This is a genomic window from uncultured Erythrobacter sp. (genome assembly GCF_947502395.1).
In the GTDB taxonomy this organism is placed as follows: domain Bacteria; phylum Pseudomonadota; class Alphaproteobacteria; order Sphingomonadales; family Sphingomonadaceae; genus Erythrobacter.
The window spans coordinates 402296-459966 of the sequence record NZ_CANMZM010000001.1 but is presented as its reverse complement, the minus strand read 5'-3'; the positions used below and the strand labels follow the sequence as shown (position 1 = coordinate 459966).

51 protein-coding genes and 1 tRNA gene (2 of these 52 running past the window's edge) are annotated in these 57671 nt (G+C 56.0%); 21 read left to right on the top strand and 31 right to left on the bottom strand.

The window, feature by feature from the left end; genetic code table 11:
* Nucleotides 1-809, bottom strand: the 5' portion of a protein-coding gene (locus tag Q0778_RS02120; RefSeq protein ID WP_298333648.1) for a citrate synthase. The gene continues 478 nt to the left of window position 1, outside the view; only the first 809 of its 1287 coding nucleotides appear in the window; the start codon lies at nucleotides 807-809; its stop codon lies off the left edge, out of view.
* 46 nt (nucleotides 810-855) lie between these two features.
* The gene (gene gltX, locus Q0778_RS02115; RefSeq protein ID WP_298333646.1) at nucleotides 856-2286 is read right to left on the bottom strand and encodes a glutamate--tRNA ligase; all 1431 of its coding nucleotides are present in this window, start codon (nucleotides 2284-2286) and stop codon (nucleotides 856-858) included.
* Between the two features lie 185 nt (nucleotides 2287-2471).
* Here gltX and Q0778_RS02110 point away from each other — a divergent pair, with 185 nt between their 5' ends.
* A complete protein-coding gene (locus tag Q0778_RS02110) occupies nucleotides 2472-4619 on the top strand; it encodes a ComEC/Rec2 family competence protein (protein WP_298333644.1) in 2148 nt (715 codons plus the stop codon).
* Nucleotides 4620-4652: 33 nt separating this feature from the next.
* Here the strand turns inward: Q0778_RS02110 and lexA are convergent, their stop codons facing one another.
* The 10 genes from lexA to Q0778_RS02060 all read right to left on the bottom strand — a co-directional run bounded on the left by lexA (nucleotide 4653) and on the right by Q0778_RS02060 (nucleotide 15109).
* Complete coding sequence (lexA, locus tag Q0778_RS02105; RefSeq protein ID WP_298305070.1) at nucleotides 4653-5348, bottom strand: transcriptional repressor LexA; 696 nt, start codon at nucleotides 5346-5348, stop codon at nucleotides 4653-4655.
* 201 nt (nucleotides 5349-5549) lie between these two features.
* Entirely contained in the window at nucleotides 5550-6755 is a 1206-nt protein-coding gene (locus Q0778_RS02100) for a molybdopterin molybdotransferase MoeA (RefSeq protein ID WP_298333642.1), read from the bottom strand.
* Nucleotides 6752-7228, bottom strand: a complete 477-nt coding sequence (moaC, locus tag Q0778_RS02095; RefSeq protein WP_298333639.1) for a cyclic pyranopterin monophosphate synthase MoaC — start codon at nucleotides 7226-7228, stop codon at nucleotides 6752-6754. Before moaC ends, Q0778_RS02100 begins: the two co-directional genes overlap by 4 nt.
* Before the next feature lie 191 nt (nucleotides 7229-7419).
* Nucleotides 7420-8208, bottom strand: coding sequence for an indole-3-glycerol phosphate synthase TrpC (trpC, locus tag Q0778_RS02090; RefSeq protein WP_298334849.1), 789 nt, complete (start codon nucleotides 8206-8208; stop codon nucleotides 7420-7422).
* 11 nt (nucleotides 8209-8219) lie between these two features.
* Nucleotides 8220-9212, bottom strand: a complete 993-nt coding sequence (gene trpD / locus Q0778_RS02085) for an anthranilate phosphoribosyltransferase (protein ID WP_298333638.1) — start codon at nucleotides 9210-9212, stop codon at nucleotides 8220-8222.
* On the bottom strand, nucleotides 9209-9814 hold the full coding sequence (locus Q0778_RS02080) for an aminodeoxychorismate/anthranilate synthase component II (RefSeq protein WP_298305084.1): 606 nt from the start codon (nucleotides 9812-9814) through the stop codon (nucleotides 9209-9211). The genes trpD and Q0778_RS02080 overlap by 4 nt, the downstream gene beginning before the upstream one ends.
* Complete coding sequence (gene pip, locus Q0778_RS02075) at nucleotides 9811-10785, bottom strand: prolyl aminopeptidase (protein ID WP_298333636.1); 975 nt, start codon at nucleotides 10783-10785, stop codon at nucleotides 9811-9813. Before pip ends, Q0778_RS02080 begins: the two co-directional genes overlap by 4 nt.
* Nucleotides 10785-11612 carry a phosphodiester glycosidase family protein gene (locus tag Q0778_RS02070; RefSeq protein WP_298333634.1) on the bottom strand — a complete coding sequence of 276 codons (828 nt, stop codon included), beginning with the start codon at nucleotides 11610-11612 and terminating at the stop codon, nucleotides 10785-10787. The genes pip and Q0778_RS02070 overlap by 1 nt, the downstream gene beginning before the upstream one ends.
* A complete protein-coding gene (trpE, locus tag Q0778_RS02065; RefSeq protein WP_298334847.1) occupies nucleotides 11609-13120 on the bottom strand; it encodes an anthranilate synthase component I in 1512 nt (503 codons plus the stop codon). Before trpE ends, Q0778_RS02070 begins: the two co-directional genes overlap by 4 nt.
* A 51-nt stretch (nucleotides 13121-13171) precedes the next feature.
* Complete coding sequence (locus tag Q0778_RS02060) at nucleotides 13172-15109, bottom strand: peptidylprolyl isomerase (protein WP_298333633.1); 1938 nt, start codon at nucleotides 15107-15109, stop codon at nucleotides 13172-13174.
* 293 nt (nucleotides 15110-15402) lie between these two features.
* Here Q0778_RS02060 and tpiA point away from each other — a divergent pair, with 293 nt between their 5' ends.
* The 3 genes from tpiA (at nucleotide 15403) to Q0778_RS02045 (ending at nucleotide 18417) form a co-directional block, all read left to right on the top strand.
* Nucleotides 15403-16167, top strand: coding sequence for a triose-phosphate isomerase (tpiA, locus tag Q0778_RS02055; protein ID WP_298305095.1), 765 nt, complete (start codon nucleotides 15403-15405; stop codon nucleotides 16165-16167).
* 83 nt (nucleotides 16168-16250) lie between these two features.
* Entirely contained in the window at nucleotides 16251-16670 is a 420-nt protein-coding gene (gene secG, locus Q0778_RS02050; protein ID WP_298305098.1) for a preprotein translocase subunit SecG, read from the top strand.
* A 109-nt stretch (nucleotides 16671-16779) separates the two neighbouring features.
* Entirely contained in the window at nucleotides 16780-18417 is a 1638-nt protein-coding gene (locus tag Q0778_RS02045) for a CTP synthase (protein WP_298305101.1), read from the top strand.
* A 414-nt stretch (nucleotides 18418-18831) separates the two neighbouring features.
* On the opposite strand, the gene Q0778_RS02040 is transcribed toward Q0778_RS02045, so the two are convergent.
* Nucleotides 18832-19320, bottom strand: a complete 489-nt coding sequence (locus Q0778_RS02040) for an Hsp20 family protein (protein ID WP_298305106.1) — start codon at nucleotides 19318-19320, stop codon at nucleotides 18832-18834.
* 179 nt (nucleotides 19321-19499) lie between these two features.
* On the opposite strand from Q0778_RS02040, the gene grxC reads away from it, so the two are divergent.
* The 4 genes from grxC to Q0778_RS02020 all read left to right on the top strand — a co-directional run bounded on the left by grxC (nucleotide 19500) and on the right by Q0778_RS02020 (nucleotide 21253).
* A complete protein-coding gene (gene grxC / locus Q0778_RS02035; protein WP_298305110.1) occupies nucleotides 19500-19763 on the top strand; it encodes a glutaredoxin 3 in 264 nt (87 codons plus the stop codon).
* Nucleotides 19764-19775: 12 nt separating this feature from the next.
* Nucleotides 19776-20594, top strand: a complete 819-nt coding sequence (locus Q0778_RS02030; protein WP_298333631.1) for a carbon-nitrogen hydrolase family protein — start codon at nucleotides 19776-19778, stop codon at nucleotides 20592-20594.
* A 9-nt stretch (nucleotides 20595-20603) separates the two neighbouring features.
* Complete coding sequence (locus tag Q0778_RS02025) at nucleotides 20604-21110, top strand: DUF1178 family protein (protein WP_298333629.1); 507 nt, start codon at nucleotides 20604-20606, stop codon at nucleotides 21108-21110.
* A 66-nt stretch (nucleotides 21111-21176) separates the two neighbouring features.
* A tRNA-Arg gene (locus Q0778_RS02020) sits at nucleotides 21177-21253 on the top strand.
* A 124-nt stretch (nucleotides 21254-21377) separates the two neighbouring features.
* Here Q0778_RS02020 and ggt read toward each other — a convergent pair.
* From ggt to Q0778_RS01990, 6 genes are all read right to left on the bottom strand, one after another.
* On the bottom strand, nucleotides 21378-23162 hold the full coding sequence (gene ggt, locus Q0778_RS02015; RefSeq protein ID WP_298333627.1) for a gamma-glutamyltransferase: 1785 nt from the start codon (nucleotides 23160-23162) through the stop codon (nucleotides 21378-21380).
* A 29-nt stretch (nucleotides 23163-23191) separates the two neighbouring features.
* Nucleotides 23192-23734 (bottom strand): PepSY-associated TM helix domain-containing protein, encoded by a 543-nt coding sequence (locus tag Q0778_RS02010; protein WP_298333626.1) that lies wholly within the window; start codon nucleotides 23732-23734, stop codon nucleotides 23192-23194.
* Nucleotides 23735-23808: 74 nt separating this feature from the next.
* Nucleotides 23809-27090 carry a glycosyl hydrolase gene (locus Q0778_RS02005; RefSeq protein ID WP_298333625.1) on the bottom strand — a complete coding sequence of 1094 codons (3282 nt, stop codon included), beginning with the start codon at nucleotides 27088-27090 and terminating at the stop codon, nucleotides 23809-23811.
* A 492-nt stretch (nucleotides 27091-27582) separates the two neighbouring features.
* Complete coding sequence (locus Q0778_RS02000) at nucleotides 27583-28812, bottom strand: MFS transporter (RefSeq protein ID WP_298333624.1); 1230 nt, start codon at nucleotides 28810-28812, stop codon at nucleotides 27583-27585.
* Between the two features lie 11 nt (nucleotides 28813-28823).
* Nucleotides 28824-29735, bottom strand: a complete 912-nt coding sequence (locus Q0778_RS01995) for a haloalkane dehalogenase (RefSeq protein WP_298333622.1) — start codon at nucleotides 29733-29735, stop codon at nucleotides 28824-28826.
* A 46-nt stretch (nucleotides 29736-29781) separates the two neighbouring features.
* On the bottom strand, nucleotides 29782-30645 hold the full coding sequence (locus Q0778_RS01990; protein WP_298333620.1) for a mechanosensitive ion channel: 864 nt from the start codon (nucleotides 30643-30645) through the stop codon (nucleotides 29782-29784).
* A 234-nt stretch (nucleotides 30646-30879) separates the two neighbouring features.
* Here Q0778_RS01990 and Q0778_RS01985 point away from each other — a divergent pair, with 234 nt between their 5' ends.
* The 3 genes from Q0778_RS01985 to Q0778_RS01975 all read left to right on the top strand — a co-directional run bounded on the left by Q0778_RS01985 (nucleotide 30880) and on the right by Q0778_RS01975 (nucleotide 33823).
* On the top strand, nucleotides 30880-31179 hold the full coding sequence (locus Q0778_RS01985) for a septum formation initiator family protein (RefSeq protein WP_298305154.1): 300 nt from the start codon (nucleotides 30880-30882) through the stop codon (nucleotides 31177-31179).
* Nucleotides 31180-31354: 175 nt separating this feature from the next.
* Nucleotides 31355-32458, top strand: coding sequence for a pyruvate dehydrogenase (acetyl-transferring) E1 component subunit alpha (gene pdhA / locus Q0778_RS01980; protein ID WP_298333619.1), 1104 nt, complete (start codon nucleotides 31355-31357; stop codon nucleotides 32456-32458).
* Between the two features lie 3 nt (nucleotides 32459-32461).
* Nucleotides 32462-33823 carry a pyruvate dehydrogenase complex E1 component subunit beta gene (locus Q0778_RS01975; RefSeq protein ID WP_298333618.1) on the top strand — a complete coding sequence of 454 codons (1362 nt, stop codon included), beginning with the start codon at nucleotides 32462-32464 and terminating at the stop codon, nucleotides 33821-33823.
* 42 nt (nucleotides 33824-33865) lie between these two features.
* On the opposite strand, the gene Q0778_RS01970 is transcribed toward Q0778_RS01975, so the two are convergent.
* The 3 genes from Q0778_RS01970 to Q0778_RS01960 are packed head-to-tail and all read right to left on the bottom strand — an operon-like array spanning nucleotide 33866 to nucleotide 37277.
* Nucleotides 33866-34567, bottom strand: a complete 702-nt coding sequence (locus Q0778_RS01970; protein ID WP_298333617.1) for a hypothetical protein — start codon at nucleotides 34565-34567, stop codon at nucleotides 33866-33868.
* The gene (locus Q0778_RS01965; protein WP_298305170.1) at nucleotides 34564-35166 is read right to left on the bottom strand and encodes a TadE/TadG family type IV pilus assembly protein; all 603 of its coding nucleotides are present in this window, start codon (nucleotides 35164-35166) and stop codon (nucleotides 34564-34566) included. Before Q0778_RS01965 ends, Q0778_RS01970 begins: the two co-directional genes overlap by 4 nt.
* Nucleotides 35163-37277 (bottom strand): pilus assembly protein TadG-related protein, encoded by a 2115-nt coding sequence (locus Q0778_RS01960; RefSeq protein WP_298333616.1) that lies wholly within the window; start codon nucleotides 37275-37277, stop codon nucleotides 35163-35165. Before Q0778_RS01960 ends, Q0778_RS01965 begins: the two co-directional genes overlap by 4 nt.
* A 356-nt stretch (nucleotides 37278-37633) precedes the next feature.
* On the opposite strand from Q0778_RS01960, the gene Q0778_RS01955 reads away from it, so the two are divergent.
* Nucleotides 37634-38152, top strand: a complete 519-nt coding sequence (locus tag Q0778_RS01955; protein ID WP_298305179.1) for a hypothetical protein — start codon at nucleotides 37634-37636, stop codon at nucleotides 38150-38152.
* A 43-nt stretch (nucleotides 38153-38195) separates the two neighbouring features.
* Entirely contained in the window at nucleotides 38196-38660 is a 465-nt protein-coding gene (locus tag Q0778_RS01950) for an EF-hand domain-containing protein (protein ID WP_298333614.1), read from the top strand.
* A gap of 12 nt (nucleotides 38661-38672) precedes the next feature.
* On the opposite strand, the gene trmFO is transcribed toward Q0778_RS01950, so the two are convergent.
* A complete protein-coding gene (gene trmFO, locus Q0778_RS01945; RefSeq protein WP_298333613.1) occupies nucleotides 38673-40058 on the bottom strand; it encodes a methylenetetrahydrofolate--tRNA-(uracil(54)-C(5))-methyltransferase (FADH(2)-oxidizing) TrmFO in 1386 nt (461 codons plus the stop codon).
* 64 nt (nucleotides 40059-40122) lie between these two features.
* Here trmFO and Q0778_RS01940 point away from each other — a divergent pair, with 64 nt between their 5' ends.
* Nucleotides 40123-40773: a lysoplasmalogenase gene (locus tag Q0778_RS01940; RefSeq protein WP_298333611.1), complete on the top strand. Its 651-nt coding sequence runs from the start codon at nucleotides 40123-40125 to the stop codon at nucleotides 40771-40773.
* Here Q0778_RS01940 and Q0778_RS01935 read toward each other — a convergent pair.
* Together Q0778_RS01935 and gyrA are read right to left on the bottom strand one after the other, a co-directional pair.
* Entirely contained in the window at nucleotides 40770-41597 is an 828-nt protein-coding gene (locus Q0778_RS01935) for a TauD/TfdA family dioxygenase (protein WP_298333610.1), read from the bottom strand. The two genes, Q0778_RS01940 and Q0778_RS01935, sit on opposite strands and share 4 nt — an antisense overlap.
* 53 nt (nucleotides 41598-41650) lie before the next feature.
* The gene (gyrA, locus tag Q0778_RS01930; RefSeq protein ID WP_298305194.1) at nucleotides 41651-44437 is read right to left on the bottom strand and encodes a DNA gyrase subunit A; all 2787 of its coding nucleotides are present in this window, start codon (nucleotides 44435-44437) and stop codon (nucleotides 41651-41653) included.
* Nucleotides 44438-44799: 362 nt separating this feature from the next.
* Between gyrA and Q0778_RS01925 the strand changes: the two genes are divergently transcribed.
* A complete protein-coding gene (locus tag Q0778_RS01925) occupies nucleotides 44800-46197 on the top strand; it encodes a hypothetical protein (RefSeq protein WP_298305197.1) in 1398 nt (465 codons plus the stop codon).
* A gap of 73 nt (nucleotides 46198-46270) precedes the next feature.
* On the opposite strand, the gene Q0778_RS01920 is transcribed toward Q0778_RS01925, so the two are convergent.
* Genes Q0778_RS01920 through Q0778_RS01910 form a run of 3 tightly spaced genes read right to left on the bottom strand, consistent with a single transcriptional unit; the run spans nucleotide 46271 to nucleotide 48238 of the window.
* A complete protein-coding gene (locus tag Q0778_RS01920; protein ID WP_298305200.1) occupies nucleotides 46271-46912 on the bottom strand; it encodes a carbonic anhydrase in 642 nt (213 codons plus the stop codon).
* A gap of 31 nt (nucleotides 46913-46943) precedes the next feature.
* Nucleotides 46944-47255 (bottom strand): transcriptional regulator, encoded by a 312-nt coding sequence (locus tag Q0778_RS01915; RefSeq protein ID WP_298333608.1) that lies wholly within the window; start codon nucleotides 47253-47255, stop codon nucleotides 46944-46946.
* Nucleotides 47252-48238, bottom strand: coding sequence for a sodium-dependent bicarbonate transport family permease (locus Q0778_RS01910; RefSeq protein WP_298333606.1), 987 nt, complete (start codon nucleotides 48236-48238; stop codon nucleotides 47252-47254). The genes Q0778_RS01915 and Q0778_RS01910 overlap by 4 nt, the downstream gene beginning before the upstream one ends.
* Before the next feature lie 137 nt (nucleotides 48239-48375).
* On the opposite strand from Q0778_RS01910, the gene lipA reads away from it, so the two are divergent.
* Nucleotides 48376-49332 (top strand): lipoyl synthase, encoded by a 957-nt coding sequence (lipA, locus tag Q0778_RS01905; RefSeq protein ID WP_298333604.1) that lies wholly within the window; start codon nucleotides 48376-48378, stop codon nucleotides 49330-49332.
* Nucleotides 49332-49793, top strand: a complete 462-nt coding sequence (locus tag Q0778_RS01900; RefSeq protein WP_298333602.1) for a type II toxin-antitoxin system RatA family toxin — start codon at nucleotides 49332-49334, stop codon at nucleotides 49791-49793. The genes lipA and Q0778_RS01900 overlap by 1 nt, the downstream gene beginning before the upstream one ends.
* Here the strand turns inward: Q0778_RS01900 and Q0778_RS01895 are convergent.
* Genes Q0778_RS01895 through Q0778_RS01885 form a run of 3 tightly spaced genes read right to left on the bottom strand, consistent with a single transcriptional unit; the run spans nucleotide 49754 to nucleotide 52027 of the window.
* Nucleotides 49754-50266: a CinA family protein gene (locus tag Q0778_RS01895; protein ID WP_298333600.1), complete on the bottom strand. Its 513-nt coding sequence runs from the start codon at nucleotides 50264-50266 to the stop codon at nucleotides 49754-49756. The genes Q0778_RS01900 and Q0778_RS01895 overlap by 40 nt on opposite strands.
* Nucleotides 50267-50273: 7 nt before the next feature.
* Nucleotides 50274-50861: a hypothetical protein gene (locus Q0778_RS01890; RefSeq protein WP_298333598.1), complete on the bottom strand. Its 588-nt coding sequence runs from the start codon at nucleotides 50859-50861 to the stop codon at nucleotides 50274-50276.
* Nucleotides 50858-52027, bottom strand: coding sequence for a bifunctional 2-C-methyl-D-erythritol 4-phosphate cytidylyltransferase/2-C-methyl-D-erythritol 2,4-cyclodiphosphate synthase (locus Q0778_RS01885; RefSeq protein WP_298333596.1), 1170 nt, complete (start codon nucleotides 52025-52027; stop codon nucleotides 50858-50860). The genes Q0778_RS01890 and Q0778_RS01885 overlap by 4 nt, the downstream gene beginning before the upstream one ends.
* A gap of 95 nt (nucleotides 52028-52122) precedes the next feature.
* Between Q0778_RS01885 and dusB the strand changes: the two genes are divergently transcribed.
* The 4 genes from dusB to Q0778_RS01865 all read left to right on the top strand — a co-directional run.
* Nucleotides 52123-53145: a tRNA dihydrouridine synthase DusB gene (dusB, locus tag Q0778_RS01880; RefSeq protein ID WP_298333594.1), complete on the top strand. Its 1023-nt coding sequence runs from the start codon at nucleotides 52123-52125 to the stop codon at nucleotides 53143-53145.
* 18 nt (nucleotides 53146-53163) lie between these two features.
* Nucleotides 53164-54258 (top strand): ATP-binding protein, encoded by a 1095-nt coding sequence (locus Q0778_RS01875; protein WP_298333591.1) that lies wholly within the window; start codon nucleotides 53164-53166, stop codon nucleotides 54256-54258.
* 21 nt (nucleotides 54259-54279) lie between these two features.
* Nucleotides 54280-55713, top strand: coding sequence for a nitrogen regulation protein NR(I) (ntrC, locus tag Q0778_RS01870; protein WP_298333589.1), 1434 nt, complete (start codon nucleotides 54280-54282; stop codon nucleotides 55711-55713).
* A gap of 70 nt (nucleotides 55714-55783) precedes the next feature.
* On the top strand, nucleotides 55784-57671 hold the 5' portion of the coding sequence (locus Q0778_RS01865; RefSeq protein WP_298305230.1) for an ATP-binding protein. Its footprint extends 374 nt past the window's final position; only the first 1888 of its 2262 coding nucleotides appear in the window; its start codon is at nucleotides 55784-55786; its stop codon lies off the right edge, out of view.

Below are 57671 nucleotides of genomic sequence, written 5' to 3'. Positions count from 1 at the left end.
TCGTTCGCACCACCGTGAGCGGGGCCCCAAAGGCAAGCAATACCAGCAGCAATACAGGCAAACGGGTTAGCGCCCGAGGATCCTGCGAGCCGTACCGTCGAAGTCGAAGCGTTCTGCTCATGGTCGGCATGGAGGATGAAAATGCGATCCATGGCCTTCTCAATCGCAGGATGGATCTCATACTCCTCAGCGGGAACCCCAAAGGTCATCCGCAGGAAGTTACCGGTGTAAGACAATGAATTGTCCGGATAAAGGAACGGCTGACCGACTGCGTACTTATACGCCATCGCCGCAATGGTTGGCATTTTTGCGATTAAGCGATGGGAAGATATCTTGCGGTGCTCAGGGTCAGCAATATCCGTGCTGTCGTGGTAAAACGCTGACAAGGCGCCGACCACGCCGCACATGATTGCCATCGGGTGGGCATCACGGCGGAAACCTCGATAGAAGGTCATCAACTGCTCATGCAGCATGGTGTGGCGTGTGATTGTACCCTCAAAGTCGCTAAGTTCATCAGCGTTTGGCAACTCGCCGTTGAGGAGCAAATAGCTCACTTCCATAAAGCTGGAGTGCTCAGCCAATTGGCCGATAGGATAGCCGCGATGGAGGAGCACGCCTTCCTGCCCATCGATATAAGTAAGCGCGCTTTCGCAGCTGGCCGTCGACTTATATCCCGGATCAAAAGTGAAGGCGCCGGTTGCGCCATAGAGCTTCCGAATATCAACGACGTCAGGTCCGGTGCTGCCCTCAAGCACGGGGAGGTCAATGCTGTTGCCGCCAAGGTTGAGAGTTGCTTGCTTATCAGCCACCATGTTTCTCCTAATCAATATTTCCGTGTCCAGTGGACGGCCCGTCTTACGCAGCTTGTGCGTCGATACGAGCCAAGGATTCATCCCGTCCCAAAAGGACCAGTACGTCGTAAATTCCGGGCGATGTTGTCGTCCCGGTGAGGGCAGCACGCATCGGCTGCGCCAACTTTCCAAGGCCCAATCCAAGTTCCTCAGCAAGTGCCTTCGTACTGGCTTCGAGAGCCTCGATTGTCCAGTTATTTTGAGAGGATAATGCGTCAGAAACCGAACGAAGGCGAGCCCTGCCATCGTCATCAAGCAATTTTGCTGCCTTTTCCGACATTTTGAGCGGACGCTTGGCGAATAGGAAGCCAGCCCCTTCGGCGAGTTCATCCAAGTTTTTGGCGCGGGTTTTAAGAACCGGCATCGCCTCGGTCAAAAGCGAAATGTCAGCATGCTCACCAATTCGCTTTGCGACCAACGGAGCGAGATCCGTATTGTTTTTCTCGCGTATGTAGTGGCCGTTCAGGTTTTCAAGTTTCTTTAGGTCAAAGCGGGAAGGGCTCTTGCCAACGCCGGAAAGCTCAAACAGTTCAATTGCTTCTGCTTGCGTAATTTCTTCGCGGTCTCCGTGCCCCCAACCGAGGCGCAGGAGATAGTTGAACAGGGCCTCAGGCAGAATGCCATATTCATCGCGATAGGTTTCAGCTCCCAATGCGCCGTGACGTTTTGACAATTTCGCCCCATCCGCACCATGGATGAGTGGGACATGCGCATATTCAGGAACTGCCCAACCGCCTTCAATCACGTCCATGGCGTGATAGATTGGCAGTTGGCGGAAGGCGTTATTGAGATGGTCATCGCCGCGAATAACATGGGTCACACCCATATCGTGGTCGTCGACGACCACGGCGAGCATATATGTCGGTGTGCCATCAGCGCGCAGGATTATATAATCGTCAATCTCCTCGTTCTTAACCGAAACGGCGCCTTGAACGTGGTCTTCGATGGTCGCTTCGCCTTCGACGGGGGTTTTCAGGCGTACGGCAAACGGCGCGCCCTCAGGGGCCTCGGACGGGTCGCGATCGCGCCAACGTCCGTCATATCGCATGGGTTGTTTGTTTGCGCGCTGCTCCGCGCGCATAGCTTCAAGCTCCTCGGGAGTGGCAAAGCACTTATACGCATGACCGGTCTCAAGAAGCTGATGTGCGACCTGTGCATGGCGTTCGGCGCGATGAGACTGGAAAACGGGCTCGCCATCGTAATCGAGGCCAAGCCAATCGAGCCCGTCAAGGATAGCATCAATGGCTTCTTGGGTTGAGCGCTTCTTGTCAGTATCTTCGATCCGCAAAAGCGCCTTACCCCCGTAATGCCGGGCAAAAAGCCAGTTAAACAAGGCTGTGCGTGCGCCGCCAATATGTAAAAATCCGGTCGGCGAGGGCGCAAACCTAGTAACAACCGGTGCGCTGGCAGAAGAATTCGGCGTTTCGGTCGCCATAGACTTACATTTCCTATCTATTTGACGCATGGAAGAGATGCTGCCCAAAGGGGGGAAGCGAACTGATGGCCGATGCGCCGATTATTCCAATCGGAGACGAACCCGCGGGCGGCAAGGCCGGTTCGGGGAGGGTCCCACTCACGCCTCGAAAGGCTTCACAGGGCCTCTGGCAAAGGGGCGCTGGATTGTCCAGCATTTGGAGCGCGATTGCCGATCGAGCTGAGCGCTTTCTGGCCGAAGCAGGCTTTGACCGAGCCCCATGGCTCGCGGTGCTCTTCGCAGGAGGCATTCTTACATGGTTCTATCTCAAATCGCCTTGGCAATGGGCGAGTGCCATTGGGTTTGCTGTCATTACTACCATCTTCGCACTGGCGGTCTGGCGCGACCACTCCAATCGCGATCATTTGCGCAATGCTGTGATCGCCTGCGCGCTTGTGTTTGCATGCGGGGTTTCGGTCATATGGCTTCGCTCTGAGCTCGTAGGTGCAAGCGCGATCGAGCGACCTTCCGTGGAGCGGGTACAAGGCTATGTGCTGGCACGCGAGGATCAGCCTGCGCAAGATCGCATTCGGCTGACTTTGGCAGTGCGAGATGCTGAGGCAGGTCAAAGTCGTAAGATCCGGGTGAATGTCCCATTTGAGACACTTGCAGAGACTGACGCACGATATCGCTCTGATTCGGGCGGCAGTGCCTTGGTCGAGGGGGCGGTGCTGCGTATGAGACTGCGGCTAATGCCTCCGGCCAGCCCGATGCTACCAGGTGCTTATGACTTCGCGCGAGCGGCTTGGTTCAAGGGGTTTGCGGCTACGGGAAGTGTCATTGGCGGTGTGGAGGTTCTGGAAAAGGCTGAGGAAGCCGGAGTGATTGCGCGCGTACAACGGTCGCTCTCCGAACATGTTCGGTCCAAAGTTGGCGGCTCTGCTGGCCATATCGCGGCAGCATTTGCCAGTGGTGACCGCGGCGCAATTACCGCAGGCGACCGTGATGCCATGCGTGATGCAGGGTTAACTCATCTTCTCGCCATCAGTGGTTTGCATGTGACCGCCGTGATCGGAGGAGCCTACCTTGTGGCGATCAAGCTTTTTGCCCTCTTCCCATATCTGGCCCTGCGAGTTCGTTTGCCGATCATCGCGGCGGGCATCGGGGCGATGGCAGGTATTGGCTACACGCTCTTGACTGGGGCTCAAGTTCCCACGGTGCGCGCTTGTGCAGCTGCGATGTTGGTGCTGATTGCGCTTGCAAGCGGGCGTGATGCCCTTTCATTGCGCATGGTAGCGGTGGCGGCGATCTTTGTGCTTCTCCTCTGGCCAGAGAGCGTGGTTGGACCAAGCTTCCAGATGAGCTTTTCCGCGGTGCTCGCGATTGTCGCACTCCATTCCAGCGCGGCAGTCAGAGCCTTTATGGCACCGCGTGAAGAGGGTGCTTTGGTTCGGATGGGGCGTGGTGCAGCGATGTTGTTCATCACCGGTTTGGTCATTGAGATAGCGTTGATGCCAATCGTGCTTTTCCACTTTCATCGTGCGGGCCTCTATGGTGCGGCGGCCAATGTGCTCGCGATCCCGCTTGTGACGTTCATCTCAATGCCGCTTATTGCGCTTGGATTAGTGTTTGACCTCATTGGTCTTGGCTCTCCGTTTTGGTGGCTGGCCGAGAGGTCTCTCGAGCTTCTGCTTGGTATTGCGCACTTCACGTCGGCTCAACCGGGAGCGGTTAAGCTCATGCCGCAGATGAGCGGCCTGACGATTGCACTCTTTGCCGTTGGAGGGCTTTGGCTGACCTTGTGGACCGGCAAGGGGCGGCTTTGGGGATTTGTCCCGGCTACACTTGCAGCCGTGCTGCTTTTCTCAACACCGATCCCAGATGTTCTTATCGGTAGAGAGGGACGGCACGTTGGGATCACAGTTGAGGCGGAGGACGGCAGTCGAAGTCTCCTTTCATTGCGCGATAGCCGGTCGTCATACTCACGCGATAACCTCCTCGAGTTGTCCAGCGTTACCTCTGAACCCATTCCGCTCGCCGATTGGCAGGGCGCGCGCTGTTCCCTTGAGTTCTGCACCATTGTTCTCGACCGGGGAGGGCGGGAATGGTCTCTCCTCCTCGCGCGTAATCGTGACATGATCGAAGAGCGTGCGCTTGCTGCCGCTTGCGAGCGAGCCGATATCGTCGTTGCCGACCGCTTTCTACCTCGCTCCTGTTCTCCCCGCTGGCTTAAGGCCGATCGCCGCTTGCTTGATCAGACCGGCGGACTTGCGTTGAATTTGGCAGACCAGCACATCACTAGCGTTAGTGAAGGGCAGGGCGAACACGGATGGTGGCGCGCCGGGCAAGACTAGTTAGAGACCAGTAACCCGCCCGGAACACCGAACTTAATGATAGCGGCGAAGCAAACCAGCGAGCTTGCCCTGAACCTCGACCTCTCCGGGCCCATAGACCTGCGGATCATGGGTTGCATTGGCGGGATCGAGGCGCACAAGTCCGCCATCCTTGTGGAGATATTTGAGCGTCGCTTCTTCGCCCCGCACAAGCGCGACAACTATCTCTCCATCGCGCGCGGTATTCGTCCGACGCACCAGAGCGAAATCTCCATCAAAGATGCCAGCTTCGATCATCGAATCGCCGGACACTTCAAGCGCATAATGCTCCCCAGGACCAAGCAAAGCAGCGGGTACAGGTAGAGAGCTTTGCCCTTCCAACGCTTCAATTGGAGCGCCAGCGGCAATCCGTCCGTGCAGAGGAATTTCGATCACGTCATTTGCAGGTTCCGGCGCGGCCTTGGTCGCAGTGGTAATCTGAGTGACCGCATCATTGGCCGCCACAGTGGGCGCGGCACGTGGAATGGGAGTGGAATCTTCCGGATTCTTGATCACTTCCAAAGCTCGCGCCCGGTTGGGCAAGCGCCGGATAAAGCCACGCTCTTCCAGAGCAGAGATCAAACGGTGCACACCCGATTTGCTCTTCAGATCGAGCGCTTCTTTCATTTCTTCAAAACTCGGCGAAATTCCAGTCTCCTCCAGCCTCTGCTGAATGAAACGGATCAGTTCATGTTGCTTTGCCGTAAGCATTGGCAAACTCCATCAGCCGCACTTTGTGTGCAAAGAGACAATTCCAGCCCTTCACACAGTGCCAGATTCGCGCGCTCCGAAGAGGCACCGACCGAAAGAAGCGGAACAGGTGCGATACAGAACACTAACCGCGCACCAATATGGTGAACGAATGTAGAACGAATAGGCAACTTGATTCATCAAGTCAAGCCGGGCTCAAGCTCAAAATCCCACAAAACCGCCATTCTGGAGGCTGTAGACCGAAACAGGCTCACCCACCGCTGTTTCGGATGCTTCAGGCTCTCGGACAATCAGGCAGTTGGCCAATGCAAGCGACGCAAGTGCACTCGAATCTTGGGACGCAGCGCGCACGACATTTTGGCCATCAGATATTCCGCGTAAGAACTCGCGCCTTGGCCCGCCGGGGACAAAGACTTCACCCGCCAAAAGCGTTTGACAATGCGAAATTACCGATGACATTCCAAGGCTGGCGCGGATTGCGGGCAAGGCAAACAGAAAGGCGGTGACAAAGCTCGATACTGGATTGCCCGGAAGCCCGAGGATCAGCTTTTGCCTTCCGCTCGACCTGCGTGTTGCCACCATAAGAGGCTTCCCCGGTTTGATCGCGACCTTCCAGAATGCGATCTCAGCGCCCCATCGGCGCAAAGCCTCTTGCACCAGGTCATGATCCCCTACCGATGCGCCTCCCGAGGTTATGAGAATGTCGCAGTCTTCGGCTTGTTCAAGAGACTTGCCGAGCGCATCCAGATCATCACCGACGGGGCCGATCCGCTTAGGCTTGCCGGCGAGCGGGGCAACCATAGATGCGATCATCGCCCCATTGCTTGCCGGTATTTGATCGGGTGCACAGTTGGCCGGGTCCGGTGCGAGTTCGTCACCGCTATCAAGGACACCGACGCGGGGCATCTTGGAAACGGGCAGCACGCCGTACCCAGCGGCCATAGCCAGCGCTATGTGCTGAGGAGCGATCATCGTTCCTGCGGTGAGCAAGGGGTCGCCCTCGACAAAGTCAAAGCCTCGCTTTCGGATATGACGGCCGAGTTTCGGCGTCTCCTCCGCAGAAAGGCGCTCGCCGTCTCGCGAGGCATTTTCCTGCATTAGTACGCTATGAGCACCCTCAGGAATGTGTGCGCCGGTTGAGATCCGCACCGCTTCGTCGGGATTGAGAGCACCAGTGAAGGGTGCACCGCAGCGGCTTTCGCCCATCAGGGTCCATGGACCTTCTCCAGCAATCGCATAGCCGTCCATCGCAGAAAGATCGGAGGGTGGCTGAGTGCGCTGGGCTGTTAGGTCACGGCTAAGCACCCTGCCACTGGCATCTTCAACTGGCACTTCTTCGCCTCGCATTTCCGGCACGAGGGCGAGGAGTCGCTCCTGCGCCGCATGTAGGTCAAGCCAGTCGCTCAAGCTTCGCTCGCTTTCCATGTTCCAGACTTGCCGCCGCGTTTTTCAATGAGCTTCACGTCGCCAATCACCATGCCTTTATCGATGGCCTTGGCCATATCATAGATGGTGAGGAGCGCGGTGGAGACAGCGACCATTGCTTCCATCTCAACCCCAGTTTTGCCGGTGAGTGAGGCACTGGCCTGCACCGTTATTGAGCTGTCTCCGATGGTGAAATCCACAGTCACAGCTTCCAATCCCAGAGGGTGGCACAGTGGGATGAGGTCGCCCGTGCGCTTCGCTGCCATGATCCCGGCGATGCGTGCCGTGCCAAGGACATCACCTTTGATAACGTCGCCTTGACGGATGGCCTTAATTGCGGCGGTACTCATTGATATCTTTCCGCTTGCAATCGCAACCCGATGCGTCTCCGCCTTGCTGCTCACATCGACCATCTGCGCTGATCCGTCTTCGCCAATGTGGGTGAGTCGCGTCATGGATTAAAAAACTCGGCTGCGGCTGTTTGAGACACTTGAGACACTTGAGACACTTGAGACACTGCCTAAGGTTAAAAACTCTATCGATCAATCGAGCGTGTTTTAATCGCCTGGGTCGATGAATTGAGAATTGCGGTGAACATGGTCCCTTGGTGATGCCATGTTTTGGACGTGTAGGACAGTGAGCCGCCTTACCCGTGCAATAGAGCGTGTGTTGCTGCGGCCACATCATCAGAGCGCATCAAGCTTTCACCCACCAGAAACCCGCGAACGCCAGAACGGGCAAGCCGTGCACAATCCGCATGGCTGGAGATACCGCTTTCACCGATTAGCATCGTGCCTTTAGGGACCATTGGTGCAAGGCGCTCAGTTGTTTCGAGCGAGGTGGTGAATGTCTTAAGGTCACGGTTGTTGACTCCGATCAAGCGGCTTTTGAGACGGGTGAGTGCGCGCTCCATCTCTGCCTCATCGTGTACCTCGACCAGCACATCCATAGAGTGCTCTGCTGCCGCCGCCTCGATCTCGACCATCATTGAGTCTTCGAGCGCCGCAACGATGATGAGGATGGCATCCGCACCCATGCTGCGCGCTTCAAGACACTGCCATGGATCGACCATGAAATCCTTGCGCAGCACCGGAAGTGCGCAGGTATTGCGGGCATCGACGAGATAGTCCTCATGACCCTGGAAATAAGGCGCATCGGTCAGAACAGAGAGGCAAGCAGCGCCGCCTGCTTCGTAGTCCCTTGCATGATCGGCAGGGCGAAAATCCGCGCGGATCAACCCTTTGGATGGACTCGCTTTCTTTACCTCAGCGATAAGCGCGAAGCCCGTATTCGCCTTTGTGCGAAGCGCTGCTTCGAAACCGCGTGGTTGCGACTGTGCTTTTGCATTTTCGGTGAGTGCGTGGATGGAAGTCGCTGCTTTGCGAGCGGCCACTTCCTCGCGCTTCTTGGCGCAGATTTCTTCGAGCTTGTTCATGTGGCTGCGCGCTATACCGTCAGTTCGATCCATTTGGCGAGAAGCGCTTTTGCAGCGCCGCTGTCGATGGCTTCGGCGGCCTTGGCTGCCGCTTCCTGCCAGTCTTCGGTGATGCCAGCGACAACGAGTGTTCCCGCCGCATTGAGCAAGACTGCGTTCCGGTATGCACCTTTCTCGCCATCGAGCAGGCGGGTCAGAGCGGCCGCGTTGTAGGTGGCGTCATCTCCGCGAATGGATTCGAGCGGGGCATTTGGAATACCAACATCACCTGCCACAACCCGACGCATAGTGACCTTGCCCCCGCTTACGTCGGCAAGTGTGTTTCCGCCCGCAAGACTTAGCTCATCAAGGCCCTCATCGCCCGAAACGATAAAGGTCCGCTCTGTGTCGAGGCTCGCTTTGGCTTCTGCATAGATCGGCACAATTTCTGGCGTTGCGATCCCTATCAGTTGCTTACGCACACCGGCGGGATTGGTGAGCGGTCCAAGCAGGTTAAAAATGGTGCGCTTGCCGATCTTCTCGCGGATCGGCGCAATAGGGCCAAGGGCAGGGTGGTGCACGCGGGCAAAGAGGAAGCAGATGCCAACTTCGTCGAGCGTCTTTTGCGCACACCGTACAGCTGCATCCATGTCGAGGCCCAGCGCCTCGAGTGTATCGGCTGCACCGGATTTGGATGAGGCTGCGCGGTTGCCGTGTTTGGCGACTGGCACACCGCAGGCTGCAACGACAAGGCTCACTGCTGTAGAGACATTGAGCGTATGCTGACCATCACCGCCGGTCCCACAGCAATCGACTGCGTTTTCAGGCGCTTCTATTCCATTGACGCGCTCGCGCATCGCGCTGGCAGCCGCCGCAATTTCGTCGGCAGTTTCACCGCGCTCGCTTAATGCGATAAGGAAGGTTTCGATCTCCTCAGCGCTGGCTTTGAGATCGAGGATATTGGCAAATACTTCGTCCGCCTGAGCTCGGGAGAGGACGGGTGCATCAAGGGGCAGTACGCTCATGGCAATTCCTCCGGCTCGATCCCGCAGATTTTGAGGAAGTTGGAGAGCAGCGCGTGGCCGTGTTCGGTCGCGATGCTCTCCGGGTGGAACTGCACCGAGTGGATCGGCAGGCTTTCGTGCCGGAAGCCCATTACGCTTGGGTGATCTTCGCCAGGTGTATCAGCATGAGCATTTGCGATGAGGCTGGCGGGCACATCGACCACTTCCAGGCTGTGATAGCGCGTCGCGGTGAAAGGCGTTGGGAGATCGGCGAACAGCCCGCTGCCGTCGTGCGTCACTGGAGAGGTCTTGCCGTGCATCAGCCCGCCGCGCGTCACTGTACCACCAAAATGCTGTCCGATAGACTGGTGGCCCAGGCACACGCCCATCAGCGGTTTCCCGGCATCCGCACAGGCGGAGACGAGATCAAGGCTTACGCCCGCTTCATTGGGTGTGCAGGGTCCCGGCGAGATCAGAAAACCACTCGCATTGGAGGCCAACGCCTCAGAGGCGCTCATTGCGTCATTGCGCTCTACTCGCACATCCGCGCCCAGTTCCATCAGGTAGTGGACGAGGTTGAAGGTGAAGCTGTCGTAATTGTCGATGACCAATATTTGGCTCATTGAGACCCTTCCGCAAACTTGTCAGTTGCCCGCACCAACCCATCCACAATCCCCGGTTCGCCTGCCGAATGGCCGGCATCGTGGATCATCCAAAGCTCAGCATTGGGCATTGCCTTTTTGACCGCCCATGCAGCACCGGGTGGTGTACAGATATCGTGGCGACCTTGTACGATGATCGTAGGGATGTGGGCGACCGCTTTCATATCGCGAAGGAGTTGGTCTTCTTCGAGGAAGAAGTCTTCGAGGAAAAACCGCGCGCAAATCCGGGCAAAAGGGACTGCCTTTGCAGGCTCTTCGAAATCGGCGAGCAGATCGTCGTTGGGAAGAAGCGTCGCAACCGTGCCCTCCCACAAGGACCACTGGGTCGCAGCCGCAAGGCGAGTGGGCTCATCGTCGCTGGTCAGGCGCTCGTAATACGCTTTCACGAGGTCGCCGCGTTCGCTTTCCGGAATGTGGCCGGAAAATGTGTCCCATTGCTCCGCCATAATCTCGCTTGCGCCGTAACGGTAAAGCCACTGCTTTTCCGCCTGACGAGCGAGGAAAACCCCGCGAAGTACGAGTTCGGTGGTGCGCTCTGGATGTTTTTGCGCATAGGCGAGCGCGAGGGTTGAGCCCCAAGAGCCGCCAAACACTTGCCATGCATCGTGGCCGCACATTTCGCGAAGGCGCTCAATATCGGCGACAACGCGCCATGTGTCGTTGTTTTCGATCTCAGCAAAGGGCACGGATTGTCCGCAACCGCGCTGATCGAACAACAGCACATCATACTTCTCAGGATTCCACTGGCGTCGGTGCGACGGGGCCATTCCGCCTCCCGGACCTCCATGGAGAAACACAGCCGGCTTTGCTCCGGGATTCCCCACCCTCTCATAATAGAGAAAGTGGCCATCGCCGACATCTAGCATCCCGGTGTCATAAGGCTCTATCTCTGGATAGAGTGTGGTGTCGTAGTCCAGCATATTGCTATTCATCACTTGGTCTCCACCACCAAAAGAGGGCCGACGCGGCGGGCATCCATTCGGCCCGACGATGGGTCCCACAATGAAGAGACATTTCCATCGAGGAAAAGCGCATTGGGCGTCTCAAGCTCATCGCGAAAGAAGCGGGCAAGCTGACCAAAACTCAAAGGTGCATCGGAAATCACAAAATGCGCCTTGCCATCGGAGTCAATTCCAACGCCGTTGCGGATTGCCTTGGAAGGACCATTTTCCTGAATATTAGGGTGAAGTTCTCCGCCAATGACTAACATCGGTCCGGATTGTGTTCCGAACTCAGGCCGCGTGCCAACGGTGCGCAGGAAAGTCTCGCTATCAAGGATGCGCCAATTGCCGCCGGTTCCGAAGAACACGCCATTGGGTTTCATGTAGAAATTGCCAGCACCCTCGCCACGGTTAAGCTCAACCAGACGATCTTCGTCGCGCACAAAATAGCCGATGGCTTTGAGGTCATCGCCATACATGCCGCCGTTCATCACAAAGGTGATGCGACTTTCATCGCGTCCCGCTGCCCAGCCTTCAATGGTGCCGAAGCGTTCACCGCTCGCTGGAGCAAGCCCTGTGCTGATGCTGTGAAGTTCTGGATCAGCCATACAGTGAGTGAGCGGGACGCTTTCAAATGAGATCGAACGACATACCGTGCTCTCATTGGCGGTCTCGACCGGGACGGTCTCCGCAGCGGCAAGTTGATCCCTTGGTACAGCATCACCCAGCTCGGCGCGCACGACCGGTTCGCCTGCTGGCCGTTCCTGGCACGCAGCAACGGCCAAAGTTGCTGCAAGGATGGTTGCGATACGCTTCATTGACCAAATCCCGGTTCGCTGGCGACGCGAACAGCTTCGCGCGCAGCAGCAATCAATGCGCCCGCTTTGGCGCGGCATTCTGCAAGCTCATAGTCAGGGTCGCTATCTGCGACGATTCCCGCTCCGGCTTGCACATTCATGATACCGTCTTTGACGACAGCCGTTCGTAAAACAATGCAAGAATCGACCGATCCGTCGGGCGCGAAATAGCCGACACCTCCGGCATAGGCGCCGCGGGTCTCAGGCTCTAACTCAGCGATGATCTCACACGCTCTAATCTTGGGCGCGCCCGATACGGTGCCAGCAGGAAACCCGGCGAACACGGCATCAAGTGCGTCTTTATCCTCAGCAAGGTTACCGATCACATTGCTTACAATGTGCATGACGTGGCTGTAACGTTCGATGGTGAAACTGTCGGTCACCTCTACGCTGCCTCGTGATGCCACACGGCCTACATCATTGCGCCCCAGATCGAGAAGCATCAAATGTTCCGCAAGTTCCTTCGGGTCGGCCAGAAGCGATACCTCATTTGCATCATCTTCCTGCCGATCAGCTCCGCGTGGCCGCGTTCCTGCGATAGGACGAATAGTCACTTCACCGTTACGCACCCGGACAAGGATTTCAGGGCTCGACCCCACAATCGCAAAGCCCGGCAGATCGAGGAAATAGAGGAAGGGCGACGGATTCACGCGTCGCAGCGACCGGTAAAGCGCCAGGGGGGGCAATTCGAACGGACAAGTAAACCGCTGAGCCAGCACCACCTGAAAGATGTCGCCCGCAAGAATGTACTCCTTGGCCCGCGCAACCATTCCTTTGTAATCGTCGCCCGTCATCACAGGCGTGAGCTCAGGCTCAGCAGTATCAGCTAGGGCCCGTGGTTCGGGCGGGCAAGGCTGGGTGAGGGCACGGAGGGTTTCGTCTATGCGCTCGCTCGCCAACTCAATCGCCGCCTCTGGGCGTGAGGCTTTCCAAATGGGCGCCACACAAAAGAGTTCATCCGAAAGCCCATCAAACACCAGAATGATTGTGGGTCGCACAAACAGCATGTCGGGAAGCGCCAACTCACTTTGCGGTGCGCGCGGGAGTGTTTCGACTAGGCCAATGGTTTCATAGCCGAAATAGCCGACGAGGCAGGCAAGCGCAGGGGGCAGGCCTTCAGGCACGTCGATCCGGCAGTCTTGCGAGAGCGCGTGCAATTCCTGCATCGCATTGCCTTCACACGGTTTAAACGCGTTGCGATCAACCTTCCATTGCGGGTTAATCTCTGCTTTCTCAGCACTCCCACGGAAAACCAGATCAGGATCGAGCCCTAGAAGGCTGTAGCGTCCCCGTATCTCTCCGCCTTCCACCGATTCGAGCAGGAAGTCCCCTCGACCTGGCTCAATCAGCCGTCGAGCAGCGCCGACAGGTGTATCGCAATCGGCTACCACCTTGCGCCAGACAAGTGCTGGCTGACCCGAAGCGAGCGCTTCAGCGGCTCCGGCTGCGTTCTCCAATTGCGCTTGCAAAAGCGTCTCTTGTGCCACCGCTAGACCCTATCCGAATGCGCCAAGAGTGTATCAGCTCTCACCAGCGAGCGTGCGTCGCAGGGTTTCAATCGCTTCCTCATTGCGCTCGATTCCTACATGCTCCCGCACTGCCGTAGAAAGCTGCGCAGCATACTCGCCGGAAAGCGCGCCAGTTATCTGCTGGCGGGTCTGTGCGAGCAGTGGATCGTCATCAGCCACTTGTTCAACTGCAATCTCATCAAGATTGATCACGAACCAACCAAGCGAGTTTTGGTCCTCAAGCAGTTTGGAAGAGCCTTGCGCCATAGAAAACAGAAGGACGAGCGACGAAGGCAAGCGTTGATTGGCATTTTCGAGGAGCTCGCGCCGTGTGAGATCGATGTCTTGAACCTGCTGCTCTACGATACCCGCTTCGCGCATAGCGTCTGTAATGGAAGAACCGCTACGTACGCTTTCAAGAACCGTATCCGCAATCTTGCGAGCTTCCTTGCTACCCTCAGAAATTTTCCAAGCTGCAATGGCTTGCTCGCGAACTTCGTCGATCGGCGGAGCAGCGCTCTCGGTGATATCTGAAACATCGAACACAACGAATTGCGCTCCCGGAACTATTTCTGCCAGTTGCGGGTTGCCTTCTTCCATCTGGAAGGCGGTGTCTAGCAATGGGCGGACTGCTGGATTCACCGATTGGCCCGGCGATCCAAAGACGTTGCCATCAGCCAGAAGACCGGGTGCGGCTGTCACTTCAAGTCCAAATTGCTCAGCAACGTCGGTGAGCGACGTTCCGGTATCAACCATCTCTTCGATACGCGAACTGAGTTCGGCAAGCTCTGCTGCCAATGCCTCTTGCTGGAGCAACGTGGATATCTCATCGCGGACTTGATCGAGTGACCGGGCGGGGGTGCGTTCGATTTCGTCAACACGCGCGACATACCAACCAAGCGCGCTACGGGCCGGATCAATCAGAGCGCCGCGTTCGGCCTGGAACAATTGCTCTGCTACGGCAAAACTCGTGGCGGTGCCGGTTTGCTCCTGATCGCGCAGTTCTACCGTCGAAACGTTGAAGCCGGCTTCTGCCGCCGCTGCCTCAAGGCTAAGGCCACTGCGGATACGATCTGTGATGGCCTGAGCAGCTTCCTCAGTCGGGACTACAAAAGAGCTGAATGCACGGCGCTCTTGCGCAGCATAGGTCGCTGCGTCGCGTTCAAATCGCGCAGCAATTTGCTCGGCGCTCGGGGTCAGATCGCTTGTGACATTAGCTGCGCCAAATTGGGCAAAGCGCAAGGTACGGCGCTCGGGAAGGATAAAATCACCTTGATTGGATCCATAGAAGGCAGTGAGCACTTCTTCGCTTGGGTCCTCATCCGGCGCATAGGCAAAGCTGGAAATCAGACCGATCTGACCACGGCGACGTTCCAGCACAAGTGATGCGTAATGTTTTGCGGCCGCTGTCGGGAGGCGGGCCGCCCCCAAGGCTGGACGAAGAATCTGCTGAGCCAGAAGGCCGTCAGCAATGTCTTTGCGCAGGATAGCATCAGTGATGTTCTGGCGGCGAAGGGCTGCTTGATAAGTTGCCTGGTCAAAATCGCCCGTGAGATTACGAAAGGCCGGTATCTGCAAAATCTCGCTGTTTACGAGGTTCTCACCTGCTCTAAGCCCATACTCTTGCGCGAACATCCCCAAGGCATATCGATCAATTAGCAAGCCAAGCTCAATCTCGAAGCCGCCCTCCGCAACAAATTGCGGCATGGTGATCGTCGGGTTTTGCTGACGAGCGCGCGAAAGCGCGCCGTTGATCGCACCATTGGCATCATTGGCTGAGATCGTCGCGTCACCGACTGCTGCGACTTTGTCATCGCCGCTCAGGCCCCCAAACGTGGCAGAGCCGGATATATCGCTGGCCGCAAACGCCAGAGCCACGATGACAAGAAAGCCGATGAAGATTGGGAGACCAATCTTCGACTGGAAGAAATTACGGAACAGCGAAATCATTTAAGTCAATTCCCAGTGCTTTTTTGAATACGCACATAATCGCATTCTCTTGCCATTGGGCGTGATGAACCGTGTGCGAATTTGTTCTTACATTTATTTGTGGCCGATAAACGGGCAAAAACAGTGCTTTTCCCAACCAGCTTTTTCAAAGAGGCGCTTTATCGGCCCTGCGACCTCGCGGCAACAGGTACAAAGGGGTTTTGACTAAACTTAATCGCTCGGCTAGCGGACCGGCCCTCCGGTGCCTACATCTCTGGCCAAGATTCGAATTCGTTACATCTCAGGAAATGTGAATGTCCCTGCGTCCCTACATCGTTGGAAATTGGAAGATGCACGGCACGCGGACCATGCTGTCCGAAGCGCGCTCAATCGATCGAGCCGCCCAGCGTCTTATGAAGGTTGAGGTGGCGATCGCGCCGCCATACACGCTGATCCATCCAATCCACCGTGAGGCGGAGCAGATTGCGGTAGGCGCTCAAGATTGCCACGAGATGGAAGGTGGTGCGCATACAGGCGACATCTCAGCGGCCATGATCTCCGATGCCGGTGCGAAATTTGTCATTTTGGGGCATTCAGAACGGCGTCAGTCTCACGGTGAAAGCAATGCACTCGTGAAAGCGAAAGGCGAATCGGCTCTTGCTGGTGGCCTGCGCGTGATCATGTGTTGCGGCGAGACCGAAGAAACCCGAGATAAGGGCGATGCCGTTTCATTCGTGACAAAACAGCTCAAGGCCTCGCTTCCCGTTGAAATCGATAATCCCATGGAGTCTCTAACTGTCGCCTATGAACCCGTTTGGGCAATCGGCACCGGCAAGGTTGCCCAGCCAAGCGACATTGAAGAGATGCACGGGGAGATCCGTAAGCTCCTCGTCAATCTCTACGGTGAAGAGCATGGTGGAGAGGTCCGCATTCTTTATGGTGGTTCGGTAAAGCCTGAAAATGCGGGTGAGATCTTTGCTATCCCCAATGTGGGCGGGGCTCTTGTGGGCGGTGCAAGCCTTACCGCTGACAGCTTTATGGGCATTGCCCTCGCTGCTGCCGAGACGGATGAAGGCTAGCGCTCAATCTGACTGACCTTGTCGTTCCGCGTGCCTATGCCTAAGTGCGCTTCAAGAAACACACTCCATTAGAAGAAGCTCCTATGTCGCTGTTCATTATCCTCACCGTCATTCAGGCCATGATCGCCGCCGCGCTTGTTGGCGTTGTGCTCATGCAGCGTTCCGAAGGTGGAGGTCTGGGGATCGGCGGCAATCCGTCAGGCGCTCTTGGTGCGCGCGGTGCGGCTGACTTTCTCACACGCTCTACCAAATGGCTCGCCGTGGCTTTTGTTGTCATGTCGATTGTTCTTGCGGCAATTGCCGTCAGCGAATCGAGCACCGGCGAAGTTACCTCCACTCTCGACCGTGATGCCAATGCGCCGACCGCGCAGGACATCCTGGGCGGGGCCGGTGAAGAGGGCGGGGCTGCTTCCACCAGCGACTTGCTCGGAGAAGGCGACGAAGGCGGAACCACTGGCGAAGCAGAGACCGCACCAGCGAATGACGATCCGCTAGGCGAATAAGCGAAACCACTTTCTTTCGAACCAAAATGTAACACTTGTGGATTGGCACCATTTGTCAGTGCCAATTCGCTTGCCTCGAATCCCTCAATAAGCTTAAGGCTCAACTCCCATGGCGCGGTACATTTTTATCACCGGCGGCGTGGTCTCCTCGCTCGGCAAAGGTCTCATGGCAGCAAGTCTTGCTGCTCTCCTTCAGGCGCGCGGGTACAAGGTCCGAATCCGCAAGTTTGATCCATATCTCAATGTCGATCCGGGCACGATGAGCCCGTATCAGCATGGCGAGGTTTATGTGACCGATGACGGGGCAGAGACCGACCTCGACCTTGGGCACTACGAGCGCTTCACTGGCGTATCAGCGCGTCAAAGCGACAACATCACCTCTGGTCGCGTCTATCGCGATATTATCGCCAAGGAACGGCGCGGCGACTATCTGGGCGCAACTGTCCAGGTGATCCCGCATGTCACTGACGCAATCAAACAGTTCGCTCTTGCCGATCAGGATGATCATGACTTTATCCTTTGCGAAATTGGCGGGACAGTGGGTGACATCGAATCGCTGCCCTTCATGGAGGCCATTCGGCAAATTCGAAACGAGTTGGAGCCGTTCCAGACATTGAGTGTTCACGTGACACTGGTGCCGTACATTGCGGCCGCTGGTGAGCTCAAGACCAAGCCGACACAGCACTCGGTTCGCGAGTTGGCGAGCCTTGGAATTAAACCAGACGTCCTGCTGTGCCGCGCAGAGCACCCGATCCCTGATGGCGAGCGTCAGAAGATCGCGAACTTCTGTAATGTGCGCAAAGAGGCGGTGATTCCTGCGCTCGACGCACCCTCGATCTATTCTGTGCCGCTTCAGTATCACCAGGAGGGCCTTGATGAAGAGGTGCTGCGCGGTTTTGGGATCACCGATGCGCCAGCCCCTGATCTTTCGGCGTGGAACGACGTCACCGACCGCTATTTCAATCCAGAAGGCGAAGTGACGATCGGCGTTGTCGGCAAATACGTCGGACTTCCCGATGCCTATAAAAGTCTAAATGAAGCGCTCATCCATGGTGGCCTTGCCAATCGGGTCAAGGTCAACATCAAGTGGATCGATGCGGAGGTCTTTGAAGGAGAAGATGAAAGCGAGATCGTCTCTGCGCTAGAGCCTCTACATGGCATCCTGGTGCCGGGCGGGTTCGGCTCGCGTGGGAGCGAAGGCAAGATTTCGAGCGTCCGCTTTGCGCGTGAGCGAGGAGTCCCCTTCTTTGGCATATGCCTTGGCATGCAGATGGCTTGTGTCGAAGGTGTTCGCGCTGCGGGGATTGAAGGTGCTTCATCGACCGAGTTTGGCGATGCGGAGGAGCCGGTAGTTGGCATCATTGAAGAGTGGATGAGCGAAGAAGGCATTCAGCAGCGTGAAGAGGGTGGTGACCTTGGTGGCACCATGCGTCTTGGCGCTTATGAAGCGAAACTCGGTGCTAACAGCCATATTTCCAAAATTTATGGCGGTGTTGGGACGATTTCGGAACGCCACCGTCACCGCTATGAAGTGAACAGCGCCTATATCGAAGCGCTTGAAAAGCAGGGCTTGGTGTTTGCTGGCATGTCACCTGACGGGCTGCTGCCTGAAACGGTAGAACGCCCCGACCATCCATGGTTCGTGGGTGTGCAGTTCCACCCAGAGCTCAAATCGAAACCGTTTGACCCGCATCCTCTGTTTGCTGGGTTCATAGCGGCCGCATTGGAGCAATCACGGCTCGTTTAGGCAATTGGTTGCGAGGTTTTGTATCGTTGAAGCCACCCGAATTGTCGTGAACTTACAAATTTCGGAAATTTCACTTGCATGGCAGGTGAAAAGCACTTTACGCGATAGCCGCTTTAAGCAAATCACAAGCGTTCTAACGCAACTTAGCCAATGCGAGAGGACGCTATGGTCGCATTGGGTGTATATGAGATTTTTGCAGCTGGCTAAGGTCGAGAGAGCATCAACGCTCTAGGCTGCACCGAGCTCGAACTGGGGATTGGCCGTCTACTGCGACCCGGATGGCCGACTTTGGTCGGGGCGACATTCGTCGCGGAGGCGGCTCCAATGGAGCCGCCTCCTTTTCATTCTCTTCCGGTAAAGTTTGGAAAACACAGAGTTTTTTGCGCTTGGCCGGCTCTTTGACGAAGCGCCTTTTTACGCTGCGTCCGCTTCCGAACTGTCTGAAGAAGATTCCTCGGTGGGGACCGCGCTCAATGTCGTTGAGCCATTCACTGCGATCTTCTTGGGCTTCATCGCCTCCGGAATTTCGCGCACAAGGTCGATCACCAGAAGGCCATCGGCGAGCGCGGCATTGTCAACCCGGACATAGTCTGCGAGCTCGAATCGGCGCTCAAAACCGCGATTCGCTATGCCGATATGGAGCATTTCTGCGCCCCCATCGGCATCTTCACGCTTGCGACCTTGAACTGTAAGAAGATTGGCCTGCGCGGTGATTTCGATATCCTGCGGACGGAAACCGGCAATCGCCAGAGTGATCCGGTAGGTGTCTTCGCCGTTTCGAGCGATGTTGAAAGGGGGATAATTGTCCCCTGAGTTCGCGCGCGCCTGGCTCTCCAGCATGTCGAATAAACGATCAAAGCCAACGGTGCTGCGGCGGTAAGGGGTGAAATCTAAACGTGACATAATGTGCAAATCCTCTTCTTGAGCAATTTGGTTCAAATGCAGACCTGCGATTCATGCAGCGCCTGCCGGTTTGTCACCTTTGCATTTCCCAAGGCTGGCGAAATGCGGCGACATGTCCTAGTTAAGAGCTTGGAAATGGCTTTCAAGAGGTTCTTGGCAGCCCAAAATGGGATTGAAAAATGGCCGCTCCGACGATTGATATCTACACCAAATTCGGGTGCCCGTTTTGTGTCCGGGCAAAGCATTTGTTCGACAAAAAGGGCGCGGCTTACAACGAATATGACATCACTATGGGCGGGGAAAAGCGCGATGAGATGCTAGAGCGCGCACCTATGGCCCGAACGGTGCCGCAGATCTTCATTGGTGAGACTTATGTGGGCGGCTCTGATCAGCTGGCGGCACTTGAGGCCAAAGGCGAACTCGACGCATTGTTGGCTGGTTAGAACGCGCACTCGATGCGAAAAATTGCCGTCTTGCAAATGACATCAGTCATTGATCCCGAGGTCAACTTTCGTGCCATTCAAGAGGCGCTGAAGGAAGCGCAAGCGGCTAATGCCGACATTCTCTTCACGCCAGAGATGTCCTTGCTGTTAGATCGCAATCGCAAGCGCGCGGCCGAGGCGATGGCATCTCCGACCTATTCTGAGTATCGGGGCCGTCTCCACGATCTCGTGAGGACTGGTGATACCGATCTGGCGCTTGGCTCAATGCCAGTGCCGCTTCCAGAGGGTAAGAACGCCAACCGGTCGCTCTATTTCTTCGCTGGAAGCCGAGAGCCTGTCAAATATGACAAGATGCATATGTTTGATGTGGATCTCGCAACGGGAGAGAGTTGGCGTGAGAGCAATGCCTATGCTGCGGGCGAGGATGTGGTTTCGGTAGAAGACGCGCGACTTGGCCGCCTGGGTTTGTCGGTTTGCTACGACTTGCGTTTCCCAGCCTTGTTTGAGGCATTGGGACAGCGGCAGTGCGATGCCATCGCGGTTCCCGCCGCATTTACCAAACCAACCGGCGACGCCCACTGGCATATTCTTCTTCGCGCACGGGCCATTGAGGCGAGCGCATTTGTCATTGCTGCTGCGCAAGTGGGCAAACATGAAGACGGACGCGAGACCTATGGCCACTCACTCGTCGTGGATCCATGGGGTGAGGTGCTCCTCGACATGGGCGGGGAACAGCCGGGGCTGGGCTTTTGCAATATTGATCTCGAACGCATTGCCGAAGTTCGGGCGCAAATCCCAAGCCTTGCCAACCGGCGGAAAATCCCCAATTAGGCGGCCGATATGATCGTTTTCGACCTCCACTGTGAACATGGCCACCGCTTTGAGGGATGGTTTAGATCCTCCTACGATTTCGAGGATCAGGTTGCCCGGGGCCTTATGATGTGCCCGGAATGTGGCACCCAAGTCGTAAGCAAAGCGCCCATGGCACCCGCAGTTCCGGCCAAGGGCAACTCTCTTCCAGAGCGCGCGTCTCAACCACAAATGCAGCCGCAGCCTGTCCCCGCCGCTTCAAAAACGGGGGAGCAATCGGTCTCCAACGCTCCGCCGCCTGCCGAAGTGCAGAAGGCATTGGAAGCGCTTGCCCAGGCTCAGGCCAAGGCTCTCGAGAAAAGCACATATGTAGGCAAGGACTTCGCCAAGCAATCGCGGGAAATGCACTATGGCGAGCGCGATGAAGCGGTGATCCATGGGCAAGCAAGCCTAGAGGAAGCGAAGGAGCTGGCGGAGGAAGGCGTGCCCGTCGCACCGCTTCCGTTTCCAGTTGCTCCCCCAGAAGAACTAAATTGATCCGGACTCTTTCGGGTAAAGCTCAATTGATTGCTAGCTCCACGCTGCTATGTGAGCCCGCAGGGTGGTCCCGTAGCTCAGGTGGATAGAGCGTCGGATTCCTAATCCGAAGGCCACAGGTTCGAATCCTGTCGGGATCACCAGCAGCGTTTGCGCACGCCGGTCCGGGCGCGCGTCCTCACTAGATTTCCATCGCTTCGCTCTGGACGCGCAGCGGTTGCGGCCTCCTTAGAGCCGTGTGGGCTCGCGCCTCAGACGGCCAGCGCGTCAATAACCGCTGGCTTGGCCGTCTTTGCGCATTTCCGTCCCTCCAGCGTACACACCCGTTTCCGGATCACGCATAATCGCCTGATAGCCACCAAACATGATCCCGTTGGAAACTACGCGCACATCGTGACCCATAGCACGCAGAGCTTCGACCGTCTCGGCGGCAAGGCCCGGCTCGACGTTGAGTGTACCAAGTGGGTCTGCGGCAGGTCCAGTCAGTGCTTCGGTAGGTTGGCGTCCACCATCGTGATTGATGCGAGCCGCATCTCCTGCCTCCTGAATGTTCATGCCGTAATCGACCATGTTGATGAGAATCTGCACATGCCCTTGTGGCTGCATGCCGCCACCCATCAGACCAAGCGTCATAAACGGCCCGCCGTCCTTTTTGACGAAAGCAGGAATGATTGTGTGGAAAGGCCGCTTGCCGGGTTCGTAAGCATTGGGATGCTCGGGATCGAGACTGAACAGCTCGCCGCGGTCTTGGAACATAAAACCAAGCCCATCGGGCACCAAACCGCCACCCATGCCGCGGTAGTTGGATTGAATGAGGCTCACCATCATCCCGTCATTGTCAGTCACAGTAAGGTATGTGGTGTCGCCTTCGCCTTCGAGCTTGGGTTCGCCGGGGCCGAATTCAGGTGTGGCGTTTTCGGGATCAATCAGAGCAAAGCGTTCCTTGCCGTATTCCTCAGTCAACAACTCCTCTGGCAGTGCTGAGAACGCTGGATCAGCGTAGAACCGCGCCACATCGGCATAGGCAAGTCGCTTCGCCTCAGTAATATAGTGGATCACTTCTGGACTACCGCGTTCCCATTGCCTGAGGTCCACGTTCTTGAGGATGTTGACCATTTGCAGCGCAGCGAATCCCTGAGAGTTAGGCGGAAGCTCGCACAGCTCAAATCCGTCGCGATAGCTGGCGCACGCAGGATCGACCCACTCGCTTTCATGGTTCGCAAAGTCTTCAAGCGTGAAGGCAGAACCTTGGCGTTGAAGATAGTCGACCATGACTCGCGCAAGATCACCCTGGTAAAACGCCTCGCGACCGTCGCGACCGATGGTTTCAAGGGTGTCAGCTAGGTCTGGATTCTTGAAGATGTCGCCAGCCTTGGGTGCGCCGTTGGCGAAGTAGGTGGCGCGGGCGTTGTCGAATTCAAAGCTCGTGGTCTCAAGGCGGCGCTCATAGGCGCGCAGCGAACGGTCGAGATACATGCCGATGACCGGTGCGACCGGATGACCTTCGCGTGCATACTCGACAGTGGGCGCAAGCACATCAGCCATCGGCATTTTGCCAAAGCGTTCGTGCATTTCGAACCACCCATCGACTGTGCCCGGGATAGTGACGGGGAGAGGGCCAACTGCGGGAAGGGCGGTCGCACCATCAAGCTTCTCCAGCAATTGTTCCAAAGTCTGCCCGGCGGGCGAGCGGCCTGAGGCGTTGAGACCGTACAATTGGTTGGTCTTTGGGTCATAGATGATCGCAAAGAGATCACCGCCAATGCCATTGCCGGTCGGCTCCATCAGGCCCAGCGCAGCGTTTGCTGCAATCGCTGCGTCAACGGCATTGCCGCCTTCGCGCAGTACCTCGAGTGCAATCTGGGTCGCAAGTGGATGCGCGGTCGCGGCCATGCCATTCTCTGCGTAGACCGGGCTTCTCGACCAATTGGCTCCGACGGGTCTTCCGCCTGCGCCAATTTGTTCCTCAACCGGTGTGCTCTGCTGAGCCATTATCGGGGCGGCTGTAAGAGCAAGCAGGGCGGCGGCAGCAGCGGCGGATAGGATTTTCATAAAGGTTCCCTCAAAGATGCAATCGGGGTCTAAACGGTTTTTTGCGAGGCTTCTCGTTTGGCGCGCTTCTTTTTGGACTTCGCTAAATATGGCAACACAAACAGATAGCCCCCGGTTCCCCACATGATGATGAGGATCACTCCGACGGGCAGGAAGACATAGAGTTTGATCCAATCGGCGAACCAAGATCCGTCGTGGATCGCTTCAATGGTATCAGAACGGCGGTAGGCGACTTTCAACACTTCAGCCGTGCTGGTGTCGACCTGAACTTCCCAGCCTGAATTGGCGCGCAGCTTGGCAATCCCGCGATCAACACGCAGGTCGATGCGGTCGATGTCAGTCCATTCCTCAATACCTGCCTCTGGGTGAGCGCGTGCAGCTTCGACCATCTGGTCATAAGAAATAGTCGGAATGGTGCCTTCGACTACGCCACGTTCAGTGCCAGGTTGAATCCATTCGATCTCTTTCTTGAGCATAAGAAAGCCGCCGGCGACGAACATAATGGCGGCGGGGATGAAGACAGCGACGGAAAGCCAGTAGTGAACCTGACGAAACAGGCGTTTTGCGTTCATTCTTTATACCTGAAGCGGGGACCGCCGATAGGCAAGCCCCCGCTTTATAGTTGGTTGTGTTTGTACCGTCGGGCTTAAGGAAGCCTGCTACCGGCAACCCATGGAGCACCGGCTGCTTCAAGCTCGGCTTCGAAGGCCGGGATGTTGCTTTCGGTCAAAGTGCGCAGGCGGTTGCGAATTTCTTCGAAGTCCGCCTGAGCATACCCAAACTGATCGCGATGCGTTTGTGTTGGACCATATGTCGATGCGCCAACACCGGTGAAGATCAGGCCAAGACGGCTGCGTACGGTTGGAAGCTGACGCTCTGCAATCGCATTGCGTGCCTGGTTGCCGTTGAGCATTCCGTCGAGCGTATTGGCTTCGTTGCGAAGCGCGGCCAAACGGTTGTCGAGCGTGGTGGGATCACCGGTTGAACGAGCGACAGCGACAGCCATCAGATCAAGGCGCTCTTTTGCACGATTGAGTGTTGCAGCCACAGCGGTGACAGAGCGATCAAAGGCGGAAAGCTCGGCCCAGAATTCGCTTGCATCGGCTTGTGCTGGTAGTGCCCCATCGCGAAGACGTTCTACCTCAAAAGGCTGGGCTGCGACCAGCTCAGTGGTCACACCGCGAACCCGCTTAGAGAGCGAGACGGTGTATTGACCGGGGCTAACCAAGAAGCTGCTGCCATCGTCGTTGGCCCCAGGCGCACGGATAATCGCGGACTGGCTTGGGAAACGAAGGTCCCAATTGACGCGGTGGAAGCCTTTCTTGGCGGGGCCTTTGATCCGGCGGACCACATTGCCTTCACTATCACGAACAGTCAGCCAGATCGCTGGGTCTTCCTCAAGAAGCTCCTGAGTGAGTGACTCAAAGCTGGGGAAGGGGTTGTTGCCGCCATCCTTGGCAATGGGTTTCTCGCGCTCCTGACGGATATCTTCAAGCGACTGAATGTCGTCGGCGAGATAGTAGGTGAAGTTGGCCCCGAACGGCGGGTTGGGTGCACGGAAATACCCGTGCCCCTGACTGCCACCTTCAGAGAAGGCCAGCGGGTGCTGTTCGATGTACCACCACGCTTTGCGGCCGGGAAAGAGCATTGCCTCAGTTTCAAGGCTTGCTTCATTCAGTGCACGAAGCGGCGAGTAGTCGTCAACAATGAAGAAACCGCGGCCAAAGCTCGCTGCGACGAGATCGTTTTCACGACGCTGGATGGTCACATCGCGGAAAGCGATAGTAGGAGCATCACCCGTCATCTTCACCCATTTCTGTCCGCCGTCGAGCGAGAAGAACAAGGCAAATTCAGTCGCGGTGAACAGGAGGTTTGGATTTACGTGATCCTGAACAACGCGCCAAACCAGGTGGCGATCGGGAATGTTGCTCTTAATCGAAGTCCAAGTGCGACCGCGATTGGTGCTCTTGAGCAAATACGGCTCAAAATCGCCATATTTGTGGTTGTCAAGAGCGACATAGACCGTGTTCACATCGAATAAATCGGCGCGGATGTCATTGACATAGGCCGTGTCAGGAACGCCCGGAAGCGATCCGACCTCGACACGCCGCCAAGTGGCGCCGCCATCCTCAGTGACTTGGATCAAGCCGTCGTCGGTGCCGACATAGAGCAGGTTCTCATCAAGCGGGCTCTCACCAATGTTCGCAATCGTGTTGTATTGAGACATGGCGAGAAGATCCCAACCTGCATCCCAGCTGTGCTGCCGCCCTTGAATTGGTAGCCGCAGGCGGTTCTCATCACGGGTAAGATCCGGCGAAATCGCACGCCACGTGTCGCCTCGGTCATCCGAACGCCACAGACGCTGCGACGCATGATAAATGCGCGTGGGCTGGTGAGAGCTCACCAGAATGGGTGCATCCCAGTTGAAACGTGCAATCGGGTCGCCTGGAGCCGGTTGTGGCTGAATATGCACCACTTCGCCGGTGATCCGGTCGACGCGCGCCAAATTACCCTGCTGCCACTGGGCATACATGATGTCTGGATTGCCTGGTTCGGTTGCCGATTGGTGGCCATCAGCAAAGAGCGTGATGAACCAGTCGTCATTACGGATGCCGTGACGGTTGTCCGTGCGCGAAGGACCGCCTTGTGAGTTGTTGTCCTGCGTGCCGCCATAGACGTAATAGAACGGCTCAGCATCGTCGACCGCGACCTTGTAGAACTGGGTCACAGACAGGTTGTTGATGAAGCGCCACGTCTTTGTGTGGTCATAGCTTTCATACAGCCCGCCGTCCGAGCCAAACAGAACGTATTCCGGATCGTCAGCACGGAATGCCAGCGCGTGGTCGTCAACGTGCTTCAACTCGTTGTTAAGCGGAGCAAAGGTCTTGCCGCCGTCGTTCGAAATCTGGCTGGTGTTCGACATCAAATAGATGCGGTCGAAGTAATGCGGGCTCGCGTAAAGCTCTTGATAATAGTGTGGGCCGGTGCCGCCTGAAACGGTGTCAGACATTTTGGTCCAGCTTGAACCACGATCGGTGGAGCGCCAGATACCGCCTTCACGACGATCAAGCTCAATCGCGGCATAAACAACGTCGGGCTGAATGGGAGAGATGGCGATGCCGATCTTGCCCTTGTTTCCGGCAGGGATGCCAGTCTTGAGCTCGGTCCAGGTTTCCCCGCCGTCTTCGCTGCGCCAGATGCCGCTTTCGGGGCCACCACCAACATAGGCGGCAACTGTGCGATGACGCTGCCAAGTTGTGGCATAGAGGCGGTCAGGATTGCGCGGATCGATCATCAGATCACCAGCGCCTGTGTGTCCGTTGTCAGATGACAGGACCAGCTCCCAATTCTCACCACCATCGGTGGTTTTGTAGACACCTCGTTCGCCGCCTGCGCTCCAGATCGGGCCTTGGGCTGCTACCCAAACGGTGTTTGAGTCCTCAGGGTGGACGATGATCTTGCCGATGCGTTCAGAGTTCTCGAGGCCCTTCTTGACCCAAGTGTTGCCACCATCTTCAGAGAGGTAAATGCCGTCGCCATAAGCGAGGTGTCGGCCGCCATGATTTTCACCAGTTCCAACCCAGATACGACTCGGGTCGCTTGGATCGAGACCCAGGGAACCGATGGAATAGGATGATTGTCCGTCGAACAGGCTCTTCCATGTTGTGCCTGCATTCTCGGTCTTCCAAACCCCACCGGAGCCAACTGCAACATACCACGTCGCTGGGTCGTCCTGCACGATTGCGATGTCAGCAATACGGCCAGACATAAAGGCTGGCCCAATGGCCCGCAGCTTAAAGGCATCAAATGTGCCACTGGAAAGCGCAGGCTTATCTTGATCGTCTTGCGCCAAAGCAACGGTGCCGAAGCCGGAAATGGCCAGCCCAAGAGCCCCCAGGATCGTAAGGAAGAGTTTTTGAAGCGACATTCAGTCCCCCGTTCGCGCGCGGTCAGTCCCCCGCGAGGATTGTGATCGACGAATGGGCAAGACTCGGTCCTGCCCCCGGTGCACAATGGCTAGGCCCTGATCTCTGCTTCATCAACCAGAAAGCCGCATAGCTGTGCGCACATACCCGAAAAACGAACGCACTTTTACACTCGACCAGAGCAAGGAAATTCCGACCAATGGGTGAGTCCATCAGACAAGCGGCAAGCGTCTTGGCTGCGGACCAAGCAAACAAAAGGGCGCTCGGCAATCTCCGTGATAGCGGCTTCGCCGTTCGGAGATGGATGCCGTAGCGCCCTTCTAATATCGGCCGCTCTTACGAGCACGCCGGGATGGCTTTGAGATCGTTCGGCTGTGTCCTGAGAGCGGAGAGGTTAGGGGTTTTCCGCTTTCGGCGAATTCCGTAGCGAGCTCTTCACCCCCTCTAGACGCAGTTGTCCTAAAGAGCACTAGCAAACACCTAGGGACTGCTACCTAGGTATGACTCCGAGCCGCTCGATGTGAAACGAAGCTCAGCGTGAGGATGCTGAAAGACATCAGTCCGACAAGCGCGCATGTGCCTGCCCATCCCCCCCAATCATAGACGCTGGTACCCAGAATGCTGCCCAACGCGCCGCCGACAAACATGATCACAATGTAAGTGGTGCTTAGCCGCGTGCGGTTCTCCGGCTCGAGCGACAGGAAGGTCATTCGCCCGGTCACATCAATTGAAGGGCCAACGGCATTGATAATCACTAGTGGGACGATGAGGGTCCAAACACTCCAGCCCATCGGATAGAGAAGTGCGATTCCTACAAGTTGCACCACGCTTGCAAACCAACGCGCACGCTTGGCCCCAACGCGGTCAGCCCAAAGTCCAAGGCGCGGAGTCATAATGATGCTAACTATGGCAATCCCCGCGAGATAGCTCACCGTATCAACGCCATAGCCCATTGCATCGCTCGTTATGTGTAATGCAAGGCCCAGCCAGACCGCAATGAAGCTGCCGAAATTGAGCCCTTGGATCAAACCTGACCAAAGCATGTCACGGTTCGATTTTGCTAGCGTGAAGACCGAAGCGAGAAGCGCGCCATAGCTTTGGGTCGATCCTTTGCTCGCTTCTGACGATTGCTTGTTCTCGGTCCGCATAATCAATGGGAGCAGGACACTGACTGCCGCCATCAAACCAACCGCCCCCCAGTATACCGTCCGCCAACCAAAGGTTTCGGCGATGATCCCGGCACCGACCCGAGAAAAGAGAACGCCGAACACGAGACCAGAAGTCAGGAGAGCCGTGACTTCCCCCAAACGCTCAGGCGCGACCCGCTTAGAGACAAAGGCAGGTATCAAATATGGTGCAATGGTCACAAAACCAAGCAGCGTGGACGCCAGGGTGAAGAGCGCGAAACTGTCAGAGATCGCCATTCCCAGAAGGAATATAGTCTGCGCACAAACGAATATGAGTGACAGGCGTCGATTGGAGTATCGGTCCCCCAGCGGGAGGAGCAGAAATATGCCGAGCGCTAGTGCAAGTTGGTTGAGCGCCGGGACAATCCCGATTTCGGCTTTACCGACGCCAAATGTATCAGCCACTTCGCTGATGATCGGGTGGATGTAATAGGCATTGGCGCAGACCACCGATATCGACACAGCGAGCGCGAATTCTTGTCGCCTCGTCAGGAAGGCTGGCGCATTCGGACCCGCCTCAACTGTCACCTGCGACACAGGAGATTGACTCAGAGCACACCTGCCTTGTGGGCCATGTCGATCACGCCCTGAGCCAGCTCTTGAGGACGATCCTCCTGGCTGAAATGGCCGCAGGTTGAGAGCATGTCGTGATGCTGACCTTTCGCGCCGGCGATCCTCTTGATCAGGAGTGGAGACACGGTGCCGAGAACCGGATCGTCTTTACCAAAAAGCGTCAGAAATGGCTTGTCGAAGCTTGCAAGACCTTTCCACGCGCGCTCATTTTGCTCGATCCCATCCATGCCATCTTCCACTGGTACAAGTGCGGGAAAGGCTCGCGCGCCGGCTTTGCTGGGTTCGTCGGGGAAGGGCGCATCATAAGCCGCGACTTCGGCTGCGGTCCGCTCAGTCGCGGTGGCCCGTTGGAGCAATTCGCCAATCTGAAACTCAGGAGAGGTCTTGGCGAAGTGACGCCATGCCAGAAACGCAGGCGATGGCGTGCCACCTGTTGGCAGGAACGTGTTTGAGGTGACCACATACTGGAAGCGCTCTGGTGCCTCTCCGACCAAACGCAGCCCGAGAAGTCCACCCCAATCCTGACAAAATAGACCCGCATCTTGAGGTGCCACAGCGTCGCGCCATTGGCCGAGCCAGCTGATATGCCGGTCGTAAGAATAGAAGCCAATGTCATCCGGTTTATCGCTTTTTCCAAAGCCGATCAGATCAGGTGCCAAACAACGGAAACCCGCATCAACTAAGATCGGTATCATCTTGCGATACAGAAAACTCCAACTGGGCTCACCGTGGTAAAGGAGAACGGTGGGAGCATCATTCGGCCCCTCGTCGACGTAATGCATCTTGCCCGAGTAACCCTCTCCAAGATCGATTGTCTGCCAGTTTTCCGAGAATGGATAATCAGGGATATCGGCAAAACGGGTCGGGTCGTATTCAAGCACTTGCATGGCTATGCAATCCTTTGTTTTGACTAAGGAGAGCTAGGCGGCGTGTTCAGAACGCTGCGTTCGCTTTTTCCTTCATTGGCACCGCCTCTTTAAACGTATGCGTAATATAGGGGAATGGGATTTCTATATCGGCCTTGTCGAGCTCGCGCTTGATTGCTCGCACGACCTGGTCGCGGTTCATGACCGCCTCGGACCCTGACGAAGCGGCCCACCATCGCACCCGAAAATCGACCGAGCTTGCGCCAAAGTTATCGGCAAGTACTTGGATATCTTTCTCTTTGCTGACAAGATCGACACCTTCGACGGCCTTGTGCAACACCTTGCTCGCACGCTCCAAATCTGTGTCATAGGCGACACCAATCATGACTTCGAAACGCCTTTCTTCAAGATCGGTTACAACCTCCAGCGGGTCCTTGAAAAGGATTGAGTTGGGTAAGACATGGAGCTCGCCTGAAAAGGCGCGAATGTGGCTTTCTCTCAACGAGATAAACTCGACTTTGCCATGGATTTCACCTGTCTTGACGACATCGCCGATCTGCATCTTTTCGCGAAGCATGATCATGACACCGGCCAGAAAGTTCTCGAAGAAATCCTGAAATGCAAATCCAATTGCGACGGCGCCGATGCCGAGACCGGCGAGCAGGCCCGAAGGACTGAAATTGGGAAACACAACGAGAGCTGCGAGCATCATTCCGGTTATCCAAACGCCAAGTCGGACGAGGGTTTCGATCAAATTCCGAAGGGAAGGCCTCAGGTCGATTTTCCCAATAAGGCGCGCACTTATCCGACTTGCGAATTTCGCAACGATCCAAGTGATCGCCAGGATTACAGCAGCAATTACCAGGAATGGAAGGGAGGCGAGCACGCTCTCGACCATAGTGTCAATTTGATCAAAAATGGTTTGAAACATAAGTGCTTTTTTTGTCCTTCTTTAATCGAGCCAACGGGTGCCTGCTGGCGTTTGTTCCCGAGTGATTTTGTAGGTACAGCTTAGCGACGCGCCTGTGAAGCCGCGTGAACTCTGAATCAGGAAGCCTCAGAGAGTTCGCGCAACTTGCCCGGAAAAACGCGTGTTTGGCGCATTTTGCTTGCATGGACGAGTTAACTATGATTCTGTTGCTTTGGACGAGGGGATTTGGATTACATGCGACGACAGCCGAAAGAACATGTGAAGCAGAGCTTCGCTCTTGTTTTGCTTGTCGTGCTGACCGTTGGGGCCATTGCTGGACCGACGGGCATGCTCGCATGGGCTGAGAACTCTGAAGTTCTTTCCGACCGGCAGACTCGGATTGCGATGCTCACAGAAAAACGTGATGGCTTGAAGAATAGGGTCGACCTGCTTGATCCCAATGGTGCTGATCCCGATTTGGTCAGTGAGTTGGTACGCAAAGACTTAGGCGTGATTCACCCTGATGAGATTGTGGTAACACTCGAAGACGAGTGATCATTTTCACGGCGATTTGGTTGTCAGGAAACTCATTTTTAACCGTAGAGGTAATTTAGCACCCGACATGCGAGTTGCCGTTGCGTAAACTCGCGCGCGATGCCTATAGGTGGTTCCGCTCGTTCATTCCCGCGAAACAAACCGAGTAGAGAAACACTTAGGAAGGGATCTTCATTTGGCCAAGAAACCTGCTGCAAAGCCTGCCAGTCGGGCAAAGAAAGCTGCCAAGCCAGCTTTATCTGCACCTTCGGATGACACGGACTTCATCCTCCATTCCCTTCAGGAAGAGTTTGAAAAGAAGAAGAGGTTTGCCGCTAGCGATGAGCAAATGCTCGAGTTCTACAAGCAGATGCTTCTTATTCGCCGGTTCGAAGAGAAAGCAGGTCAACTTTATGGTCTCGGTCTGATTGGCGGTTTCTGTCACCTTTACATTGGGCAGGAAGCGGTCGCGATTGGCCTGCAATCTGCGCTCGACGGTGATCGCGACAGCGTGATCACCGGTTACCGCGATCATGGCCACATGCTTGCCTATGGCATTGATCCAAAGGTCATCATGGCAGAGCTGACAGGCCGTGAGGCTGGTATCTCGAAAGGCAAGGGCGGGTCGATGCACATGTTCTCGACCGAGCACAAATTCTACGGCGGTCACGGCATTGTTGGCGCGCAAGTTGCCTTGGGTGGAGGCCTGGCACTTGCGCACCAATACAATGAGGATGGCGGGTTATGCCTCGCTTACTTCGGCGATGGTGCAGCCAACCAGGGGCAAGTCTATGAGACATTCAACATGGCTGCTCTTTGGAATCTTCCCATCGTATTTGTGGTCGAAGACAATCAATACGCCATGGGTACGGCAAGTTCCCGTTCGTCAGCGGAAACCCGTTTCCACCGGCGCGGCACCGCGTTCCGCATTCCGGGCATGGAAGTAAATGGCATGGACGTGCTCGAAGTGCGCGCCGCTGCCGAAGTCGCTTTCAAGCACGTGCGCGAGGGTAAAGGTCCCGTTCTGATGGAGTGCAACACCTATCGCTATCGCGGGCACTCCATGTCTGACCCGGCGAAGTATCGCACCCGCGAGGAGGTGCAGGAGCAACGTGAACAACACGACCCCATAGAACGCCTAAAGAAGGCTTTGATGGAAGGGGGGCATGATGAAGCTGACCTCAAGACAATCGACAAGGATATCCGCAAAGTCGTGACCGAAGCTGCGGATTTCTCGGAAAGTTCACCTGAGCCGAATCCGAACGAACTCTACACCGATGTTTTGGTGGGGGAGTATTGATCCATGGCAATTGAACTCAAGATGCCTGCGCTTTCACCGACGATGGAAGAGGGTACGCTGGCCCGCTGGCTTAAAGTTGAAGGCGATACGATTGAGCCAGGCGATATCATCGCTGAGATCGAGACCGATAAGGCGACGATGGAATTCGAAGCCATCGATGATGGTGTGCTGTCGAAAATTCTCGTCGCGGAGGGCACAGAGAACGTCGCAGTCGGAACTGTAATCGCGCATATGGAAGGCGAAGGGGCTGAAGAAGGTCCTACGCCTGCTCCAACACCGGCGCCCGCGGCTGCTCCAGCTTCGAAACCTACACCAATGCCTACAGCGTCCGCTCCGGCCCCTGTGGTGCGTGCAAATGACCCTGCGATTCCAGAAGGCACGAGCTTCACTCCGACCACCGTGCGCGAAGCATTGCGTGATGGCATGGCCGAAGAGATGCGCGCGGATCCTCGCGTATTCGTGATGGGTGAAGAGGTCGCGGAGTACGAAGGCGCCTATAAGGTTACCCAGGGGCTACTTGATGAGTTTGGCCCCAAGCGCGTGATCGACACGCCCATCACTGAATATGGGTTTGCCGGGATCGGTTCGGGTGCAGCGATGGGCGGCCTTCGCCCCATTGTTGAGTTCATGACCTTCAACTTTGCGATGCAAGCGATTGACCACGTCATCAACTCTGCGGCCAAGACCAACTACATGTCAGGCGGCCAAATGCGCTGTCCTATCGTTTTCCGGGGTCCCAATGGCGCGGCAAGCCGTGTGGGCGCCCAGCATAGCCAAAACTATGGTCCATGGTACGCGAGTGTGCCGGGCCTGATTGTGATTGCACCTTTTGATGCATCTGATGCGAAGGGTCTGATGAAGGCAGCGATCCGTTCAGAGGATCCGGTGGTCTTCCTTGAGAACGAACTGGTTTATGGTCGGACGTTCGATGTCCCTGATCTTGACGACCACATTCTGCCCATCGGCAAGGCGAGGATAATGCGCGAGGGCAAGGATGCGACTATCGTTAGCTACTCTATCGGTGTTGGGCTCGCGCTCGAAGCCGCTGAAACGCTGGCCGCAGAAGGGATTGATGCCGAAGTCATTGACCTTCGCACACTTCGCCCGCTCGATAAGGAGGCTGTGCTTAAGAGCCTTGCCAAGACCAACCGTCTGGTGATCGCAGAGGAGGGGTGGCCCACTTGCTCTATCGCTTCTGAGATCACTTCGATCTGCATGGAAGAGGGTTTTGACGATCTGGACGCGCCGGTCACTCGCGTGTGTAACGAAGATGTGCCGCTGCCTTATGCGGACAACCTTGAGAAGCTTGCGCTCATCGATGCGCCGCGCATTGTCGAGGCAGTGAAGAAGGTCTGCTACGTTTGACGGTGTAGAGTGGCGAACAAGGCCCGCTTTCTTCGCTGGCAACTAGGACGGGCGGGCCGCTGAGAATGTAGCGCAGTCGGCTACGGGGACAGGCTCTGCTCTTTGCTTAAGGCCGGTCAAATCGCGTGTATCACGAATGTTGAAGGCGGCTGAATAATTCAACTCAGAGCTGCCAAACAATTCGAAGGGCGTGATCGGTTCATAAGTGTATGACACTTCGACGAACATCACTGCTGTCCCAACACTTGCAGTGACCACCTGTCCGGTTTTGCCCATGCCGGCAAAGTCGTCACCCGTGGCCCCCGTGCCTTCTGTACCGTATTGCGAAACATAGTTTTTTGCTCCGCGACATCTCTGCCAGGCAATCCACTGTCCACCTTCAGAGTTTTGTTGAAGGCTGGAAATAATCACGCGTCCACGGTTGTAAATCTCGAAGCGTTCGCCAAGCCTCTCTGCACCCACAAGTGTGCCTGTGATATCGTCCTCATAAACAACCTTGGATGCCAATTGTGTTTCACCAACGCGCGAAGCGTTGTCGGCCACCTGCATTGCAAGCTGACTGACCTGCATGTGAACAATGGCGTAGTTAGCGGTCTCTGCCCCAAGCAAGCCCATGCTTAGAACGAGAGGAGCAGCGAAAGCGAACTCGGTAAGAGCGACTGCTGATGTGTCTGTGAAAACCTGACGAAGAGGCTTCGAGGTTGCCCGAACTTTGTTGGCACGCTTGGAGGCAAAACGGATCATGAGCAGTTCCCTTCCGGAGCGTCCAGAATCTGCTGTTCATCGAATGGCTGGTTACGAAGAACGGTGGAGGCTTGAATTTCAACCTGCTCGGATAAGCCTATCAGGCCAGCCATCGGGAACAGCCGATCGTACTTGACGATTGCGGTGTAAAGCACCGCATCGCGTGCGCCACCGATCCCATCGAAACCGCGAATGGCGTCCCATTGGCCATTTCCGTTATAGTCGACATAAACCTCATTGTTGTTGCAAGTTCCGTCATTATTCACGTCATCGTACTCTTCTTCCTCACCGATATCCTCGAATTCGAAGTGAGAGAGTTTAGTCAGCTTAACGTCCGCTGTCCCAGGAAGGACATTCTGGATTTGCTTTTTGACCGCCGCATCAATCGTGTCCTCATTGACCGAAGCGCTCTGCAAAGTGAGGTCTCGCCCGGCTTTCTGCAACGCTCCGTTTAATAGCGCGTTGCTATACTGCGTGTGTCCAACGTCGAACACACCCATGACGACTACCATCAACACAGGAGCAACGATGGCAAATTCAGTCAGAGTTGCGCCAGCATTGTCTTGACGCAATTTGCGAATACGTGAGAAGCGGATCATTGGGTCAACCTCAGAGCTGCAATGGTTTGAGCGATCTCGGCAAAACGCGCGTCGAGTTCTGCCTTGTTCTTAGCCGCGAAAGCCCGCCCTGGTGTCGCACAGTTTGCCAAATTTTCCGGAACGACCGAGTTTCCGTCGCCGTCCGTGAAGTCACGACCAAACGCCACAACCCAAAGAGTAATGTTCTTGTTTCTGACTGCGGCGCAGATCGCTTGAAGGCGGGCATCATGCCGCGCAACCGCAGTAGCGCTGACCCGAGCATCACTGATCGCTGTGTCGGAGTCCGGGCGCACTTTATAGTCAATCTGGTGAATGCCATAGGCGGTAGGTGTGTCGACCTGAGCCGTCATTTCGCCATCGGTCATGAAAACCAAATGCCGCGATATTGAGTTGCCACCAGGTGCGACGGCATTCTCCGAAGCGAACAAACCATCGGGTGACATGAGACGCGCGCCCCAGAGCAAGCCAACATTGTGGATGGTTGTTCCGCCATACTTAAATCCATTTGACGCCTTGAGATAATTTTGGACATCAGTGAGATTATCAATTGGCGCGAGCTTCTTTGCAGGCACCGTAGGACAACTGGAGGCCCTTGTTATTTTGTCTTCAGTAGAGGTGATACTCTCTTTCTGCCAAGTCCTAACAAAGTCTTCGTATGTGCCGGTATACCCTCTGAAGCTGCCATCAGAATTGTGATACAAATCATTTGGATAACGAACACGAACTAGTGAGGGGAGTTCGGGACCCCACTTTTCATCATTATTGGTTGGAACGAGATCTATATTTATATCATGCGCGCCGGAGGGGATCGGATCAAAGTCGCCTGGATCGATTTCATTATCTAGCGTGTTGTGCAAAACGCAGCCGTTCCAGGTGTGCGGTTCATTTGCAAATCTCCAACCGGTCGGTGTGGTCACTGTACCTGAAAACGCGTTCGACACATCTCGCTCGAACCGGCCATACTCCCATTCGAATCCGGTCACCACGTTGTCAGTGATAACAACTGTCGCTTCCGCAAGGTACTCGTCTTGATTGAAGTACATATTACAGCGATCAGAAAAGCTGCTATATGTACCGTTGTTGGCGGTTATCAGCAGAAAAGTGACTGGACCGGTGTACTCGGTAACTCTGGTAAAGCCGGTTGAGGTTGGTGTAGTCCCCTCCGATACAACAGTTAAGTCGTCGAGATTATGTCTCACGTATCGATTGTTGTTGGTCGGCGGACCATCTGGCGGATTGAAGAACAAGTCGCGACAATCGTCAATGCTTGGAACGAAAGTCTCTACATTCGCAAAACCAGATAGCCTGTTGAAGCTTCCCGCAATTGCCCCACCGGTGCGCGTGATATCCACGCTAACCTGAGTGTCAGAAATGATCCCGGTATTTCGTCCCTCGCGCGATGAATACTCGAAGGTGTCGGCCATCCATTGGGCTTGCATAAATTCGCTGACGTTCACGTGACCAGCATAAGGAACGAAGCCATAGCGGACTTGCGCATTCGCAGATGTGTTGGTGTCTACTGTTGTGTAGAAACTCTCGACCGCTTCACGAAGGTTCTGAATGCGAGAGTTGCCGCATTCACCATTTGAACCGCCGCCCGGGCATGATCCGTCGGCTGCCCGCCTCATTGACCCGGTGATATCGAGGACCATCATAATGTCGGTGTCAGAAATGTTGATATCTGCCTGACACGATACATCTAGGTCGAATTCATCATAACCAAATGCCGCCATGATAGTGGTCGGCATCTTTGCTGTAGCTACGCCTTTGACTTCACCATCAGTCGTGCCAGTGTATTGATAGTTGAGGTTTTCCACCCCGAACTGACCGTTGGCGAAGTTGTTTACGAAAAAGCTTCGCCCCACTTTTCCGTGGGTTTCATCATCGTAGGTGGTTCGGGCCATAGCCTGCCGCGCCGCCAACGCCCCCGCGTCACAAGCGGCTTGCATTCGCGAATCGGCCATATAGTAACGGCTCGCATCGACGCCCCCGCCGATCATCGCCATGACAGGCACGAGAGAAGCTGCAGCGATTGCGAGGGTATTCGCCGCAACATCTTTCGATAGTCTACGAAAGAACGACAACTTTTCTTCTTTGTTCTGACTCGGCATCTGCCTATCCTCAGTGTCTTGGTCGCGCAGAAATTCTCACGAAAACCATCTATTGGATAGGTCTTTAGACGAAGGCAGGTAAGCGGTTCGCGAAACAAGATGGTTAATGAAAGCTTGCCAAAGTCACCTGGTGTTAACCCTGGCCGTCTCCTTTCACTGATCATTCGGTCGGCTTGACAAAATTGCGCTCAGCCCACTTAAGCTCAAAGCAAATGACACCCTCTAATGACGCGAATTTACCACCTGAATTAGGGTTGGCACTTGCCCATACCCCGGCAACTCACCGAAGCGCGTTAAGGATATTTTTTGACTTCGATCTTCGGCTTGGGCGGCTTCTTTCGGGAACGAGCGAACCCATGCTTGGCCAGATGCGGCTCGCATGGTGGCGCGAAACTATGGAAAAACCGGTGGCCGTTCGACCCAGCGGGGACGTTGTGCTCGATGCAATCGGACAGCATTGGCCGGGGCGTAACGAAGGATTGATCAAACTCGTCGATGGTTGGGAACACCTACTTGCAGAACCTCCTTTGGGTGAGGACCATGCGCGGCTCTTTGCAAAGGGTAGGATAGCCGCACTGCAAGGCGCGTTCGGCGCGGACGAGGACATGTGGGATGATTCTGGTGCAGCCGTGCCGGCTTGGCATTGGGCTTTGGCCGATCTTGCGCAGCATGTTTCACTCAGTGAAGAGCGCGAGATGCTTGTTAGCGTCGGTCTTGAGAAAGACGCCAATCCAAAGCGGCTGCCATCGCAATTCAAAGGTGTGGCGCTACTGGGTGCCTTGGCACTGCGATCACTTAAGCGAGGGGGACGTCCGCTAATGGAAGGGCGGGGGGCATCAATTACTGTTCTAAGAGCGACTATCTTCGGTCGCTGATCTTATGTATTCCCGTTCCCGTGATACACGAAAGGGGATCACAATGCGCCAAACAGTACTCGGAGTGTTCTTAGGCCTTGTCTTCGCAGGCGTGGGTGTTTTCTGGTGGCAAGGTCGCGCGCAGGTCGAACAGAATGCTCCACCTCCTCCCGAGCCTGAAGAGATTGTCGAGATCGACCCGAATGCCCTTCCTGAGAGCGATCCGGGAGAGATGATTGGACCGGCCCCTCCTGAAGCGAGCGAACTCACGCGGGAAGAGCGGCGCTTCTTTCGGTATGATCGCAACCGGGATCGCAAAATCACCCGCAATGAAATGCTTTCTTCAAGAGCTGATGCGTTTCGAAAGCTCGATAAGGACGGGAACAATCTGCTCACCTTTGAAGAATGGGCGGTGCGCACATCGGATCGCTTTGCAGAGATGGATGGGGACGGAGATGCTGAACTGACGCAAGCCGAATTTGCGACGTCAGCGCCAAAACCACGCCGCCAAACGCGCTGCAATTGTTAAACCGAGCATCTGCTAGACAGACACGCTTTCGCGCGTTTCGGCGATCCAACTTGTAAGGTCCGCTTTGGCCCGCGAAGTATAGGCCTCCTTGCGCTGCTTTTTCTTTACCTCATGGAGCGGCGGAAAAAGACCGAAGTTCACGTTCATTGGTTGGAAAGTAGCCGCCTGCGCATCGCCGGTAATGTGGCTCAGCAACGCACCTAATGCGGTGGTTGCGGGCAGTGGAGACCATGCTTCGCCGGCCAGATCCTTGACTGTCATAAGGCCGGCGACCAATCCAATCGCAGAACTTTCGACATAGCCCTCGCAACCAGTCACTTGCCCAGCAAATCGGATATGCGGCGCCGTTTTCAAACGCAGTTGCCGGTCAAGCACCTCGGGTGAATTCAAGAATGTATTGCGGTGGAGCCCGCCCAGCCTTGCAAACTCGGCGTTCTCAAGACCGGGAATGGTCCGGAACAACTCCACTTGCGCGCCGTATTTCAGCTTAGTCTGAAACCCCACCATGTTCCAGAGCGTGCCCAGCTTATTGTCTTGACGCAGTTGCACGACGGCATAGGGCCAGCGGCCTTGCGGGAATTCCTCATTGGTATCGAAGGGGTTATCGAGGCCCACACCTTTCATCGGCCCATAGCGAAGTGTCTCCACCCCGCGCTCGGCCATCACCTCAATGGGCATACAGCCATCAAAATACGGCGTGTCCTTTTCCCACTCCTGAAACTCACCTTTTTCGCCGTCCATCAAACCTTGATGAAAGGCGAGATATTGCTCCTTGGTCATGGGGCAATTGATGTAATCGCCTTCCTCATTCGAAGCAGCGGTGGTCTTGTTCCAGCGCGATTGGATCCAGCATTTGGACATATCGATGCTGTCGCGGTGAACGATTGGGGCGATGGCATCAAAAAATGCGAGCCGGTCTTGTCCGGTGGTGCCGATAATGCTTTCGGCCAGTTTTTGCGCGGTGAGAGGGCCGGTTGCGACAATGGTAAGGCCAGCGTCCGGCAATTGATCGACTCGCTCGCGCACAACCTCGACATTGTGATGGTTGTTCAGTGCTTTTTCGACCTCAGCAGAAAATACGTCGCGGTCTACCGCCATCGCACTGCCCGCAGGCACTCGAGCCACTTCGCCAGCACGCATCACTATAGAATCGAGCTGGCGCATCTCGTGGTGGAGCAGGCCAACCGCATTCTTTGTATCGTCATCCGAGCGGAACGAGTTGGAACACACAAGCTCCGCCAGTCCATCGGTTTGGTGAGCAGGAGTCGTCTCCCCGCTACCTCGCATCTCGGATAAGCGGACCTTCACACCGCGATTGGCAAGTTGCCAAGCAGCTTCAGAACCGGCGAGACCGCCGCCAATTATATGAACATCGTGGGAAGTGGAGGGGCTTGTCATGGTGGGCGAGGTAGCCCTGTGCTAGCCCCGCTTCAAGATTGTTCGCGAAAAAGGGGTAGGGCACATGTCCAGACACGCGCTTGTTGAGCATCGGCCCTGGCTGCTTGCAGGGGTGATTGCGGCGTTCGCCTATTATTTCTTGTCCGACAATCCGATTGGAGAGCTGTGGCTGATCCTCTTGAAGGGCGCGGGCGTTGGCTTTCTTGCCATCTATGCGCTTCGGCGAGCACCAGGTGCGGACGGTAAGATCTTGGGCTTAGCCCTCACGCTTTCTGCATTGGCCGATATGGCGCTTGAGTTGTGGTTCGAGGTGGGCGGGGGGCTATTTGCGCTGTCACATCTTACAGCAATCGTGCTCTATTTGCGCTATCGCCGTGAGGCGCCTTCAATTAGCCAGAGCATGCTTGGCATCGCATTGCTGATTGTGGTGCCCGCGGCGTCCTATGCGCTCAGCCATGATCCTCTAATTGGTCTCTATGCCGCAACTCTTGGAACGATGGCAGCCGCGGCATGGACGAGCCGTTTCCCGCGCTATCGGGTTGGGATTGGGGCAGTGTTATTTGTGGTGAGCGATTGGCTTATCTTCAGTCAGATGGGCCCTTATGACCTATCACCGCTACCAGACTTGCTGGTCTGGCCTCTCTATTTTGCCGGGCAGTTGATGATTGCGACTGGTGTAGTGCAAACTTTGCGTGGGGAAAGACCGGTCCCCTAGGCTGCGATAGTGGTGCGGTGCAATTCGCGCCGATGACCTTCATATCCGCCGGTGGCCTTGTGATTGAGACAGCGATTGTCCCACATTACCAGCATACCGGGCTCCCATTTGTGCCGGTAGTGAAACCACTCTTGCTCGCACCATTGGTGAAGCTCCATCAGCAGTTGCATGCCAGCCATCTCGTCCATTCCTTCAAACCCGATCGTGTAACTGATTGAGCAGAACAGCACTTCCTTGCCCGTTTCAGGGTGCGGCTTGATAAGGGGATGAGTGAATGTCGCCATGGCCGCTTCACCAGGGCGGATTGCCATGCTGCGGCCCTTGTCATTGTCACCGTACAAGCCATCGGGCGCATAGCCTCGGCGCGCGGAGTGCACCGCTTTGATCTGGCGCAGTTCCTCTTTGCGGGTCTCTGGCATAGCAGCAAAGGCCGCCGCTTGGTCGCAGAACATCGTGTCGCCGCCAACCGGTGGTATCTCAACGGCCATTAGGCAGGTGGCTTTGGGAGGCTTCTCCATAAAGCTCCAATCCGAATGCCATTGCTCCGCGAACAGCGGCGATTTCTCGTCCGCCTCGCGCTGAATGGCCGCGATATTCTTGCGGCCCTTGATCGGATCGAAGAAAGGGTCATCGCCAAAATCGCCCATCGCAAGGCTAAAGCGTTCAAGCGCATCATCGTCCATCCGCTGATCCGCAAAGGCGAGCACCTTGTGTTCCAACCACGCCGCTTGAATGCCCGCAATCAGGATCGGCGAAAGCTCTCCCGCCAAATCCACGCCGCGTACAGTCGCCCCGCATGCCTGACCCGATGGTTCGATGATCATGTGTCCTCTCCCTTACCGTCCGAGGCTAGGGGGAGGGGGCATTTCACACAAGATCACTCGGTTTCCGCTGCACCCTCAGGTGAGGTATCGGGAGATGTCTCATCACCGCCACCGCGACGTTCAACCATTTCTTCAACAACGGCTTCTTCGCCCTCGTTCTCCGGTTCTTCGGTCTCATCGATTTTAACGGCCGAGACGACATGCTCATTCTTGCCCACGTTGAACAAGCGTACACCGGCGGTGTTGCGGCCAAGGACGCGCAAGGTTTCAAGTCCGATCCGGATAAGCTTGGCCTGGTCAGTGACGAGCATGAGTTGATCGCCTTTGCTCACCACGAAGCTGGCCACGACCGGGCCGTTGCGTTCGATATTGTCGATGTTGACAACACCCTGTCCACCGCGCCCCGTCTTGCGATATTCGTAGGAGCTTGAAACCTTACCATAGCCATTGGCGCACACTGTGAGGATGAATTGTTCTTTCTCCTCAAGCTCTGCGAAGCGCTCCGACGTCATGTGGGGCTCGCCCTCTTTATCGCCCTTGTAGGGAGCGAATTTAAGGTATTGCTCGCGCTCTTCCGGCTTGGTCCCGGTCGTCCCCAGGGTGGAAAGCGAGACGACTTCATTGTCATCGGCCAGTTTCATTCCGCGAACACCGGTTGAGGTGCGGGACGTAAACTCGCGCACATCCTCGGCTGCAAAACGGATGGCTTTGCCTGTCCTTGACGCGAGCATGACATCATCGCCCGTTTCAACGAGACGCACACCAATCAAGCGATCATCGCTATTCTCGTCGAAGCGCATCGCGAACTTCCCGTTCGACGGGATATTGCTGAACGCATCCATGGAGTTGCGGCGTACATTGCCCTTGGCGGTCGCAAAGACCACGGAGAGAGCGCCCCATGTTTCCTCGTCTTCGGGAAGCGGAAGGACGGTCTGGATCGTCTCTCCATCGTCCAATGCCGGAAGCAAGTTGATGATCGGGCGACCACGCGTGGTAGGGCCACCTTCGGGAAGCTTCCACACCTTGATGCGGTACACTTTGCCAGCGGTCGAGAAAAACAGCACTGGATTGTGCGTGGAGGTCACGAACATTTCCGCGATGGCATCCTCGTCCTTGGTGGACATGCCAGCGCGGCCTTTGCCGCCGCGATTTTGCGCACGGAAGGTCGATAGCGGGGTGCGTTTGATGTAGCCATCGAGCGTGACCGTCACGACCATATCGTCGCGTTCGATCAGGTCTTCGTCATCCAAACCATCCCAAGCGGGCGCAATCTCGGAAACACGCGGCGTGGCATAGGTCGCGCGAATTTCTTCAAGCTCCTCGCGCATCACAGCATAGAGTTTTACACGATCAGCAAGGATCGCGAGATACTCTTCGATCCGGTCGGCCAGCTCTTTAAGCTCGTCACCGATCTCGTCACGGCCAAGGGCAGTAAGGCGGTGGAGGCGCAGATCGAGTATGGCTTTCACCTGACGGACCGAAAGGCGATAGGTCCCGCCTTCCTGATCCGCGCTCGGTTCGATTGCTTCAACCAGGCGGATATATTGCGCGATGTCCCCAATCGGCCACTCCTTGGCGAGGAGACGTTCACGCGCTGTCGCTGGGTTGGGAGCACCGCGAATGATCGCGACAATCTCATCAAGGTTTGACACCGCAACCACGAGTCCGAGCAAGATATGCGCGCGCTCGCGGGCACGGTTGAGCTCAAACTTCGTACGGCGGGTGATGACTTCTTCGCGGAATCCAATGAAGGCTTGGATAAAGTCGCGCAGCATCAGCGTTTCGGGACGGCCACCACGAATAGCCAGCATGTTCGCAGGGAAGGAGGATTGCGCAGGGGTGTGACGCCAGATCTGGTTCAACACGACCTCAGCCGTCGCATCACGTTTAAGATCAATGACCACTCGCACACCATTGCGCGAGCTTTCGTCGCGAATGTCAGAGATGCCCTCAATCCGCTTTTCCTTCGCGGCATCGGCAATTTTCTCAACCAGACCGGCTTTGCCGACCTGATAGGGAATCGAGGTGAAGACGATACTTTCCCGGTCACCACGACGGGTCTCAATCTCATGACGGCAACGCATGAGGATGGAACCGCGACCTGTGGTGTAAGCCGCCTTTGCACCGCTGGTGCCCAGAATAAGTGGAGCTGTTGGGAAGTCGGGTCCCGGAATGTATTCAATCAGCTCTTCCGACGTGATTGCAGGATTGTCCATAAAGGCAAAACAGCCATCAATAACCTCGCCGAGGTTATGTGGCGGCACATTGGTCGCCATGCCCACCGCAATACCGCCAGCTCCATTGACCAGAAGGTTCGGGAAGCGGGCAGGGAGGACCGATGGCTCTTTCTTGCGGCCGTCGTAATTATCGACGAAATCGATCGTATCTTTGTCGAGGTCGTCAAGCAGCGTATCAGCGACGCGAGCAAGCCGCGCCTCGGTGTACCGCATGGACGCAGGTGGATCCGGGTCCATGGAGCCGAAGTTCCCCTGACCATCGATCAGAGGAACGCGCATCGACCATGGCTGTGTCAGGCGAGCAAGCGCGTCGTAAATTGCGCTGTCGCCGTGCGGGTGGAAGTCACCCATCACGTCACCCACAATCTTGGCGCTTTTCACATAGGGCCGACCGGCGACGAAATTGCCGACCTTCGATGAATAAAGAATTCGTCTGTGGACCGGCTTTAGACCATCGCGCACATCGGGGAGGGCGCGAGACACGATCACGCTCATCGCGTAGTCGAGATAGCTGGTCTTCATCTCATCGACGATATCGATGCGATCATAGTCACCCGCAGGCACCGGGGATTGGGGCTCTAGAATGTCGTTTTCGTCGCTCAAAGTGTCTGAGCCTTCTAATTGCTTTTATGATTATGATTTAAGAAGCCAACTTAGGCGCTCGTGTGGTGTTTCGCCACATCCAGAATGGCTCATTGCAGGCCAATCGATGCTTTTTCCACACTTCGAACGGGTCACCGGCCAAGCATGCGCAAAATTGGTGTTTCTAAAGAGGCATCCTCCCGGAATTTCCGATTATGTAAAGCCGATTTTACACTCCATTCAAACGCTATTCAGCCCCCTTGATCTACTCGGAAATTGCAATCACACTCGCGCTCGTTCATTGAGCCGCGCAGATTCACCTTCAATCCGTGTCTAATGATGAGAATGCGGCCAATCCAATCCATTGCTGGAGGGTAACTAGAATGATTACACTTATCTCGCGCAAGCGTTCCTCTTCGCTCGCTCTCGCCATCGCCTTGGCGACCGGCGGCGCGGTGGTAACAACCGCCGTATTCCCAACCGAAGCAAGCGCGCAACGTCGCGACCGGGATCGCGATCGCGATCGCGATCGTGATGAAAATGCGAACGACGGTGGCGGGTATTCGAATGAATTTCGCGAAGTCTATGGACCGCTTGATGAGTTGTTGAAGGCTGAGGGGGCAGACCTTTCAGGAATTCGCCCGCAGCTCGACACACTCGCCACCACTCTAAACACCAATGACGAGAAGTTTGCTGGTGGCAACATGATCTTCAACGCAGGCATTAAGCTGCAGGATCGGCCGCTACAGCTGCGCGGCATGCAAACTATGCTCTCAAGCGGAATGGTGCCTGCCGAAAACGTCGGTCGCTTTAACTTTATCGCCTATCAGCTTGCAAACGCACAAAATCAGCAGCCATTGGCGCGGACTTATCTGCAAGCGGCAATAGACAACAATTTCACGACTGAGACTATCACCGCTTCGAGTCTTCGTGTTGCGATGATGGAAAGCTTCTTTGCTGGCGGCGAGTATGACGCCGGATTCACCTATCTTATGGACGCGATCAACACGCAAAAGTCGCAAGGTCTTGCAGTTGACGAGACGTGGTACCGCCGCGGCATCACTGTAGCCTATGAGAATGAAGTTACACCAACGGTCTATGAGATTGTGACGATGTGGCTCAGCGACTATCCGACGGACGCCAATTGGCGAGATGCGATCAATATCGCGCGCAACCTCAACGATTTTGAAGCTGGCGAGATGCTGGACTTGTTTCGCCTTTCACGCCGCACCGGCGCCCTTTCAGACGCTTCCGATTACGACTTCTATGTAGAGGTCGCCGACGCCCGTCGCTTGCCAAGCGAGGTTAAGGAAGTGATCGAAGAAGGGCAAGCTGCAGGTGTAATCACTGAGAGCAATCTGTTTATCGCCGAGGCACTCGGCATTGCAAATGACCGGATCGCGTCGGATCGTGCGGATCTTCCTGCTCTCGAACGCGATGCTGGAGCAGCGGATGCCGGATTGAGGACGATTGTCGCGGCGGGGGATGCGTTCCTTAGCTATGGCCAATACGACAAGGCTGCTCGTTTCTACGAGCGCTCGCTTACTATGCCTGCGGTCAATGCCAATGAAGAGCTTACCCGGCTTGCAATAGCGCAAATCGGTGTTGGTGATTTTTCCGGCGCGCGTGCAAGCTTGAACCGCGTTTCGGGAACTCGCATGCCGATTGCGCAACTTTGGACAGCTTACGCTAACCAATTGGAAGTTGAATCTGCAGGGACACCATCGATCACGCCTTCTTCAGCTCCCGTAACAGCTGAGACAACCGAATCAGTCAGTTGACCAAATGATGGAGAAGGGCGCTGGACGATAGTTAAGCGCCCTTTTTCTTTGCGAAATCGATTTCGTTCTGGCCTCAGCCCTCCGGAAGGAATTCTCCAGTCTCTTCGTCGAGTGAATACAGCACACCCTCCACAATGGAAAAATGTGCACCGCGGAGTTTCAATTTTCCGGCGTGTTCCTTGTCCGCGAGCCATGGGAAAGTGCGAAGATTGGCGAGACTTTGTCGGATTGCGGCGAATTCCATTGCCAACTCCGCTTTGCGACCCGATGTTCCGTACTTCTCCGCAACTCTATCGCGCGCCTCATCTAGTAGACCAACCCAGTTCGCGATGAATGCGCCTTCTCCGTGCTCAGCATTTTCAAAGGCTTTAGTAAGCGCTGCCTGGCAGCCGCCACACCGGCCATGTCCCATAACGACTATCTGAGCAACTTCGAGCATCTGGACAGCGAATTCGACCGCCGCCGAAACGCCATGCTGGCCCGACGTTATCTCGAAAGGAGGGACGAGCGCAGCAACATTTCGGACAACGAAAATATCACCTGGATCCACATCAAATATCTGTGCGGGATCTACTCGGCTATCCGAGCAGCCTATAATCAGAAGTTTGGGATGCTGACCTTCCGCAACAGTTTGGTCGAAACGCTCTTTCTGGCGAGGGTAGGTTTCTTCTCGAAAGCGGCGATAGCCTTTCAGCAGCTCGGCATATTCCGGCACGTCCAGTTCCTCCCAAAACGGGGGACGGCAGTTATGAGAACCGTTCACCCCTTATGACCTGCACATCCCACATGCTCAGGATAAAGCCGAAATCTGTAAGCATAGGTGCTAGCTCTTCGGCAAGAGCCATCGCTTTGTCTTCCGCAGCAATGGTGAGGACAAACACCTTATCCGTGCCCATAACACTTTCTTCGCGCCAGACACCTTCGCGTCCCTTGCCGCTATCCACTGGAAGGATGGTCCACCCTGTAATGCCCACCCGGTCGATCGCATCGGTCACGTGCTTTTGCAGCGCCTTGTCAGTCAGGATTTCTATCCTTTTCCGAGTGACTGTTTCAATCATGGTATCCCTCCATTCACGCTAGTTAGCATTGCTGCAAAAGCGCTAATCACTCCGATATTGATAAGCACGTTGAAAGGGAAGGTTATGCTGAGCGACATGGTTAGGTAAATCCCCGGATCAGCTTCGGGCAGGGCTAAGCGCATCGCCGCTGGCACCGCGATATAACTCGCACTGGCACACAATACGCCGAGTGCTGCCGAAGAACCTGTGTCGAGCCCGATCCCTACGCCTAGCGCAGTTCCCACTAGACCATTCACAATGGGCAGGAAGATCGCAATCGCGCCAAGCCGCCATGTGACGGCCCGCGCATCGATCATACGGCGCGCCGCGATGAGGCCCATGTCGAGGAGGAAAATGCACAATACACCTTTGAAACCAGCCTCGAAGAAAGGGCTTACCTCTCCAAACCCCTGCTCACCACCAATCATGCCGACCACGAATGCGCCCAAGAGGAGCATGATCGATGAATTCGTGAAAACCTCATGTAGCATCTCACCTGTACTTTGGGTGCCGCTCTTGCTGCCCAAGCCGCGGGCCAGGATGAGGCCACTGAGAATTGCAGGAGCCTCCATTGCCGCCATGACGGCAACCATATAGCCACCCGGCTCGCGTGCCTGTCCGGTGAGGATCTCAGTCGCAGTCACAAAAGTCACGACGCTGATGGAGCCATAGTGGGCAGCAACCGCTCCGGAGTTGATCCGGTTAAGTTTTCCAAATGTCTTGAGCACGCCATAGGCGAAGAAGGGGAGCAAAAAACCTGCAACAATCCCCGCGCCAAGCGCAGAGACCACGGTCGCATCGATGCCGGATTTGGAGACAGCCACTCCCCCTTTGAGACCAATCGCCGCCATGAGATAGAGCGACATTGCCTTGGCTATCGGTTCGGGAATGGCTAGATCAGATCGGACGAATGCCGCAAACAGGCCGAGTACGAAGAACAAGACCACAGGCGAAGTGAACGTCTGAATTGCAGTTTCTAACATGGCGCGGTCCGTGGCAGGAAAATCTCAACCCTACTATTACTTTTTGCAAAAGTGTGCGCAGCCCCGTTGGCATAAGCCAAGCGGCATATGTGGCACTCGTCTTGCGGCGGAGCGGCAACGCGCCTAAATGGGCACGCATGAACGACCTCTCCAACACACCAACCAAAACGCCGGAAGATGAGCGGCCACAGCGGCAGCGCAAACCGGATTGGATCCGTGTGCGCGCCCCGGTCAGCAAGGGCTACCACGAGACACGCAAACTGATGCGGGAACTCAACCTCAACACTGTGTGTGAAGAGGCCGCGTGCCCTAACATTGGCGAGTGTTGGTCAAAGAAACATGCGACGGTCATGATCCTTGGCGATGTTTGCACAAGAGCCTGCGCATTCTGCAATGTGAAGACCGGAATGCCGCGCGCAGTTGACCCAATGGAGCCGGAAAATACTGCTGTGGCGGCGGCTAAGATGGGGCTTGAACATATCGTCATTACCAGTGTTGACCGCGATGATCTGCCCGATGGCGGGGCAGGCCAGTTCGTGAAGGTGATAGAAGCACTTCGGCGGAATACCCCAGATACAACAATCGAGATTCTTACCCCGGACTTCCGTGGCAAGATGCGCGCCGCCGTTGAAGCAATCTGCGAAGCCGGGCCGGATGTTTACAACCACAATCTCGAAACAGTGCCGCGCCTCTATCCGACCATTCGCCCCGGCGCGCGTTACTATGCGTCGCTTCGTCTCCTGGAAGAGGTGAAGGCGCACAACCCACTGATCTTCACCAAATCCGGCATTATGCTCGGCTTAGGCGAAGAACGTCTCGAAGTGCACCAGGTCATGGATGACATGCGCTCCGCAGAGGTCGATTTCATCACCATGGGTCAATACCTCCAACCCACGCCTAGGCACGCCAAGGTGGAGGAGTTTGTGACGCCCAAGGCGTTCAATGCCTACGGTTCAATCGGCCGCGCCAAGGGCTTCCTCCAAGTCGCATCAAGCCCGCTCACCCGTTCGAGCTATCACGCAGGCGATGACTTTGCGGAGATGAAGAAGGCGCGCGAGGAGAAGCTTCGCAAGCGTGACCATCTTAGCGTCTAATGGTTGGAATTCGAGAAACCCGTAGGCTGCCCTACAGCGCAGAACAAATGTTCGACCTTGTGGCGGACGTTGCAAAGTACCGCGAGTTTCTGCCGTGGGTTATTGCGACCAGGGTGCGCTCTGACAATGAGACTGAAATGCTCGCCGACATGGTGGTGGGATTCAAATCGATCCGTGAGACCTTCACCTCTCGAGTTTTGAAGGACCGCCCGAAACAGATAGCGGTCCACTATGTCGACGGACCTCTGTCCGACCTCGATAACGTGTGGACCTTTCGCGTGGTCGATGAGACGACTTGCGAGATTGATTTTGCGGTCGATTTTGAGTTCAGGAACCGCGTTTTTCAGGCACTCGCCGGTCAGTATTTTGACCGGGCCTTTCGCAAGATGGTTGCGGCTTTTGAGATGCGCGCTGGCGAGCTTTATGGCAGCAATAACTCAAGTGCGCAAAGCGTAGCCTGACGCCGGATTGCGGCGCGTCCACCTGGCCCTTCGCCGCCCTCGAAATGTTTAAGTTCTCCCTCGGGTTCGCCTTCCTGATTTCGGTAGGCACGGGCGAATACCACTGTTCCGACCGGCTTTAGCTGTGTGCCTCCACCGGGCCCCGCCACTCCGCTGACCGCGACGGCGACATCGGCGTTTGATCGTTCCAGTGCACCTTGAGCCATCGCCCAGACACAGGCGATTGAAACGGCGCCAAAGGTCTCAATGATATCCTGTGCGACACCAAGAGCTTCCATCTTGGCTTCGTTGGAATAAGTGACAAAGCCGCGATCCAGCACGGCTGATGAGCCTGCAATTTCCGTGAGGGCTCCGGCAACAAGACCGCCGGTGCAACTCTCTGCGGTCGCAACCAAGCGCCCCGCTTTCGCGTTTTCCTCGATCACGCGGATCGCGAGGTCAGTAATGTCATCGGCAAGGAGGTAGTCACTCATTTTTGGACTACTCCGCTTGCGCGGTTTCTGTGAGCTTGGCTTTTCGCACCACACCGCAAATCGCGGGCTCATCAATGTCCACACGCTCTGCAATGAACACGGCAAGGCCTGAGATGTTTTCTGGTGGGAGTGGCGCGATGAGTTCCATTGCCTCTGCGATGTCACCGCATGTGCTCACTTTGATGTCAGCTGCCAATTGATCCATGATCATTTGACCAATGATCACGTCCACAAGGGGGCGCAGCGTTTCAGGTGGCAGTTGAGAAATGGCTTGTGCCATTCCATTATCCAAGCCGCCTTCTTTAGTTGCATCGGCTGCCATGAACACCTGAAGCAAACGGAGCGTGCCCGGCCACGCCGCGTCTTGTTGGCCGCGGAACTCGTCGATGAAAGCGTCCGCTTCATTGGTCATGAAGGAATTTTCGGCGAACACCGTGGAGCAAGGCCCCTCAACTGTTTCATATAGCATCGGCATTGCATAGGTGATTGTGTCACCCAGATCGCTTGGTTCAACGCACGCTTGCTGAGCCATTGCTCCTTGGGATGAGGCGAGGGCGGCAAAGGCCAAAGCGGCTGTGCCAATTCTGGTCTTCATGACGATGTCTCCAATGCAAAGAGCAATACGATGGCCTGCGCGGCAATGCCCTCGCCGCGCCCTGTGAAGCCAAGTTTTTCAGTGGTAGTTGCCTTGATGCTAACCGCATTCTCTTGAAGCCCGGTGAGCCGAGCCACTTCAGAGCGCATAGCGGGGCGATGTGGGCCAATTTTGGGTGCTTCGCAAATGATAGTGAGATCGATGTTGCCGACCGCATAACCCTGATCTTTGGCGAGCTTCACAGCGTGTTCTAGAAACTGCCCGGATCGGGCACCCTTCCACTGTGCGTCGCTAGGTGGGAAATGAGTGCCGATATCCCCGTCACCGATCCCGCCAAGGACAGCATCGGTGAGCGCATGAAGCGCGACATCAGCATCCGAATGTCCGGCAAGGCCGTGTGTATGTTCAATTTTGACACCGCCGAGCCATAGATCTTCGCCTTCTTCGAGCCGATGAACATCGTAGCCTTGGCCTATCCGCATGATTGGCATCTGAGCGACACTCCCCAGGTCTTGCGCAAAAGTGATCTTCTTCAAGCGCTCATCGCCTTGCACGAGGGCAACTGAACCTCCGCTTGCTGCGAGAACCTGAGCATCGTCACCAGCATCGTCTGATCCATCCCATGCGCGGTGTGCGGCGAGAATGTCTCGGAAGCGAAAGGCTTGGGGGGTCTGGACACGCCGTAGAGCCTCTCGCTCGGCAGAGGCGGCCATAGTCCCCTCTTCACTCGCCACCGCTAGGCTGTCCACGACCGGCAATGTCGGGATTGCACCCGGATGAGTTTCGAGTGCGTCGACAAGAGCTTCAATCACATTTGCAGGCAAGTCAGGCCGTGCAGCATCATGGATAAGGACATGCTCAGGAGGGTTGTCGGCCATTGCCTCAAGACCCGCACGCACAGACTTTTGCCTCGTCGCTCCACCTTGGATGAGTTGATATCCTTCAAGACCTTTCAGAGCGTCATTCGCATGGCTTTCTGCACCATGAGCAATCACTACAATCAGAGGGCTTGCGCCTGCCTCAACCAAACGCATGGCCGAATGTCTTAGCACAGGGAGACCACGAAACTCCCGGAACTGCTTCGGTGTCTCCCCACCGACGCGAAGTCCTTTGCCTGCCGCAACAATCAAGGCGCCAAATGAGGGCAATGAAGAGGGACGCGACATAGTGGGCTGCGCTTAAGGTCTGGACGCAAGATTAGCAATCCACTATGCGCTGCACAAATTTTAAGCACTCGTGCGAACTGATACCCCAATTCACCATGTCCAATATTCCAACACCTCCACCGCTCAAGCCGATTCAGATCGGACCTGTGACGATTGATCAACCTGTGTTGCTCGCGCCCATGACTGGCGTAACGGACATGCCGTTTCGTACGCTTGTGCGACGCTATGGCTCTGGCCTCAATGTGACCGAGATGGTCGCCAGTGAGGCAGCCATCCGTGAAACGCGCCAATCGCTCCAAAAAACCGAATGGGACAAAACCGAAGAGCCTGTGTCGATGCAGCTTGTCGGCTGTGATCCCTCCTCCATGGGCGAGGCCGCCAAGCTGCAAGAAGGCAATGGCGCAGCGATCATCGATATCAATTTTGGGTGCCCTGTGCGCAAGGTCGTAGGCCAGCTTGCGGGATCTGCTTTGATGCGCGAGGTGCCCACGGCGACCAAATTGATGGCGGCGACGGTGAAGGCCGTCAATGTGCCCGTAACGGTCAAAATGCGCATGGGTTGGGATCACCAAAGCCTCAACGCGCCTGAAATGGCAAGGATTGCCGAAGACCTAGGCGTCAAGATGATCACCGTCCACGGACGGACGCGTAATCAGATGTACAAAGGCAATGCAGATTGGTCCTTTGTTCGCAAGGTCAAGGAAGCTGTTTCCATTCCTGTTATCGTCAATGGCGATATCTGCACGATTGAGGATGCTTCTCAAGCGCTTGAGCAGTCGCGTGCCGATGGCCTGATGATCGGGCGGGGCGCTTACGGCAAACCGTGGCTGCTTGGCCAGGTCATGCATTGGTGGCGCACCGGTCAGACGATCCCCACGCCCAATTTCGACGAGCAGTATTCGACGTTCATTGAACACTATCACCGCATGCTCGATCACTATGGCCGTGATGTGGGTACCAAGATCGCGCGCAAGCATTTGGGCTGGTATACCAAAGGCATGCATGGCTCTGCGGAGTTCCGCCACAAGGCGAACTTCATCGACAACCCTGATGAAGTGCTGGGTGAAATAGAACGTTTTTACGAACCATTCCTTGGCCGCACCGCCAGAGCGGCGTGACCGTGATTCCTACCCCTCATGGCTGAACTCTCCGACCTGTCGAGCTTCGACCCCGCGCGGCCGGGCGCTGCCGAGCAGATCGCTGGATTGCTCTTTGCGGTTGTTTTAGTCGACCCCAATCTGCAAGTTGTTGAGCTCAATCAGGCGGCTGAAATCATGCTTGGCAAAAGTGCGAAGCAGTTGGTCGGGAAGAACATGCTCCATGTGATGGGCCCGCTTGATCCCAGGGTTGAGCATCGGCTTGGCACTAGCGATGCCGCCTTGGTTGCACGCGAGATTTCCATAACGACGGGTGAGGCTGAAAGACGGATCAATCTAACCGCTTCTCCTCTTGTCAGCCACCCAGGGTGGCGGGTCATTACCTTGTCTGAAATCGGCCATGAGGAATCAGGGAACGACGACCAGTTGGCGTCGACCATGGGAGCGCCTTCAATCCTTGCGCATGAAATCAAGAACCCGCTTGCCGCCATCCGCGGTGCCGCTCAGTTGGCATCACGGAAGCTCACCGGAGCTGACACCAAGCTTGCAGCGATGATCACCGACGAAGTTGATCGTATTGTGAGACTGATTGACCGCATGCAGCAATTGGGCGCGCGCAATACAGAGGTCGCCGAAGCCTGCAACCCGCATGAAGCCATTCGCAGCGCGATTGCTACTGTAAGGGCGGCCGGAACCTGCAAAGTCGAAATCATAGAGGAATTTGATCCCTCCTTACCACCGGTATTGGCCAATCGCGATGCCTTGGAGCAAGTGCTTATAAACCTGATTTCAAATGCGCGCGATGCAGTGAGGTCGGCAGGACAAGGTCAAGTGACTGTGCGAACGCGCTTTGTAAGCGGCCTCGCGTTTAGTGCTATCCGACTTGGCAGAGCGGTGCGCTTGCCAATCGAAATCACGATCAGCGACAACGGACCTGGGGTCGACCCGGCAATGCGCGATCACATCTTTGAACCCTTCGTGTCTTCGAAACAATCGGGGCAAGGGCTTGGCCTCGCTTTGGTGCGCAAGCTGGTGCACGACATGAACGGTTCGATAAGTCACGAACGTAACGCCAAGAAAGGGCTCACGCGGTTTCGCGTCCACCTTCCGATGGCCATCGCGAAAACTCGCTAAGAGAGAAGGGCAAGGGGCACCATGGCAGGGTCGATCCTACTGGTTGAAGACGACAGCGCTATTGCGACTGTAATCACCGCGGCGCTCGAAGATGAAGGGTTCGCTATCCGTCGCTGCGCCAGCATTGCCCAGCGCGACGATCACCTGAGCACGGTTAGTTTTGACGTCATGTTGACCGACGTCATGCTTGAGGACGGAGACGGCTTGCAAACCCTGTCAGCAGTCCGCGACGCAGCACCGGACATGCCTGTAATTGTTCTGTCTGCGCAAAACACACTCGATACCGCGGTTCGGGCAAGCGACAATGACGCGTTTGAATACTTCCCAAAGCCCTTCGATCTTGACGAGTTGGTCCGCGCGGTAAAGCAGGCAGCGGCGAGTCGGCAGACGAGTGCAAGCACTTTGCCGGAAATTGGCGAGGGTGATGGCATGCCGCTGGTCGGCCGCAGCCCAGCAATGCAGGGCGTCTATCGGTTGATTGCGCGCGTTCTGCGCAATGATCTCACTGTCCTTGTCACGGGTGAGAGCGGGACTGGGAAAGAGCTCGTGGCCGAAGCGGTCCACCAATTGGGAAGTCGCAGGACTGGGCCTTTTGTCGCGGTCAACACAGCCGCCATCCCCCATGACCTCGTGGAGAGCGAGCTGTTCGGGCACGAAAAAGGGGCATTCACTGGCGCGATTGTCCAAGCGATTGGTAAGTTCGAGCAGGCCAATGGCGGGACTTTGTTTCTCGATGAAATCGGTGACATGCCACCTGAGGCTCAGACACGCCTTCTTCGCGCTTTGCAATCCGGCCAGATCCGCAGGGTTGGTGGGCGTCAGGAAATCGCCGTCGATGTCCGCATCATCGCGGCGACCAATCGCGATCTCCTGCCTCTGATTGAGGCTGGCAAATTTCGCGAGGATCTTTTCTATCGCCTCAACGTGGTACCAATCGAACTGCCACCGTTGAGAGAGAGGCGAGAGGACATCGAAGTGCTTGCCCGCCATTTCCTTGCCCAAGCTGTCGAAGACGGTCTGCCCCAACGCCTTCTGACATCCGAGGGCGCAGAGGGCCTTGCCAAGCGCCATTGGCGCGGAAATGTGCGTGAGCTTCGGAATGCGATTTACCGCTTGGCGGTCATGAGCCGCAAGGACGAAATTGATGCCGAGGTTTTGGATGACACACTAGGTGAAGAGCGTGCAATATTTACAGCCGACCAGGAAGCGGATCAGCATGACGCAGCTATTGGCAATGCACTCGAGCAATGGCTGCTGCGAAACGATCCACCGCATGGGACGGTTTATGGCAGTGCGCTTGCCGCCTTTGAAAAGCCGTTGATCGAGTTTGCTTTGCGGCAAACAGGCGGTAATCAGCTGCGCGCGGCGAAGTTGTTAGGCATCAATCGTAACACCTTGCGGAAGCGCATCACTGAACTGCTGATCGAGTCTGATCGCTTCACAAGACCGCTTTAACGCAGGTCAGCGGCAAAAATGTCACTTTTGACTTGCACAAATGCAACACTAGGGCTGTAACAACGAAACGATGGATGCGGCAACGGCTAACAACGCGCAATTAGCGGAGGATGCTGGCAAAGCGGAGGACCCGCTTAACGCCCGGCAAGCTCCACGTTGGCGGCGCGAACTCACAGTTTTCTTGCGAAGGGCCAGTGTCTTTCGTGTGCTTGAGTGGCTTTCTGTCGTCGCTCTGATAGCGGCGATTAGCGCTAACTATTTTGCTTACATGAATACCCCGCAGGATTCCGGCGCGCTTCCTTCGCTGCAGGTGTCATTGCTTTTGGTTGCAATCCTGGTTCCGGCAATGGCCATCCTCGTGCTGATTGGCCGGCGGATGGCGCTTAGCCGCGCAGCTGGAAGCACTGCGCGATTACACGTGCGACTGGTGTTCTTCTTTTCCATGGTCGCAGCGGTTCCAACCTTGCTGGTCGCCGGATTTGCAGCATTTCTGTTCCAAACGGGCGTTGCTTTTTGGTTTTCCGATGAATCACGAGGGTTGTTGGAGAACGCGAACGCGCTGGCGCAAAGCTACTACGACGATAACCAGCGGCAGGTTGAACAGCGCACTATCACCATGGCAGCAGATATGGGCGTTATTCTGCGCCGTGTGCCCATCACGGATCCGGATTTCCCGGATTTTTACGCCTTCCAGGCACAGGGTCGCGAGATCAGCGAAAGTGCGATCCTTCAAAGGCTTGAGGATGGGAGTCTTCGAACTGCTGCGATCATGAACTTGATGGAAGGAAATAGCCCGCTTGCCTTCAGCACAGCGGCTTTGGCTCGCTTGGATGCAGGGCAGTTTGTGGTCGTAGAGGGCAGCTCAGAACGCATCGCGGCCATCGCACCAATAGACCGCGAAGCTGGTATCTATCTCTACAACGCCCGCACCACCGAAGAGTCCACATTTAATTCCTGGGAGCGCGCTCAAGCCATTGGCACAGCCTACGAAACGCTCACTAGCGATGCGCGCACGTTACAGCTGCGTTTTAATATCGCCTTGGTAGCGATGAGCCTGCTGTTGGTCGGGCTAGCCGTATGGTTCGCATTGCGGTTTGCCGACCGTCAGGTTGAACCTCTCACGGAGTTAATCGGCGCTGCCAACAAAGTGGGGCAGGGCAACTTTGCGCTTCGTGTGGAGGGGCGGACCGGAGCGGATGAGATCGGGCTACTGAACCGGGCGTTCAACCGCATGACTTCCCAGCTCGAAAAGCAGACCGATGCTTTGGTGAGCGCCAACCGTCAAATCGACGAACGTCGCGCCTTCATGGAGGCGGTCCTGCAATCGGTGACGGCAGGCGTGATCTCCGTTGATGAAGACACGTGTGTGCTCTTGATGAACGGAACCGCGCAAAGGCTGTTTGACGATGAGGACAACCCTGGATCGGTTGGCCTCCCCCTCGATACGCTCTCCCCAGAGATTGCTCAAATGATCCGGGAGAAGAAAGAGCGCGCCATCATCAGCCACGGGCAAAAGGGTGAGTTGTTTACGCTTGCCGTGACAGTTGCGCCGGGAAGTCGCGGCTTTGTGATCACTTTTGAGGACATCACGCGTCAGCTCCTCGATCAAAGGCAGGCTGCGTGGTCTGATGTTGCGCGGCGGATTGCTCACGAGATCAAGAACCCGCTTACGCCTATCCAGCTCGCGACTGAGCGGCTCAAGCGTCGCTATCGCAAGCAGGTGAGTGATGATGAGGGCAAGCTGTTCGACGAGTTGACCAGCACAATCGTCCGCCAGGTTGGCGACCTTCGAAAGATGGTAGACGAGTTCTCGTCATTTGCACGACTTCCCAAACCGGTTTTCAGACCTGAGGACTCATTGGACCTCGTGCGGCAAGCTTTGTTTTTGCAGGAAGTCGCGCATTCTCAGGTGCGCTTCGAATTGGATGCAGGCGCCTTGCCTGAACGGGAAATCGAAT

Coding starts and splice junctions, on each gene's coding strand:
- gltX (WP_298333646.1), bottom strand. CDS start 2,286: ATGGCGACCGAAACGCCGAATTCTTCTGCCAGCGCACCGGTTGTTACT.
- lexA (WP_298305070.1), bottom strand. CDS start 5,348: ATGCTTACGGCAAAGCAACATGAACTGATCCGTTTCATTCAGCAGAGG.
- moaC (WP_298333639.1), bottom strand. CDS start 7,228: ATGACGCGACTCACCCACATTGGCGAAGACGGATCAGCGCAGATGGTC.
- trpC (WP_298334849.1), bottom strand. CDS start 8,208: ATGAACAAGCTCGAAGAAATCTGCGCCAAGAAGCGCGAGGAAGTGGCC.
- trpD (WP_298333638.1), bottom strand. CDS start 9,212: ATGAGCGTACTGCCCCTTGATGCACCCGTCCTCTCCCGAGCTCAGGCG.
- Q0778_RS02080 (WP_298305084.1), bottom strand. CDS start 9,814: ATGAGCCAAATATTGGTCATCGACAATTACGACAGCTTCACCTTCAAC.
- pip (WP_298333636.1), bottom strand. CDS start 10,785: ATGAATAGCAATATGCTGGACTACGACACCACACTCTATCCAGAGATA.
- Q0778_RS02070 (WP_298333634.1), bottom strand. CDS start 11,612: ATGAAGCGTATCGCAACCATCCTTGCAGCAACTTTGGCCGTTGCTGCG.
- Q0778_RS02060 (WP_298333633.1), bottom strand. CDS start 15,109: ATGATTTCGCTGTTCCGTAATTTCTTCCAGTCGAAGATTGGTCTCCCA.
- tpiA (WP_298305095.1), top strand. CDS start 15,403: ATGTCCCTGCGTCCCTACATCGTTGGAAATTGGAAGATGCACGGCACG.
- secG (WP_298305098.1), top strand. CDS start 16,251: ATGTCGCTGTTCATTATCCTCACCGTCATTCAGGCCATGATCGCCGCC.
- Q0778_RS02045 (WP_298305101.1), top strand. CDS start 16,780: ATGGCGCGGTACATTTTTATCACCGGCGGCGTGGTCTCCTCGCTCGGC.
- Q0778_RS02040 (WP_298305106.1), bottom strand. CDS start 19,320: ATGTCACGTTTAGATTTCACCCCTTACCGCCGCAGCACCGTTGGCTTT.
- grxC (WP_298305110.1), top strand. CDS start 19,500: ATGGCCGCTCCGACGATTGATATCTACACCAAATTCGGGTGCCCGTTT.
- Q0778_RS02030 (WP_298333631.1), top strand. CDS start 19,776: ATGCGAAAAATTGCCGTCTTGCAAATGACATCAGTCATTGATCCCGAG.
- Q0778_RS02025 (WP_298333629.1), top strand. CDS start 20,604: ATGATCGTTTTCGACCTCCACTGTGAACATGGCCACCGCTTTGAGGGA.
- ggt (WP_298333627.1), bottom strand. CDS start 23,162: ATGAAAATCCTATCCGCCGCTGCTGCCGCCGCCCTGCTTGCTCTTACA.
- Q0778_RS02010 (WP_298333626.1), bottom strand. CDS start 23,734: ATGAACGCAAAACGCCTGTTTCGTCAGGTTCACTACTGGCTTTCCGTC.
- Q0778_RS02005 (WP_298333625.1), bottom strand. CDS start 27,090: ATGTCGCTTCAAAAACTCTTCCTTACGATCCTGGGGGCTCTTGGGCTG.
- Q0778_RS01995 (WP_298333622.1), bottom strand. CDS start 29,735: ATGCAAGTGCTTGAATACGACCCGACCCGTTTTGCCGATATCCCTGAT.
- Q0778_RS01990 (WP_298333620.1), bottom strand. CDS start 30,645: ATGTTTCAAACCATTTTTGATCAAATTGACACTATGGTCGAGAGCGTG.
- Q0778_RS01985 (WP_298305154.1), top strand. CDS start 30,880: ATGCGACGACAGCCGAAAGAACATGTGAAGCAGAGCTTCGCTCTTGTT.
- Q0778_RS01975 (WP_298333618.1), top strand. CDS start 32,462: ATGGCAATTGAACTCAAGATGCCTGCGCTTTCACCGACGATGGAAGAG.
- Q0778_RS01970 (WP_298333617.1), bottom strand. CDS start 34,567: ATGATCCGTTTTGCCTCCAAGCGTGCCAACAAAGTTCGGGCAACCTCG.
- Q0778_RS01965 (WP_298305170.1), bottom strand. CDS start 35,166: ATGATCCGCTTCTCACGTATTCGCAAATTGCGTCAAGACAATGCTGGC.
- Q0778_RS01960 (WP_298333616.1), bottom strand. CDS start 37,277: ATGCCGAGTCAGAACAAAGAAGAAAAGTTGTCGTTCTTTCGTAGACTA.
- Q0778_RS01955 (WP_298305179.1), top strand. CDS start 37,634: ATGCTTGGCCAGATGCGGCTCGCATGGTGGCGCGAAACTATGGAAAAA.
- Q0778_RS01950 (WP_298333614.1), top strand. CDS start 38,196: ATGCGCCAAACAGTACTCGGAGTGTTCTTAGGCCTTGTCTTCGCAGGC.
- trmFO (WP_298333613.1), bottom strand. CDS start 40,058: ATGACAAGCCCCTCCACTTCCCACGATGTTCATATAATTGGCGGCGGT.
- Q0778_RS01940 (WP_298333611.1), top strand. CDS start 40,123: ATGTCCAGACACGCGCTTGTTGAGCATCGGCCCTGGCTGCTTGCAGGG.
- Q0778_RS01935 (WP_298333610.1), bottom strand. CDS start 41,597: ATGATCATCGAACCATCGGGTCAGGCATGCGGGGCGACTGTACGCGGC.
- Q0778_RS01925 (WP_298305197.1), top strand. CDS start 44,800: ATGATTACACTTATCTCGCGCAAGCGTTCCTCTTCGCTCGCTCTCGCC.
- Q0778_RS01915 (WP_298333608.1), bottom strand. CDS start 47,255: ATGATTGAAACAGTCACTCGGAAAAGGATAGAAATCCTGACTGACAAG.
- Q0778_RS01910 (WP_298333606.1), bottom strand. CDS start 48,238: ATGTTAGAAACTGCAATTCAGACGTTCACTTCGCCTGTGGTCTTGTTC.
- lipA (WP_298333604.1), top strand. CDS start 48,376: ATGAACGACCTCTCCAACACACCAACCAAAACGCCGGAAGATGAGCGG.
- Q0778_RS01900 (WP_298333602.1), top strand. CDS start 49,332: ATGGTTGGAATTCGAGAAACCCGTAGGCTGCCCTACAGCGCAGAACAA.
- Q0778_RS01895 (WP_298333600.1), bottom strand. CDS start 50,266: ATGAGTGACTACCTCCTTGCCGATGACATTACTGACCTCGCGATCCGC.
- Q0778_RS01890 (WP_298333598.1), bottom strand. CDS start 50,861: ATGAAGACCAGAATTGGCACAGCCGCTTTGGCCTTTGCCGCCCTCGCC.
- Q0778_RS01885 (WP_298333596.1), bottom strand. CDS start 52,027: ATGTCGCGTCCCTCTTCATTGCCCTCATTTGGCGCCTTGATTGTTGCG.
- dusB (WP_298333594.1), top strand. CDS start 52,123: ATGTCCAATATTCCAACACCTCCACCGCTCAAGCCGATTCAGATCGGA.
- Q0778_RS01875 (WP_298333591.1), top strand. CDS start 53,164: ATGGCTGAACTCTCCGACCTGTCGAGCTTCGACCCCGCGCGGCCGGGC.
- ntrC (WP_298333589.1), top strand. CDS start 54,280: ATGGCAGGGTCGATCCTACTGGTTGAAGACGACAGCGCTATTGCGACT.